Origin of the sequence: uncultured Parabacteroides sp. (assembly GCF_905196875.1) — a bacterium.
GTDB lineage: Bacteria > Bacteroidota > Bacteroidia > Bacteroidales > Tannerellaceae > Parabacteroides.
The window spans coordinates 115,344-173,014 of record NZ_CAJJWO010000002.1; the positions used below are offsets into that span (position 1 = coordinate 115,344).

At 44.8% G+C, this 57,671-nt stretch carries 43 protein-coding genes, 1 pseudogene and 1 riboswitch (2 of these 45 cut by a window edge); of the genes and pseudogenes, 22 read left to right on the forward strand and 22 right to left on the reverse strand.

Annotation, left to right across the window (positions count from 1 at the left end; translation table 11 throughout):
* The 5 genes from QZ076_RS01330 to gpmI form a co-directional block, all read right to left on the reverse strand.
* A protein-coding gene (locus QZ076_RS01330) for a DUF3987 domain-containing protein (protein WP_293709590.1) crosses the window boundary here: on the reverse strand, positions 1–1,329 show its 5' portion. The gene continues 873 nt to the left of window position 1, outside the view; the window shows 1,329 of its 2,202 coding nt (coding positions 1–1,329); it begins with the start codon at positions 1,327–1,329; the stop codon falls past the left edge of the window.
* A gap of 191 nt (positions 1,330–1,520) precedes the next feature.
* Positions 1,521–1,871: a hypothetical protein gene (locus QZ076_RS01335; protein ID WP_293709592.1), complete on the reverse strand. Its 351-nt coding sequence runs from the start codon at positions 1,869–1,871 to the stop codon at positions 1,521–1,523.
* A 270-nt stretch (positions 1,872–2,141) separates the two neighbouring features.
* Positions 2,142–6,674 carry a DUF6383 domain-containing protein gene (locus QZ076_RS01340; protein WP_293709594.1) on the reverse strand — a complete coding sequence of 1,511 codons (4,533 nt, stop codon included), beginning with the start codon at positions 6,672–6,674 and terminating at the stop codon, positions 2,142–2,144.
* 547 nt (positions 6,675–7,221) lie between these two features.
* Positions 7,222–7,815: a DUF3109 family protein gene (locus tag QZ076_RS01345; protein ID WP_293709596.1), complete on the reverse strand. Its 594-nt coding sequence runs from the start codon at positions 7,813–7,815 to the stop codon at positions 7,222–7,224.
* On the reverse strand, positions 7,812–9,335 hold the full coding sequence (gene gpmI / locus QZ076_RS01350; protein WP_293709598.1) for a 2,3-bisphosphoglycerate-independent phosphoglycerate mutase: 1,524 nt from the start codon (positions 9,333–9,335) through the stop codon (positions 7,812–7,814). Before gpmI ends, QZ076_RS01345 begins: the two co-directional genes overlap by 4 nt.
* 111 nt (positions 9,336–9,446) lie before the next feature.
* Here gpmI and QZ076_RS01355 point away from each other — a divergent pair, with 111 nt between their 5' ends.
* Positions 9,447–10,145 (forward strand): SprT family zinc-dependent metalloprotease, encoded by a 699-nt coding sequence (locus QZ076_RS01355; RefSeq protein WP_293709600.1) that lies wholly within the window; start codon positions 9,447–9,449, stop codon positions 10,143–10,145.
* 98 nt (positions 10,146–10,243) lie between these two features.
* On the opposite strand, the gene sprA is transcribed toward QZ076_RS01355, so the two are convergent.
* From sprA to QZ076_RS01390, 7 genes are all read right to left on the reverse strand, one after another.
* Positions 10,244–17,725, reverse strand: coding sequence for a cell surface protein SprA (sprA, locus tag QZ076_RS01360; protein WP_293709602.1), 7,482 nt, complete (start codon positions 17,723–17,725; stop codon positions 10,244–10,246).
* A 37-nt stretch (positions 17,726–17,762) separates the two neighbouring features.
* Positions 17,763–18,353, reverse strand: a complete 591-nt coding sequence (ruvA, locus tag QZ076_RS01365) for a Holliday junction branch migration protein RuvA (RefSeq protein ID WP_293709604.1) — start codon at positions 18,351–18,353, stop codon at positions 17,763–17,765.
* A 94-nt stretch (positions 18,354–18,447) separates the two neighbouring features.
* A complete protein-coding gene (locus QZ076_RS01370) occupies positions 18,448–19,335 on the reverse strand; it encodes an SMP-30/gluconolactonase/LRE family protein (protein ID WP_293709606.1) in 888 nt (295 codons plus the stop codon).
* Positions 19,336–19,346: 11 nt separating this feature from the next.
* Positions 19,347–20,804 (reverse strand): TrkH family potassium uptake protein, encoded by a 1,458-nt coding sequence (locus QZ076_RS01375; RefSeq protein ID WP_293709608.1) that lies wholly within the window; start codon positions 20,802–20,804, stop codon positions 19,347–19,349.
* A gap of 1 nt (position 20,805) precedes the next feature.
* Entirely contained in the window at positions 20,806–22,143 is a 1,338-nt protein-coding gene (gene trkA / locus QZ076_RS01380) for a Trk system potassium transporter TrkA (RefSeq protein ID WP_293709610.1), read from the reverse strand.
* 11 nt (positions 22,144–22,154) lie between these two features.
* On the reverse strand, positions 22,155–24,059 hold the full coding sequence (dxs, locus tag QZ076_RS01385) for a 1-deoxy-D-xylulose-5-phosphate synthase (protein WP_293709612.1): 1,905 nt from the start codon (positions 24,057–24,059) through the stop codon (positions 22,155–22,157).
* Between the two features lie 278 nt (positions 24,060–24,337).
* Entirely contained in the window at positions 24,338–24,661 is a 324-nt protein-coding gene (locus QZ076_RS01390; protein WP_293709614.1) for a hypothetical protein, read from the reverse strand.
* A 355-nt stretch (positions 24,662–25,016) separates the two neighbouring features.
* Here QZ076_RS01390 and QZ076_RS01395 point away from each other — a divergent pair, with 355 nt between their 5' ends.
* The 4 genes from QZ076_RS01395 to QZ076_RS01410 are packed head-to-tail and all read left to right on the forward strand — an operon-like array spanning position 25,017 to position 27,912.
* On the forward strand, positions 25,017–25,940 hold the full coding sequence (locus QZ076_RS01395) for a zinc ABC transporter substrate-binding protein (RefSeq protein WP_293709616.1): 924 nt from the start codon (positions 25,017–25,019) through the stop codon (positions 25,938–25,940).
* Entirely contained in the window at positions 25,924–26,682 is a 759-nt protein-coding gene (locus tag QZ076_RS01400; protein WP_293709618.1) for an ABC transporter ATP-binding protein, read from the forward strand. The genes QZ076_RS01395 and QZ076_RS01400 overlap by 17 nt, the downstream gene beginning before the upstream one ends.
* Positions 26,683–26,694: 12 nt before the next feature.
* Positions 26,695–26,901: a hypothetical protein gene (locus tag QZ076_RS01405; RefSeq protein ID WP_293709620.1), complete on the forward strand. Its 207-nt coding sequence runs from the start codon at positions 26,695–26,697 to the stop codon at positions 26,899–26,901.
* Between the two features lie 3 nt (positions 26,902–26,904).
* Positions 26,905–27,912, forward strand: a complete 1,008-nt coding sequence (locus QZ076_RS01410) for an NAD(P)-dependent oxidoreductase (protein ID WP_293709622.1) — start codon at positions 26,905–26,907, stop codon at positions 27,910–27,912.
* A 1-nt stretch (position 27,913) separates the two neighbouring features.
* On the opposite strand, the gene QZ076_RS01415 is transcribed toward QZ076_RS01410, so the two are convergent.
* Together QZ076_RS01415 and QZ076_RS01420 are read right to left on the reverse strand one after the other, a co-directional pair.
* Positions 27,914–28,717 carry a DUF2807 domain-containing protein gene (locus QZ076_RS01415; protein WP_293709623.1) on the reverse strand — a complete coding sequence of 268 codons (804 nt, stop codon included), beginning with the start codon at positions 28,715–28,717 and terminating at the stop codon, positions 27,914–27,916.
* 9 nt (positions 28,718–28,726) lie between these two features.
* Entirely contained in the window at positions 28,727–29,512 is a 786-nt protein-coding gene (locus tag QZ076_RS01420) for a head GIN domain-containing protein (RefSeq protein WP_293709624.1), read from the reverse strand.
* Between the two features lie 124 nt (positions 29,513–29,636).
* On the opposite strand from QZ076_RS01420, the gene QZ076_RS01425 reads away from it, so the two are divergent.
* The 5 genes from QZ076_RS01425 (at position 29,637) to QZ076_RS01445 (ending at position 38,602) form a co-directional block, all read left to right on the forward strand.
* Positions 29,637–30,203 carry an RNA polymerase sigma-70 factor gene (locus tag QZ076_RS01425; protein WP_293709625.1) on the forward strand — a complete coding sequence of 189 codons (567 nt, stop codon included), beginning with the start codon at positions 29,637–29,639 and terminating at the stop codon, positions 30,201–30,203.
* Positions 30,204–30,346: 143 nt separating this feature from the next.
* Positions 30,347–31,309 (forward strand): FecR family protein, encoded by a 963-nt coding sequence (locus QZ076_RS01430; RefSeq protein WP_293709627.1) that lies wholly within the window; start codon positions 30,347–30,349, stop codon positions 31,307–31,309.
* Between the two features lie 237 nt (positions 31,310–31,546).
* Positions 31,547–34,849: a TonB-dependent receptor gene (locus QZ076_RS01435; RefSeq protein ID WP_293709629.1), complete on the forward strand. Its 3,303-nt coding sequence runs from the start codon at positions 31,547–31,549 to the stop codon at positions 34,847–34,849.
* Positions 34,850–34,861: 12 nt separating this feature from the next.
* Positions 34,862–36,340: a RagB/SusD family nutrient uptake outer membrane protein gene (locus QZ076_RS01440; protein WP_293709631.1), complete on the forward strand. Its 1,479-nt coding sequence runs from the start codon at positions 34,862–34,864 to the stop codon at positions 36,338–36,340.
* Positions 36,341–36,451: 111 nt separating this feature from the next.
* A complete protein-coding gene (locus tag QZ076_RS01445; RefSeq protein ID WP_293709633.1) occupies positions 36,452–38,602 on the forward strand; it encodes a family 20 glycosylhydrolase in 2,151 nt (716 codons plus the stop codon).
* An 87-nt stretch (positions 38,603–38,689) separates the two neighbouring features.
* Here QZ076_RS01445 and QZ076_RS01450 read toward each other — a convergent pair whose 3' ends face one another.
* The 3 genes from QZ076_RS01450 to dusB form a co-directional block, all read right to left on the reverse strand.
* Entirely contained in the window at positions 38,690–39,514 is an 825-nt protein-coding gene (locus QZ076_RS01450) for a head GIN domain-containing protein (RefSeq protein WP_293709635.1), read from the reverse strand.
* Between the two features lie 34 nt (positions 39,515–39,548).
* Entirely contained in the window at positions 39,549–40,361 is an 813-nt protein-coding gene (locus QZ076_RS01455; protein ID WP_293709637.1) for a head GIN domain-containing protein, read from the reverse strand.
* A gap of 315 nt (positions 40,362–40,676) precedes the next feature.
* Positions 40,677–41,666 (reverse strand): tRNA dihydrouridine synthase DusB, encoded by a 990-nt coding sequence (gene dusB, locus QZ076_RS01460; protein ID WP_293709639.1) that lies wholly within the window; start codon positions 41,664–41,666, stop codon positions 40,677–40,679.
* Positions 41,667–41,834: 168 nt separating this feature from the next.
* On the opposite strand from dusB, the gene QZ076_RS01465 reads away from it, so the two are divergent.
* The 5 genes from QZ076_RS01465 (at position 41,835) to dprA (ending at position 47,236) form a co-directional block, all read left to right on the forward strand.
* Entirely contained in the window at positions 41,835–42,191 is a 357-nt protein-coding gene (locus QZ076_RS01465) for a BlaI/MecI/CopY family transcriptional regulator (protein WP_293709641.1), read from the forward strand.
* An 11-nt stretch (positions 42,192–42,202) separates the two neighbouring features.
* Entirely contained in the window at positions 42,203–44,074 is a 1,872-nt protein-coding gene (locus QZ076_RS01470; RefSeq protein WP_293709643.1) for a M56 family metallopeptidase, read from the forward strand.
* Between the two features lie 367 nt (positions 44,075–44,441).
* Entirely contained in the window at positions 44,442–45,704 is a 1,263-nt protein-coding gene (locus QZ076_RS01475) for a peptidase U32 family protein (protein WP_293709645.1), read from the forward strand.
* Positions 45,705–46,115 (forward strand): acyl-CoA thioesterase, encoded by a 411-nt coding sequence (locus QZ076_RS01480; RefSeq protein ID WP_293709647.1) that lies wholly within the window; start codon positions 45,705–45,707, stop codon positions 46,113–46,115.
* An 8-nt stretch (positions 46,116–46,123) separates the two neighbouring features.
* Complete coding sequence (gene dprA / locus QZ076_RS01485) at positions 46,124–47,236, forward strand: DNA-processing protein DprA (RefSeq protein ID WP_293709649.1); 1,113 nt, start codon at positions 46,124–46,126, stop codon at positions 47,234–47,236.
* Here dprA and QZ076_RS01490 read toward each other — a convergent pair.
* Entirely contained in the window at positions 47,233–48,405 is a 1,173-nt protein-coding gene (locus tag QZ076_RS01490) for a low temperature requirement protein A (protein WP_293709651.1), read from the reverse strand. The genes dprA and QZ076_RS01490 overlap by 4 nt on opposite strands.
* A gap of 143 nt (positions 48,406–48,548) precedes the next feature.
* On the opposite strand from QZ076_RS01490, the gene QZ076_RS01495 reads away from it, so the two are divergent.
* The 3 genes from QZ076_RS01495 (at position 48,549) to QZ076_RS01505 (ending at position 50,729) form a co-directional block, all read left to right on the forward strand.
* Positions 48,549–49,331, forward strand: coding sequence for a HipA family kinase (locus QZ076_RS01495; RefSeq protein WP_293709653.1), 783 nt, complete (start codon positions 48,549–48,551; stop codon positions 49,329–49,331).
* Positions 49,309–49,692, forward strand: coding sequence for a DUF3037 domain-containing protein (locus QZ076_RS01500; RefSeq protein WP_293709655.1), 384 nt, complete (start codon positions 49,309–49,311; stop codon positions 49,690–49,692). Before QZ076_RS01495 ends, QZ076_RS01500 begins: the two co-directional genes overlap by 23 nt.
* Positions 49,693–50,225: 533 nt before the next feature.
* Entirely contained in the window at positions 50,226–50,729 is a 504-nt protein-coding gene (locus QZ076_RS01505) for an SRPBCC family protein (protein ID WP_293709657.1), read from the forward strand.
* Between the two features lie 31 nt (positions 50,730–50,760).
* Here QZ076_RS01505 and QZ076_RS01510 read toward each other — a convergent pair whose 3' ends face one another.
* Positions 50,761–51,801, reverse strand: a complete 1,041-nt coding sequence (locus QZ076_RS01510; RefSeq protein ID WP_293709720.1) for a linear amide C-N hydrolase — start codon at positions 51,799–51,801, stop codon at positions 50,761–50,763.
* Between the two features lie 163 nt (positions 51,802–51,964).
* Between QZ076_RS01510 and QZ076_RS01515 the strand changes: the two genes are divergently transcribed.
* The 3 genes from QZ076_RS01515 to QZ076_RS01525 all read left to right on the forward strand — a co-directional run bounded on the left by QZ076_RS01515 (position 51,965) and on the right by QZ076_RS01525 (position 54,644).
* Positions 51,965–52,198, forward strand: a complete 234-nt coding sequence (locus QZ076_RS01515; protein WP_293709659.1) for a YecH family metal-binding protein — start codon at positions 51,965–51,967, stop codon at positions 52,196–52,198.
* A 92-nt stretch (positions 52,199–52,290) separates the two neighbouring features.
* The gene (locus tag QZ076_RS01520) at positions 52,291–53,034 is read left to right on the forward strand and encodes a DUF5131 family protein (RefSeq protein WP_293709661.1); all 744 of its coding nucleotides are present in this window, start codon (positions 52,291–52,293) and stop codon (positions 53,032–53,034) included.
* Between the two features lie 86 nt (positions 53,035–53,120).
* Positions 53,121–54,644 carry a BACON domain-containing carbohydrate-binding protein gene (locus QZ076_RS01525; RefSeq protein ID WP_293709663.1) on the forward strand — a complete coding sequence of 508 codons (1,524 nt, stop codon included), beginning with the start codon at positions 53,121–53,123 and terminating at the stop codon, positions 54,642–54,644.
* 85 nt (positions 54,645–54,729) lie between these two features.
* Here the strand turns inward: QZ076_RS01525 and QZ076_RS01530 are convergent, their stop codons facing one another.
* The 3 genes and pseudogenes from QZ076_RS01530 to ribB form a co-directional block, all read right to left on the reverse strand.
* Complete coding sequence (locus tag QZ076_RS01530; RefSeq protein ID WP_293709665.1) at positions 54,730–56,163, reverse strand: aspartate ammonia-lyase; 1,434 nt, start codon at positions 56,161–56,163, stop codon at positions 54,730–54,732.
* 28 nt (positions 56,164–56,191) lie between these two features.
* Positions 56,192–56,377 (reverse strand): annotated as a pseudogene (locus tag QZ076_RS01535) (L-asparaginase 1); the annotation flags it as partial.
* 222 nt (positions 56,378–56,599) lie between these two features.
* Positions 56,600–57,229, reverse strand: coding sequence for a 3,4-dihydroxy-2-butanone-4-phosphate synthase (ribB, locus tag QZ076_RS01540; protein WP_293709667.1), 630 nt, complete (start codon positions 57,227–57,229; stop codon positions 56,600–56,602).
* A 119-nt stretch (positions 57,230–57,348) separates the two neighbouring features.
* Positions 57,349–57,479, reverse strand: a riboswitch (FMN riboswitch).
* Between the two features lie 96 nt (positions 57,480–57,575).
* On the opposite strand from ribB, the gene QZ076_RS01545 reads away from it, so the two are divergent.
* Positions 57,576–57,671: the 5' portion of a hypothetical protein gene (locus tag QZ076_RS01545; protein ID WP_293709669.1), read on the forward strand. Its footprint extends 90 nt past the window's final position; 96 of the gene's 186 nt are visible here — the first part of the coding sequence; the start codon lies at positions 57,576–57,578; its stop codon lies beyond the right edge, outside the window.

Consider the following 57,671-nt stretch of genomic DNA (forward strand, 5'->3'; position numbering starts at 1 on the left):
TATTTCGCCGTTGTCAGCCAGATGCACCAACAACTTGGCTTTCGTTATCTGGGTAGGGATCAGGAAATAGCAGGTAGACTCCTTTTGCGGGGCTTCTGCCATCTGTACCGCCTTTCCTTTTCGGTGGGCAGTGGCCTTTTTCAGCTCCCACTCCTCCTGTGCCTGCCGGTAAGCCTCTTCCTTTCGTTTCGTCTCGTTTTCGATCAGCGAAGCATAACGATCGGCCAGGCGGCGCATATCGTTGATACACCCTTTGCCGTTGGCTGCCGGAGCCACTTCGACAGTGAAAAGGTGAGGGTAGACGCGTTTCCTGTTATACACTCCCCAGACACCCGGCAGACAGGCACTGAGCACGGTACAGGCGGACAACAAGGCCATGTCGCGCTCGCGCGGGTCGGTGTAGAAACGGATGGCTTCGCTCAGGATTGTGGGTAGGTCGGCTGCCAGGCCGGCCGGTAAAAAGGAAGTCGATTCGCGTAGTTCTTCGCCCGAAATAAGAGGGGGTGCCGTAAGTGCCGCTTCTGTCCCGAGCGTGGCCGGTAGGGTGGAGCGTTCTTCGCTATTTCCCTGGTAGGCTGATGATAAGGCCTGACGAATCTCTTCCTCCGTAAAGTCGGGGGCGGTCAACAGGGGAGTGCAAAAAACGGCTGTCTCGTCGTAGCTGAAGCCCCGGCGGTTGGCCTCGCAGCCGAGACGGTAGACTGTCTGGTTGCGGTTGCCTTCCAGAGCCGGATGGCTGCGTAGCCAGTCGTGTACAAATACCTGTGCCGGGACGACGGACGAAGGAGAAAAGACTTCGGCTTCGGGGTTGTAGTAAGCTTCCGGATCATAGCTTACGTAGCAGCAACGGCTGATGTCCTTACAGGCACGGTCGCAGAACAGACCTGCCAGTCGCTCGTAATGGGCAGCCACTGCTGCAAAGGCGGCAGGGTGCTCGTCTCTACCGGTATCGACGGCGACAAATACTTTCAGTCCCTGGCCTCCGGGACTGACGAAGAGGGCCAGCGTGGAAGGTTGTCCGCGCAGCCGGGCAGCCAACCCTTCGGGGTCGGCCACATGATCGAAATCGAGTCCTGCGATCTGCGAGTAAGTCACCAGCTGGTTAGCCCGGTGACCGCCCTCGAACAATCCCGAGGGAGTGAAGCCCGGCAGCTGTTTCTTTTGTTGCCGGCATTCCTCCTTATCTCCTGCGGCTAAAGCGGTACGGTAAGCAACGATCGGGTATTCCCAGCGGTGGGTGCGGATCAGGATAATGATTTCTTCCAACGTGCAGGGTTTGGATGACGGTAGGTAAAGTCTCTCGAAAAAGGAAATTGAGTGTGCATTCATAATGATTGAATTTAATGGTTATACAACTTGTTAGTCGATATACGAAAGTAGCTTTTCCAATTCAGATAGTCAAGCATGCGAAACGACCGGTAGCTGTTGTCATTCATGCCTCTCATGATAGCGTGGCTGGCTTTTGCAGGTATAAATGAAGAGTATGCCGGTCGTTTCGTATGCGGGGAGCGAGTAAATATTTATTTACCCAGTTCCCTATTCTTGTCCGACATGTAATAATAGCGGGCGATGGTGGCTTCGGTGACTTCGAAACCGAAGATATCGCAGAGTAGCCTGAACAGTCGGCCGTCGTGCATACAGCCAGGAGTGTTTTTCAGGATATGGTCGATGTCTTTCAGTGCGAAGCTGATGGAAATCTGTATCGCTTGCGGGACATGCTGCCTGTCTTCGGGATAGATAACAGCGGCTCCCAGCTTGTTTCGAAGCTCTGACTTGCAGCGTTTCAATTTCCGTTTGTTACTGCGCGACAGCTTGCCGCATTCATCTTTCATCCGGCGAAGCCGTTCGATCTCGCTGTGCAGGGCTTCCAATGAGGAAGGGGCTGCAAAAGGGGTTTCTTTTTTTTCATTCCATTGAATGTTTATGTTGTGAATATTTCTAACGACGAAGCCCCGGAAGACGAATCCCCCGGGGCTTGTTTTTGTCTGTTGTTGCTCTTCACAGAGATCGAACAGAAGAACTTTATTTCATTACTTTAGTATTAATATCGACCGCTTGTTCACCCTCACGGGGTACTTGGTTGATTCTTGTCCGATATCACCGCGCAGTCAAATTTAAATTTATTGATTATAAATAGTTTCTTATTTTACAATTGCTTTAACAGCAGCTTCACCTTCTACGGCTACGACAACTACACCAGCAGGAGCTGCGATAGAAGCGTTGTCGGAAGAAAGAACCGTGTTGGCAATTGTCTGACCAAGAACGTTGCTGATGGTAACTTTCTTACCGGCTGCACCGTTGATAGTCACTGCACCTTCAGAAGCAATTACGCTGATAGAAGAAACTGTTACATCTTCGTTAGCAACCGGGGCACGTTTAACGTTTTCTTCGATACCGAATACATCACCGTTTTCGTAACCTTTTTCTACAACCAATGTTCCGTTGATCCATTTCAGATAACCTTCGTTACTTACTTCACCTACACCATTTGCATAAGCCTTAGCGAATTCTTCTGCTGTTTCATAACGATTATCATCACCCAGATATTCCTTGTACTGAGTCTGAATCTTGAATGTCTTAGCATCGCTATCTACATAACGGAAGGCGAACTTAGCAACATTGAATGCAGGATCAGTCATACCGATCTTAACTGTTTCGCCACCCTGACGAGTAACATACAGTGTATCGTTTGTATGGAAACCTTCTACGAATGACAATTTAGCACGTTTTTCGCCAGCTTCATTGCTGTTGATATACCAGTTGTTATGAATATGATTTACACCATATACGTTAGCTGTGTCGATCAGGTTCACCAGGAAGCGACCGTAAACTGTATCGATACCACCGATGATAGGATCATGACCCGGGATTTCGCAGTCTTCAGTATGCAGGCCGAATGAAGGATTCAATGTCAACAGATACTGGTAAGTCGTATTCAATACACCATCAGCATCCCAACGGTTGATGTAAGCTGTATCAGCAAAGATTGCCGGGTTTACACTGAACTGGTTGATGTTGTCAATGTTCAGGAAGCTCAATGTGTCTTTTTCTACTACAGACTTAGCGTCACGTTTTTCATACAATACCTGTGAGTTGTTTTCGTCGCGGAACAAGCTGATAGTATCACCCCATTCGATAGCGATTTTGTGGTATTCAGATGCATCAGCAGCTTCTACTACCATTACAGAGTTGTTGTCGGGAGCATATGTCTGCATACGTTCCAAAGAACCGTTCTCTGCACTGTTTGCCAGATACATTTTGTCTGAACTTAAAACAGCATTATCTTCAGTTCCGGTGATTTCAACGAAGTTATAACCATTCGGTTTTACCTTCAATGCGAAACGAATTGCGTCATTAGCATCATCCTTATTATCTTCATCGCAAGCATAGAAATTGAACTTTGGAGTTTCATCGAATGTTACGAACTCACGGTTAGAAACTTTCTGGAAAGCATATGGAAGGATAGCCAATGTATCTTTCTTAACGTCTTTATGACCAGCAGCCAGGAAGCCGTTCTTGTCCTTATTCAATGTAGCGTATTCAGTGATAACATATACAGTGTCTACTTTTGTATACTTATTATCATCGTCTTTTTTCATTGCGAAGTGTAATTTCCACTTGTCTGCTTCTTCCTGATCTGCAACGGCACCGATCTGGTGGCTGTTGTTGTGATTTTCAATGAAATAAGCATTGTGGTTACCACCGATAGCATGATACTGACCTAAGAAGTAATTGTTGCTTCTCAGCGTATTTTCAGTTGTATGCATATAACCTTGGAAGTTGTCCTTCTTAACTGATTCTGTCAGGTAAACGATGTCGTTATAATCACCTTTCAGGTTAGATTCAGAAGTAGAATATTTAGCCACACCACTGATTTTTGCTTCCGGAGTAATATATACTTCAAACTTATCATTGTCACGTACACGCAACTGAACACCTGTAATCTTAACATTCGGATTTTCACGGTTTGTCAATGTGAATGTATTTGTACTCAGATTGGCTTTTGTCACCATCCATTGTGCTTCAGGTGCAGACTCTGCGACTGTGCTTGATGACACATAATCAGCTACAGAAGTAGGATCTTTAGCATCTACTTCCCAAGCACCTTTTGATCCATCTGAATTCTGAGCTTCTTTATTCCATACATATTGTACACCATCCTTATCGTAAGAAACAGCCAGAATACCGTTCAGCTTATAAGCTTCATCATCTTTGTTCGCATTAGCTTTCGTATCAGCATAAGTGATGTTCCACAGTTTACCCAGTAATTCTTTAACCGGATAGATATTGTTTGCACCCAGTTCGATATACGGTAATTTAGTCTTGTCTGTTACTGTTTTCACAGATGTCAGATAGAATTTCTTATCAACTTCCAATACTGAAACAGTATAGCTACCAACCATCATCTTGGCGATAACATTCGTTGTAGGATTGCTAAGATCATACATGAATTTGAATGTATTTACATAATTCTTATCACCTGCCTGATCTTTATCGTATTCTTTTTGAGAAACCCATGCAAATGTACCGACAGCATTGTCACCGGAGATTTTAGCTTTATTCAATACCAACATCTTAGCTTCAGCATCCTTAGCATTTTTGTTATCCCAAAGAACATAAGTGCTGCTTCCTGTAGAAGTTTCTTTCTGATAGATCTTACCGCTGAAGATATCGCTGTTTTCGAGAACGTCTTTGCTATCTTTTTCGATTGCGATAGTCATTTCAAAGCCTGGGTTCAGGATAGCGTCCAGCTTGCTGTTGATAACAAGCCCCATAGGAGCTTCGTAGAAACCGATAACTGCGTTTGTACCTCCGTCTACAGCTTCGCCATCTTCAGTGATATTGCCTGTTTTATGAGACAACATAACACCATTATCATACTTAGCCATACCGGTAAGTTGAGCCGTTCCGTCAGCCATTGTCCATTGGATAGCTTTGCCATCTTTGATTTGTAAGCTGGTGAATGTATAATAATAAGCAATATCATTATCATTCGTTTCGCTTACTTTCCACAGATAGCCTTTGTAATCAGAACCATCGAATGTTTCTGTTGAAACTGTTCCGTTAGTAGCAGCATACAGATATTCCATATTTCCGTCAGCCTGTAGTACGCCAACCAAAGCATAGCCGGAAGGTACACCTGCATACAGCTTCTGATCGTTAGACTTTTGAGTTCCACCAACTACGATACCGCCTGATGTATATACGCTACCATCAATTTTCTGTGGGGTTGCAGATACATACAGTGCGCCTGCTGTTGCTGTGGCACTACCTTGAGTAAACTTAATGGCACCACCAGTTGAGATTTCAACAGTCGGAGCATCAGCTACCGGTACAGTAACATAGGTTGCAGCAGCAGCTTTTGTTGTCGTTGTCGTTGCTAATGCTACCGTTTTGCCGGCACGTTCAGAAGCAACAGAGATCAGTTTGCTACCTTCCAATCTCCAGGAAGCTCTTGCAGACTGAGCAGCGGTTGGTTCTTCTGAAATCAGATCTTTTTCTTCAGTAGCAATTACATAATTGCCGTCCTCATCTGTTACAACAGAGACATAATTCTCATCTTTGAAATAGAAAGGAGCAGCAACAGTAAGTTTTCCGCCTGCGTCTGGTGTAACAGCAGTTACTTTACCGTCTGTATCAACTGTAGCATTATCAAGGCCAGGAAGATTATCGGCAGGAGTTGCATATGTAGCTGCAATGATAGCGACTGTTCCTGTCACGTTTTCAGATTCACCGTCTGCTGTTGTTAAAGTAGAAATGACCATGCCAGAAGCATCTGTCGTTGTTTTTACCACTGTACCAACAGCGCTATACAGATATGCTTTTTCAGCATCAGCCGGTTCATCAGTAGAACAAACGATACCATCGCTTGTTATCTTCAACCATACACTACCCAACTTGATAGCACCATCAGCTTCCAATGTAATTTCAGTACCACTGCTTCCTAAAGTAGGTGCAGCTGCATCAACGCCTGCAGTTAAGAGTACATCATTAGTAGCCTTAATCTTTTTAGATGCGATATCCCATTTTTCTTGAGCGTCGAAACTACTTGTGCTTGTCAAGTTCTTTAATCCATCCAAAGCAGCTGGATCAGAATCAACAGCAGCCTTCCAATTCAGAACCTTACTGTCTGTTGTCAAATCAACAACTTCTTGGGTTGAAACGATAGTACCTAAAGCGAATCCATCCTGTGTGTTTGCTGTAGTTACAGCAGCAGCATCACTTCCAAACAAACCTGCAGCAGCGACACTACTTCCTGCAGCCTCTAAAGAAAGAACGCCATCAGCAATAGACAATACTTTGCCATCAGCTGTTGTCAACTTACCCGTAGTTGTATTCAGTGTAAAGATCAAAGCACCATCAGCTTTAGCTTGCATAACCAAAGCACCATTAGCATCGGCTGCTAAATAATAAGCAGCCTCACCACTAGCAGAAGCAGTCAGGTTGTGACCATCTGTAGTCGCAACCATCTTCCAAATACAAGAGGTTCCAGCAGCAAATGTTTCGCTATCGAATGTATAGCCTGTAAATTCGCCAGCTTCATTAGTCAGAGCCACCGCTGTTACATACTGAGCCACCCCGTCACCAGCCGGCAGGATCATTGCATCTACTGCGTAGAACAATCCACCAGAAGCTAACAGCGCAGCTACTAACGTAGAAAACTTTTTGTTCATAATTCTTTAATTTAATATTAATAATAGTGTTACTAAAAAGCCTGTTTGTAGAGGATGCCTTAGCCTTGTCAATTGTTAAATGACTAGCTAAAACGTTCCTTTTTTCTAGTCATGTTTTTGGGGGAGATTTGACTTTGTGTAGAAAAGGGCTAATTTTATACTAACTTTGCTATCCGGTTGATAAGAAAGCACATAGATTAGGTAAAATAATTTGAAAAAGGATTGTAGATTTAAAATTAAGCTATACCTTTGCATGACTAGAAAAAAGGAACGATTTTTCTAGTCAGTCATTTTTACTCTTTATCCTTTATTATTCAAAAGATATATGCTTGATTATGCCATTTCCATGATGGTTTCTAAATTAGCTTCGTTATGTATAATGTACGCATGCGTACATTAGTATTATTAGTTACCTTGGGGATAAAAATCAATAGATTTCACAGAAAGACGTTTTTTGGCATAAAAAAGGGGTGATTTCCTTTAGAAAGGAACCACCCCGGATTGGGTATTTACATTAAAAGAATGCGGCTATGTAGGAATATTCGAACTAATCCGATATTTCCTGCTCCTTCTGTCGGAGCCACTCTTCGGCGACTTCTACCAGCGACTCATACCATTTCTGCCCGAATTTGCGGGTGAGAGGTTCTTTGAGGAATTTGTATAGCGGCAGTTTTTCCTTTTGGCCCAGTATCTCGGCGGCTTTGCAGATCTTCCAGCGGTCGTAGTTGACGGCGCGGAAGTCCCTGTATTGGGTAACGCGTACGGGATAAAGGTGACAGGATACCGGTTTGTAGAAAGATACTTTGCCTTCGCGATAAGCCTTTTCGATGGCACATTTGCAGGTACCGTCGTTGTCGTAGCAAGTGAAGACACAGTCTTTGCCGTTGACGATGGAAGTGACGATATCACCTTCACAGTCGATGAAGGCAACGCCTTGCTTCTTTATCACTGCCTGTGCTTCGGGTGCCAGATCGTCCCAGATAATCGGGAGCACTTTCTCAAGCTCCGCTATTTCTTTTTTGTCTAATGGGGCACCTGAGTCGCCTTCTACACAACAGATACCTTTGCATTGGCTGAGGTCGCAAATAAAATTAGCCTCGATGAGATCGAGGCTAACCAGGGTGTCTTCTATTTGGATCATTTAATCAATGATTTGCCTGTCATTTCTTTCGGCTGTTTCAATCCCATGATGTGAAGGATAGAAGGAGCAACGTCTGCCAGGATACCGTCTTCTACTTTGGCATCTTTGTTGGCTGTTACGTATACGAAAGGAACAGGGTTCAAAGAGTGAGCCGTGTTAGGTGTGCCGTCTTCGTTCAGAGCGTGGTCGGCATTACCGTGGTCGGCGATGATGATCACTTCGTAGTCGTTGGCCTTTGCAGCTTCAACGGTGTCGTTCAGACAAGCGTCGATGGTTACGACAGCTTTCTCGATAGCCGGGTAGATACCGGTGTGGCCTACCATGTCGCCGTTGGCATAGTTACAAACGATGTAGTCGTATTTCTTTGTATTGATAGCTTCTACCAGTTTGTCTTTCACTTCGAATGCACTCATTTCCGGTTTCAGGTCGTAAGTAGCAACTTTCGGAGACGGAACCAGGATACGATCTTCACCATCGAACGGAGTTTCGCGTCCGCCGTTGAAGAAGAAAGTAACGTGAGCGTATTTTTCTGTTTCGGCAATGTGCAACTGAGTCTTACCGACTGCTGCCAGATATTCGCCCAGTGTGTTTTCTACATTGTCCTTGTCGAACAGGATGTGCAAGCCTTTGAAACTGGAGTCGTACGGAGTCATCGTGAAGTACTGCAGGTTAGGAATGGTTTTCATTCCTGCTTCCGGCATATCCTGCTGAGTCAGAACGACTGTCAGTTCTTTAGCACGGTCGTTTCGGTAGTTGAAGAAGATAACTACGTCGCCTTCTTCGATAGTAGCTACCGGCTTGCCGTTTTCTACGTGTACGATCGGTTTGATGAATTCGTCGGTTACGCCTTCTGCGTATGATTCTTCCATGGCTGTAACCATGCATTCTGCCGGTTTGCCTGTACCGTTCACGATCAGGTCGTAAGCTTCTTTCACACGTTCCCAACGTTTGTCACGGTCCATTGCGTAGTAACGGCCGATGATGGAAGCGATTTTGCCGCCTGTTGTTTTCAGGTGGTTTTCCAGTTGTTCGATGAAGCCTTTACCACTCTTCGGGTCGGTGTCGCGACCGTCCATGAAGCAATGAACATATGCTTTGTCCACTCCGTATTCTTTCGCGATATCAGCCAGTTTGAACAGGTGTTCCAGTGAGCTGTGTACACCACCGTCGGAAACCAGTCCCATGAAATGGATCTGTTTGCCGTTTTCTTTGGCGTAGCTGTAAGCACGTTTGATTTCCGGATTGTCGAGGATTGTATTTTGACGACAGGCGATATTGATCTTCACCAGGTCCTGGTAAACGATACGGCCTGCACCGATGTTCAGGTGGCCTACTTCCGAGTTACCCATCTGTCCGTCGGGTAAACCTACGTTTTCGCCGGAAGCCTGCAACTGAGAGTTAGGGTATGTTTTCAACAGATAATCCCAGTATGGAGTGGGAGTGTTGTAGATTACATCATCTTTACCACGGTCGCCGATTCCCCAGCCATCGCAGATCAATAAAAGTGCTTTCTTGCTCATGATTGCCTTATTTATATAGTTTATACTTATTAAATATCTAATACCGGGCGCAAAGATAAGCATTTCTACCGTAATATTATTTCCCTTTAAAGTATTACTTTTGTGGTAAATATGGAAAAGAAGATATACTACAACGATCTGGGAACCATCCTTCTCCGTACTACCCCGCGAGCAACTCGTTATACGCTGAAGATATCAAAGGGAATGATTACCGCTACCATGCCGGAAGGCGGGGACGAAGGACGGATGTTGTCTTTTATCGAAGAGAACAGGCAGAAGCTTCTCACGGCTTTGAAAAAGCATCCGGCACGTCCGTTGCTGGATGAGACGACGACGTTGCAGGCAACTACTTTCCGTGTAGAAATATTCCGTACGGACCGTTCCAATTATTATATGACCTTGAAGGATGGGCAGCTTTGCATTGCCTGTCCGTCCGACACCCGTTTCGAGTCCGACAAAGTGCAGGAGATCTTAAAGGATTTGTTGGAAAAAGCCCTCCGCCACGAGGCCAAGCGATTCTTGCCCGGTCGGTTGATGGATTTGGCGGACCGGCATCGCTTCACTTGTACGGGCGTGCGGATTATGAACAGTAAGACCCGGTGGGGAAGTTGTAGTACGCGTAAAACCATCAACCTCTCTTTATCCCTGATGCTTCTTCCCTGGCATCTGATCGACTATGTCCTGCTTCACGAACTCTGCCATACGGTGGAGATGAACCACAGCGACCGCTTTTGGAAACTCCTGAACGGCGTGACAGATAACAAGGCGCTTGCTTTGCGGAAGGAGTTGAAAGGTTATCACATGCTGTGATCTGTCGTATTAGTCTACTATATTGCCGTACTTGTGACAATCCATTGCCATGCCCTTAGCAAAGTTGTGCCATAACGATGGCAAAGCTTTGTTGATGCTTACTGTGCCAGCGAGAACCTGAGGGCAACACCGTAATTCGAATTACTTGTCGGATAGGCTGCGTTGGAGATCAGCGGTTCGTTGATCTGCAGGTCGTAGAAGGCACGCAAGGTCAAGGCTCGGCTCAATCCGTAATCGGCAGAGAACTGGATCGTCTTGGCAATATTACCGCTGGTTGCTTGTGTAAAGCTGTCTTCTATCTTACGGATCAGAGACTGCATTTTATTGTAGGAAAAGTCCAGACGCACGGTCAGGTCATTGCTGAAGTCCCGTGTTTTCTTCATCTTTAATATTTTGTTGAACTCGGCGAACTTATATCCTAATCCGATCGTATACTTGTTTGAAAGTGCTTCAACGATCTGGTAAGAAGAGATATTCAGGTTCAGGTTGCGGCTCGTTGCATAGTCCATGCGGATCGTAATATTGTTCAGCATCGTTGCATCGACACCCAATAGCGGGTTGAAGCTTTCGTTGAGGCTGACGCTGGATATTTCGTATGGAGAAGACGGTATAGCCAGGTTATCTGAACCTTGTGTAAAGCCCATGTTGCCACCCAATCCTGCGTCTACCCAGGTAGAATAGGAATTGTAAGCACCGACATTATAGGTACAAACATACTGGTGACTTAACATTACGGTCTTGAAATATTTCTTCACGGCCGGAATGCGAACCAATCCGTCGTATGTAATACGCCAGTTCGGTAATAGGCTGCGCAGGGCAGGGAAAGGCGACGACGAGATATTGTTCGGGTCTTTTCCGGTATAGGCTGACAGGAAGGCCGGGATCAACACGTCAGCTGAATTTTTGTTGACTCCGCCTGGCGTATAAGGTTGTCCTGCCTGTCCGTTTTCTGTCAGGAAGCCTCCCGAAGGATAGTTTATTCCGCTATATTGGCCTTCAAGACGGTTGGCTATGATCTCTCGGTTTTCGATAAACTTGTTGAATGTTTCTGAAGCATATCCGTTGTCGATATTACCACTACCTTTAAAGAAACCTTTAAGACCGATGGTTGTCATAAGGAAGTTACCGCCGGTTTGTTGCGGCATGCCCGGATACATATATTGTATATCGGTACTGCGGGTATCTACCCGGTTGGCATTCAGGTCGATCTTCAAACCGGTGATAGGTTCGAGGTTTGCCCGTATGTTCAGGTTCTTTGCACTGCTCATTACGGCAGGCGTTATGTTGGTCGGGTTATAGACCAGCCATTCTCGTTCGTTGGCATCTTCCAGGAACTGACGGTTTACGGCACCAAAGGCAAAACCCAGACCTGGCGTCAGACCGAACGGAGAACGTCCCTGACCGAAAATGTCACCGATCATCGGACGGAATCCGGGAACCATCATACCATCGGTTGTCTGGTATTGGATGTTGATACGACGTACCATCATCAGGAAGCGTGAAGCATGTTCGGCTGCCTTATACAAGAAGTCTTCGGTTGCTTTAGGACTGGGTTTGATAGTTAGCTTCAGGTGAGCAGTATCCTGATTGAGAATCATTACCTGTGCGTAGTTGATAGGTTTGTACTTGATTGAGTACACCTTCCCATCGGCTCCGCGTGCAGTGATACGTACCTTTTTAGTGAACATGCCGTGTTGAACGACGGTTCCGCTATCCATATTCAGCTGTATGTCTTTTTCCAGTTTGATCTCTTTCTGTTCTTTCTTTTTGGTTGCCGTACGGGTGGCTGAGAACTTCTGGTTCACCTTTTTCAAGTATTTGTTCTTGTTATAGAGTGAAAGCATGTTCAAGCTGTTCTGTAAATCGAACTGCCGGTTGTTTTTAATCGTGTTACCGATTTCATACTCGGATTCTACAACGGCTCCACGGTCCCAGTTGTACTGCGCGTTGTAGGTCAACGAGCTGTTTACCCAGTCGAGTACAGGGATATATTGTAAAGGCAGGTTCCAGGTTACATTGAATGTCTGGTCGTATTTCAGCGGTGTACCTAAGTCGGCGATACTTTGCTTTACAGAGTCTTTCCATACTTGGTATACATCAGGATTCAGTTCTTTGTTTACCTGTACATACGGTTCTTCGATACGGGCATTCGTACCGGAAGTGAATGTCATATTCAGATTGTTTGTGAAGTCCCAGCGCAAGCTGAAAGCACGGTCCCAGTAGAAGTTTGAACTGAAGGACGCTTCCGGCTTACTGCCTGTGTCTTCCAGATCGCGCAACTGCAATTCGTAATAGTTACGCATCATGGCTGTCTGGAAACTGATGTTCGACGGGACATAGTTCAGGCTGAACTGTTTTGCGTAACGGGTGTATCCGTTGTTCTTCTTTATCTTCTGGAACGGACGGAATGGTTTTACGTATGGTGTGTAACTATACGATAAGTTTCCACGGTAATCCTTTGTCGTTTCGTATTCGGTTTCCGGATTCTGCGTTTTAGTCTGGCTGAAAGAGTAGCCGATCGAGAAGTTGGCCGGGTCGTAAGGCATCGGATTCTTACTGCGGATATCCGCTTTCACATTGTTGAACGAGATGCTTTTGATCACGGTTTTATCTACCGAAAAGTTCTTGATAGAGTCTTTTTCGGCTTTTGTCTCTACAGCATCGAGGGCATCGTTTAATTTGATATCCTGGTCGAGTGGGTTATATTGAGGCTTGGTCATTTCTTTCGAGTAAGCATAGTACATCGGAATGCTGACTTTTGCCTTTTCCGGGAAGAATTTACCCCATTCGATATTGGTTGCTATGTTATATTGTGAGAAGTCGTCGATACGACGTTCGGATAATGACTGGTCTAGTGCCCCGAAGCCGGCCGTTTCGATGCGTCCACCCACGTTGACTGTCCCCAGGTCGGATACGGCCACATTGAGGTTAGCATTGGCAGCCCATCCGCCTGACTCGTTGAAGTCGCTCAGGCGTAATTCGTTCACCCAAACTTCAGCACTCTTCACCGTATTCGATTTGTTACGAACACCGATCATGATGGTCTTTACTTCCGCTAGACTCGGGTTACCGACGATACTGATCGTATTGAGCATGTTGTTCGGGTCAGGCATCGAATAAACGGTCTGGAAATTAACTCCGTTGACTCCGGCACGTTTATCCTTGTTGCGTTGTAACTTAAGGTTTGTCAGTGCTTCGAAAGTGATGTTCATCGTGTTTGTCGTGGGATTCCAGACTTCTTCAGCTGTGAATCGCCTTCCTTTGCCTGTATAATCGGTCAATGTCAGAGGTACTTCGTATTCGTAGTAATTGTTCTTATAGTCGGACCCCAGACGAATGAATACGGACAGGTCGCCATTACTTGGGATATAAGAATCTTCGTCGCTTATCTTTTCTCCGTGGATGAACATTTGCATCTGTTTGTATTGGCGCAGGTCGTAAGAGGTATTTTTATATACCGCACGTGCATCAAACGGTGACAGTTCAGTCACTTTCATAGATAAAGCCTGTTCGTTCTGACGTGCCAGTTGAGGCTGTCCGGTCATAAGTTCACGGCTCACTCCCGGAGGTGTTACGTAGTTGACGGGTTCACGCGAACTGTTCTCTTCGATGTTCACCGAAGATACTTCCAGTGTGGCATTAGACTTAACAGGCACTTTTGGATCGGACAAATCTTGTTCGTAAGAACGCCAGTCGCCACGAACCAGTTCGAACGTAGCGAAACGAAGGATGGTCGGCTGTTTGAAATTCGTCATGTATAGACGCATGAAACGGATGGTCTTGAAGTCGTTGATACTTCCGACACGACGATTGTATTTTTTGATAGGTATTTTGAACTGATACCAGGTAACCTCTTCTTCCTTACTATTATTGGCATTGGTTCCATCCGGTAAGACAGGGTAGGTTTTTTTTGTACCTACAATATAGTTCGAACCTACTGCCAATTCACCACGACGAATGGGTACTTTGTATTCGAAGTACTTCTCATTCTCGTTCATGGTATTATCCTGGTTCAGATCTTCCACATCCGGGTTCTTTGAAGCGGAGGTGTCATATCTTTCTCCACTAGTGCCGGTTTCAGCGGAGTTTCCTTCAGTTCCGTTGTAGCGTTTATAACGGTCGAGAATACCGACCTGATTGGCGTCGAGGTCTGAACCACGAAAATAACGGTATCTATCGGTACCTGGGTTTCTGAGGGGAGAGAATTCGTCATTCTCCATGTCTGAGATGATATCAGGGTTCAGTTTTGTCTTCAGTTTCTCTATGAATTCCGCATAAGTAGGAAACTCCCGTTCCTCATCTGCGGACAGACCGTTCAGCCCGACATCTTGCTTGGTACGTGCTCCGGCAGTATTGTCGAAAGCGTATACAGTACTTTGTTGTTTAGGAATAAGTCCCCATACCGTGGAATCAACTTTGCTTCTGTCTCCATCGACGGGTAAGCCGTTCTCGAAGAACTTCCTTTCGTCTTTCAGTACGTCTTCGGATATTTCACCAAGGTTGAAGTATAAGTCTCCACCGTTATTGGTACCATTCTCATCTTCAAGAAACGGGTCGAGCATCCAAAATTCGATGTATTCGATATTGGCAGTCTCGAAGTCACTCTGATCGATTTTGCGCATTATACCACCCCAGCGTTTTTCCGGATTTTGTAATGTACCGTCGGAATTCACCAAATCGGCATCCAGGTTATACGGACCACGTTCATTCGGGTAGAAGGCAAGGTTCAATGCATTGATCGTACTGGTTTCATTATATCCCTGATCTTTGTCCGGAAATAATTCGGAAACCTGAATTTCACGGACATAATGATTGGATAACTGTTCTTTATCATTCTTGATATAGGATGGAGCTTGGCTGGAGTTTCTACGGGTGAACAAACCGTCCACATAATACCAGGCCAGCAAGGCACGGTTTTTACCATATTCTATATCGTTTACCAGTGAGGCTTCGGGGAACAAAGCGCTTGCTTTGTTATCGTCATACGGGGTACTGGCCAGTTTCCAGGGGTAAGGACTCAACAGGTCGAAGCCGCTTTGTGTCGACTCGAAATCATCTATATAGGAATAGCCTCCGTTTTCTTTACTTTCGTAATGTCCGGCAATCAAGTGGGCAAACTCGGCGTTGAATGAGATCTGGCTGGGTTGGGTCAGCGTAAGCAGCGGCAGTTTGTCGAACATATTGGTCAGCCACTGGCTTTCCGCTTTATAGGCTGTATTTAATCCCCATAGTGTATTCTTGATAGATTCTTCACCGATGGCCGTTTTTGTAGTCAGAGGCATTTCCGACATGTGCATGATGGTTGCTCCCAACGAGAAATTAGGTGTGAACTGGTAATTCAGGTCCAGCCCCATCATCGTTTTACGTTGCATGCTGTAAGCTGTCTGGTTTTCCAGTGATACGCTGACAGGTGTTCCCGCAGAGATGATACTTTCATTCAGGATTGTAACTGTTCCAGATGTATAATCGACTGTATAGTCTACATTTTCGGTAAGGGTGGCTCCGGCGGCAGTTACGCGTACTGATCCGCGCGCTACGTTGCTGGCTCCCAGTTGTATTTCGGCGGCGGAAGAGGCTTTGTATTCTCCCGTCATCTTGAATTTGTTCTTTTCGGCTATCTGCCGGGCAACTGTTTGTGTAGAGTCGTACAATTCCTGGAATACATATTTGTCGGCGACAGCTGCAGATATATTCTGCTCTATCATCTTTTTCTTCAGGCTGGAACCGAACGGTTCGACGCTCGGGAAGATCACTCTACCCATATCAGCCTGGATCGTGTACCCTTCTACGAAGTCGAAGAAACCATCGGCATGGGGTTCGTTCTGCGAGTTCAAACGGTCGGCACCCATGATCCGGATCCAGATCTGTTTTTTGTCTGTCGATTCCGGCAGATAGTTTAGGTAAGTACCTGTCGTATCACTCTGATACATCACATCCAGACGGAACTTTTCTTTCTGTACGGAATAAGCTCCCAGTGAATAGATGTTTTTCATCATCAGATCCCAATACTTCATGGCAGGTGACATCTCTGTACCTTTTAACAGCTTGGTGTAGATACATCCACTTGGATTTTCAGGATTATTGTCTGAGAACTCACCGACTTTTACTGTCTTAGGCGTGCCGTTATTGTCATATTGATATTCGTAGGCTACGGCTAAAACTTCACCGGGCTGCATACTTGTTTTAAGTGAAATATATCCCAATTGGCTATCGTATGTATATTCGGAAGCATCCAGTAAGCGCGCATTATCGACCTTTTCGTACTCCGATCCACCAACGAAAGCGGAAAGAGTCTGATTGACGGCCGTGTAGTTGCGTGCTCCGGCATAGGTGGTGATCATTTCGTTATATAAACTGTTCGCGTCGTTAGCCGGGAACTCAGGGTTTCCGTTTATCGGGAAAGCAATGGGATTCACCATGTAATTTCTGTCGTTCTCACCTATATCTGTAAAAGCAACAATGTTACGTGCCTGGTCGTAGTTTCCTCTTTTGTTGGTAACCCATACCTGGATGCGTTTGATCGTTATCTTTGAATTGATGGTAGGCAATGCCTTGACAGCTTCATCGTATCTGTTGCGGAAATAGTGTGATAGAAAGAAGTGTCTGTTCTCATCATACTTGTCGATGGTCAGTTCGAACGGCTTGGTTTGTACGCCGCCTTTCGAGTTTACGGTTTTTGACTCTGATTCCTGCTGTGCAAATAATGCGTTTACCCTCAGCTTTCCGAACTGAAGGTCAGCTTTCATACCGAACAGGGCGGCTCCCCCGTTTATCAGGGAGTTGTTGGTTGTCATCGATACGTTACCGGCTTCCAGTGACTTGATGATCTCGTCCTCTTCTCCGGTGTAAGCCAGTTTGAGCTTTTTAGAGTCGAAGTCGAATGAAGTCTCCGTATTGTAGTTCATATCGAAGTTTACTTTCGAACCGACGTTGGCTTGTACATTGAGCTGTACACTCTCGTCGAAGTTGAAGAATGTACGGCTACGGGCACGCTCGGGAAGTGAAGGGTCCTTGGTACTGTTACTTTTCAGGCCCATTGTAATTTCGGCGGACCCTTGTGTTCGTACGCGTACACCGCCCGGGCCGAATATTCTTTCCGCTGCGCCGATACCGAACTGCATATCGGCCAGGTTGAATTTTTTATCAGCTTCTTTCTGAAACTCCTCCTCGTTCTTCTGACGGTAATAGGAGCGAAGCGATTGTTGCATACTATAATCCTGGTATTCTTCGGGAGTCAGGCTGATAGGGGTGGTCAGGTCCTTGTCTCCCAATCGGGTACGAACCACATAAGTTCCGGTCTTGATGTCATATTCGACGGCTGTCTTTACGTTCTCAGGATCCCGTAAGTCCATCGGGGATTTCTTTGTCAGGTCTTCATAATCCTGCGGTATGGTTTTGGATACCGGATAACGGGTTGCCGGAACGGTGTCTTTACCGTCGGGCATGTCCTGTCCTTCCAGTAATTGGATATCTGGTAGTGTAGCCGTATATGTAAGGTAATCGGCATTCAGCGAGATCATGCCGGCCCCGAATAGTAGTACTGTTACCCAGATAAGATATTTTAGAGTTTTCTTTTTCATTTTAAACTGTCAACTGCCACTTCTCAACTGTCAACTATCAAAGCATTCTGAGTGCGCTTTTAATCACTTGTTCCACTGCCAGCATAGGCGAACTTTTCAGTATCGAGCTTACAGCCTTTTGTGAAGCTGCCTTTTGGAATCCCAACATAACCAGAGCGGCAACAGCCTCTTCTGCGACTGCACTATGGCCAGGCACCGGAGCAGCTGTTTCACCAACGACCATATCTCCGACTTTTACCTTGTTTTTCAGGTCGACCAGGATGCGTTGGGCTGTTTTTTGTCCGATACCTTTCACCGAGGTAAGTGCCGTTTCATTTTTAGTGGCGATCACCTGTATCAGTTCGGAAGGGGGAAGTGATGATAAGATCATGCGGGCTGTATTTGGGCCGACTCCGGATACGGAAGTCAACAGCAGAAACAACTCACGTTCTGCTTTCAGGGCAAATCCGAATAATAGGTGGGCATCTTCACGTATAACTTCATATACGTAAATTTTCCCGGAAGGTTTCCCGTTGAATGCGCTGTATGTAGTCAGAGATATGTTAAGTTGATAGCCAATCCCGGAACACTCGATTATCATTTGTGTAGGAGTCAGCTCTACAATATCCCCCTTAATATATTCTATCATTTTGCGTTACATCTTAGTAATTCGTACCTATTATAACGCAAAATTAAGCAAAAGCGTATATCAGACCTAAAGAAATCTTCAATAACGTGAATAATTATTCTCTTCCGGGGTATTCGGCAATGAAGGTTTCGAAGCAACCACGGTCCTGGAGAGTGATGTAGCAGCGTCGATTATCCGGGCCTCCAAAGGTTATGTTCGAAGGTTTTTTGCCTTTTAGTTGTATCTCACGGATCAATTTACCTTTCGGGTTGATGATCGCAACGCTTCCTTTATCATAACGGCAAAGGTATAAGTTCCCTTTCACATCACAGCGGATACCGTCCATCCCGAAGCCTTCAAAGGTGTGGAAAAGCTTTTTATTTTTGAGCGTCCCGTCCGGTTTGATATCATAGACCCATACCTTTAGCTGGGCAGACTCGTTAACATATAGCTTCTTCCCGTCGGGACTTACATCGATGCCGTTGGTCGTTCCCATATTTCCTTCCAAAAGACTCGCTTTCCCATCGGTTGTGATCAACCAGAGCTGTCCTTTTTTGTTGGGCCAGTCCGGATCGCTGGCATACAGGTTACCGTTGGGGGCCAGGGCGATGTCGTTGGGTTGGTTCATCTTCGGTTCATGGGCATATACACTGATTTCTTTGGTTTTCATATTTACCTTCAGGATATTGTGTCCGGTATAATCGGCAACCAGCATATTCCCTTCTTTATTGAACCGGATACCGTTACCTGTGGAACCTTCCGGCAGTGTCACGAAGCATTCGTGCGATCCGTCCGGATACACAATGCCGATCGTTCCTTCTTTGGCGTAATTCACGGCATACAGGTTTCCGGCCTTGTCGGTGGCTGGGCCTTCTATCCCGTTTGTAAAAGTACCTTCGGGCAACAGGTCGGTTGTCTCCCGTTGGGAGATTACTTGTGAGGTGGCTACCAGTGTGCTGCACAAGCAACCGATAATAAAGAGGAATATAGCAGGTGTTTTCATAATCTGTTATTTTATTGTTTCCAGAATCCGGGAACGAGTAAAGTCAATACTGTAAATATTTCTAGGCGGCCTGTCATCATCAGGAATGAAAGGAACCACTTGGATATGACAGGAACTTCGGAGAAGTTATCGACCGGACCCAGCTTTCCGAGTCCCGGTCCCACGTTACTTATGGCCGAAACGGCAGCTCCGATCGATTCCTCAAAGCCCAGTCCGTCAAGCATCAGAACGATGCAGCTCACTACAATAAGAAGCATGTAGGCAACGGCAAAAGCCAGTACACGATGTACCACTTCGCCGGATACGATATGTGTATCCATCCGCACCGGAATAATGGCATGGGGATGGGTTTGTTTCTTGAACTCATTGAAGAGGTTTTTGGAAAGGATGGCGAACCGTCCTATTTTTAATCCTCCGCAGGTAGAACCGGCACAACCGCAAATAAACATAAGGATCAGGGCTATCATCCAGAAAAACGGCCCCCATGGAATATAGTTCTCTGTGGCAAATCCGCAGGTGGAGACTAGAGTGACTACCTGGAATGAGGCTTTTCTGAACGCCGATAAGAAGTCAGTAGCAAACCCCTGGTACATTACCCAGGCTGTAGAAACGGCGATCATGATTGCCACAAACCAGAAAAACCAGCGAAACTCTTCGTCATGGAACAGTTTCTTCACATTTCCGTTGAAGCAGAAGTAGATCAACGTCATGTTGGTTGCTCCGATAAACATAAATATGGAGATGACGTACTCTGTGTAAGCCGAATCCCAGTAAGCGATACTGGCATTTTTAGTGGAATACCCCCCCGTAGAGATCGCTGTCATTGCATGGTTGACGGCATCGTATAAATCCATAGGACCTATCCATAACAGGCCGATCAGAAAGAGGGTGAGAAACAGATAGACACCCCAGAGCCTTTTGGCTACCTGGGTAACACGCGGACGGAACCGTTCGTGTGTAATTCCCGGCGTTTCCGCATTGAACATTTGGGTAGCTCCCCCGCCTAAGATAGGCATCAGGGCTACTGTAAATACGATCATACCGATACCTCCCTGCCACTGCGTAAGGCTTCGCCAGAACAGGACACCTTTCGGTAACGCTTCTATATCAGTCAGTATGGTAGAACCGGTGGTGGTAAATCCCGACATCGTTTCAAAAAATGCATCTGTTACATTGTCGATATAACCTCCCAGATAAAAAGGCAGCATGCCAAATAAAGAGAAAAGTATCCAGGTAAATGTTACGGTAAGCATCCCTTCACGTCGTCCTGCAGAATATTCGTTGGCACGGAAGCCGATTGCATAGAGTGTTACCCCTGTTCCGAACAGGATTCCACAGGAAAGCAATAAAGGATACAGATCGTTTCCTTTGTAGAGGAATGCAACGACTGCCGCCATCAGCATGAACAGCGTCTCGAGGATACACATCATCCCCAGCATTTTTATTATGAAACGTACATTCAGTAACATACTAATTAAAATAATCTTCCAGTTTACGCATGGCTGTTTCCAGACAGAAAACAACTACGTGGTCGTAGGCTTGTATTTGGGTATCACCTTTGATCATCATTGGCTCCCCGTCTCGTATCAGTCCTCCCAGCGTCAGGTCTTTCGGCAGACGCAGGTCTTTTACCTGTTTACGTGTGATTTTCGAGTCGGGACGTGCCACTAACTCTGCCACATCGGCATTGGCGAATGTCAGGAACTTCACGTTCGACACATCGGCATCCAATAAAAACTGGTAGATATGGCTGGCCGCTATTAGTTTTTTGTTGATAACTGAACCGATATCCATATTTTCCGCCAGTGGAATATAGTCGATATTTTCGATCTTGGCGACCGTTTTGAATACACCGAAACGTTTTGCTGCCAGACAGGCGAGTATGTTCGTACTCGAGTTATCTGTCAGGGCGACAAAGGCTTGTGCGTCTTTGATGCCTTCTTGTATAAGCAATTCGGTGTCGCGTCCGTCACCATTAATGATTAAAACATTGCTGGGAACCACTTCCGCTATGCGGTGACTTTTCTCTTTGTTGGTTTCCAGTATTTTTACACGTATATTATTCGGCAGATACTGACTGGTACGGATAGCGATGCGGCTTCCTCCCATGATAAATATCTTCTTCACTTCCGGATCTTTTTTGCCGGCATGTATCTGCACGTCTTTTATATGCTCTTTCGTGGTAGTAAAAAATACGATATCTCCTGGTAGGACATAGTCGGTACCACGTGGGATGATCGTTTCGTACTGCCGTTTGATGGCAACGATATGGTAGAGTTTCTGCTCGTTCAGCAATTCGGCCAATTGTTTATTTACCAGCCGTGAGTTTTCGCGAACCTTTACTCCGATCAGGATCAGGGCCCCCCCGAACAGCTCCCAATACTGGCGTGTCCAGGGACGGCGTACAGCATTCACTATTTCCTTGGCGGCAAGCATTTCCGGGTAGATCATTGAATGGATACCCAGTTTTTCGAACAGTTCTTTGTTTTTGGGTAAAAGATATTCGTAATTATTGATGCGGGCCAGTGTCTTGCGTGCCCCGAGTTTAGAGGCCAGGATACTGGCTGCTATATTTGTTGTCTCTTCAGGTGTAACGCTGACGAACAAGTCTGTCTTTTTTATTCCGGCTTCTTCCAGGTCACGGATTGAAGTCGGGTTTCCTACCATCGGGAGGATCTCCATGTTGGAATTAGTGAAATTCAATCGCTCCTCACTCGGGTCCATCAGGATAATATCCTGTTGTTCCTGCGATAACATCTTCGCGAGATGCGTACCCACTTCGCCTGCCCCGGCAATAATAATTTTCATGTTGTTATTAATTAATCGTTCACCATCTTTCTGATCTCTTCCGCGATACTATCGGCATTCAGGCCGCATAGCTTGTATAATTCGGGAATTGATCCGTGTTCAATGAATGAGTCGGGTATACCGATGCGTTTCACCCGCGGAGTATATCCGTTATCTGCCATGAATTCAAGTACGGCACTGCCTAAACCGCCTTGCACCACTCCATTTTCTACGGTGATGATGCGTTTGAACTTTTTGCCTACTTCATGTAATAACTCTTCGTCGATCGGTTTCAGATAAATCATGTCGTAGTGGGCAACCGATATGCCTTCACCCTTCATTTCACTGATGGCTTTTATTACTTCGTTTCCGATCGGACCCAAGGTCAGAACAGCTATGTCGTCTCCTTCGTTCAGTTTTTTTCCTTTGCCTATGGGCAGTACCTGCATCTTATTACGCCAATCCCTCATTTCTCCCTTACCCCGTGGATAACGGATCACGAACGTACCCGGAGCTTCCTTATATCCGGTGTACATCAGGTTTCTCAGATCCAGTTCATTAAGGGGGGAGGCGATGGCCAGGTTCGGGATCGGGCGGAGATAAGCAAGATCGAACATTCCGTGATGTGTAGCTCCGTCTTCACCTACCAATCCGGCGCGGTCGAGGCAGATCACCATATGCAGTTTTTGCAGTGCCACATCATGGATCAGATTATCGTATGCACGTTGCATAAACGACGAATATACATTACAGAAAGGAATCATTCCTTCTTTGGCCAGTCCGGCGGAGAAGGTCACTGAATGTCCTTCCGCAATCCCGACGTCGAATGCCCGCTTGGGGAATGCTTTCATCATATGGATCATCGAACTGCCTGTCGGCATGGCGGGGGTAATTCCCACGATCCGTTCGTCCTGTTCGGCCAGTTCTACCAGCGTATGCCCGAAGACATCTTGATACAGTTGCGGTTCATCCAGATTATGTATGATGATGCGTTCGCCGGTTTCCTTGTTGAACTTGCCGGGGGCATGCCATTCGGTGGCAGACTCTTCAGCCGGTTTGAAACCTTTGCCTTTCTTCGTTTTGATATGTAGTAACTTAGGCCCTTGCAGGTCTTTTATATCGTTCAGCAACTTGATCATGTAGTTTACATCATGTCCGTCTACCGGGCCGAAGTAACGAATGCTGAAACCTTCGAACAGGTTGTGTTGCTGTGTAAGTAATGCCTTCAGGCTGTTGTTGAAGCGGATGATATTCCCCCGGCGATCGTTGTTTATCAGCTTCATCTTTTTCAGGCCGCGATACACGTCGTAACGCATCTTGTTGTATGCCTGGCTGGTTGTGATATCTACCAGATACTGGCTCAATCCTCCCACACAGTTGTCGATAGCCATGTCGTTGTCGTTGAGGATGATCAGCAGGTTGTTGGGGTTGGCCGAGGCGTTGTTGAGTCCTTCGAAAGCAAGTCCTCCCGTCATAGCTCCGTCGCCTATTACGGCGATTACATGACGGTCTTTTTCTTCTTTCAATGCCGAAGCGACCGACATTCCCATAGCTGCCGAGATCGAGTTGGAGGCATGGCCCGCAATAAATGCGTCATAGGGGCTTTCTTCCGGGTTGGGGAAGCCGCTGATGCCTTTAAATTTACGAAGTGTATGGAATGCGTCCCTGCGTCCGGTCAGAATTTTATGTCCGTATGCCTGGTGGCCTACGTCCCAGACAATCCGGTCGTATGGGGTGTTGAATACGTAGTGAAGGGCGACGGTTAGTTCCACCGTTCCCAGGCTTGCTCCCAGGTGTCCGGGATTTTCTGAAAGTATATCTATAATGTATTGACGCAACTCTGCACATACTTCCCCCAACTTTTCCTGGGGCAACTTGCGTAAATCCTCCGGATAGTTAATGACGTTCAATATATGTTCATCCTTGCTCTCTGCCATATCTGCTAATTTTGTGGCAAATGTAAAGAATTAACGGCACATAAAATAGTTTTAGCCGCGCATTTCTTTGGCGGAGTAATTCTTTGTCTTAAGAAATAAGCTACTGTTTGTATCTGTTGCCCGGTTTTAAGTGCAGATGCAAACCTCATCTATTATTCGTCCGACAGCTGTTGTATATTCGTCTGACATTTGTTGTGTATTCGTCCGGCTGTTGTAGGTCACATATATAACAGCTGTCGGACGAATAGTGGATGGGGTAAGAAGAACTCGTAGTGGGGTTATTCGAAATATCCGTGTTCTTTCACCACATTCCCCTTGTCGTCGAAATAGACTTTCAGCCCTTTCTGTTCGCGGGTCATCAATACCACTTTGTATTTTACAAATGTACTGTTGTTTGAAACATAAACAGACTTTATCAGGCAGTCCTGATATGCTTTGTTCACTCCCTCCTGTAAGATTTGGGGGATTTCTGCGATGTCGATTTCATAAAACTTATCTGTATTCTCTGTTTGTGCATCGTTACCTGGTGTGTTTTGAGCCTGGATCTCTGATGTACATGCGGCGCTTATGGCAATCATTGCCATTAAAATAATCTTTTTCATACTTTCTTTTTTACCTTAAAAACCTAAAACCTAAATTTACCTATTGCCCTGTATTTATCAATATTCGTGCCAAAAAACGATCGGTGAAGCCCAACATTGGGTAACTTGCTGTAAACAGGCTGTTTGTTTCTTTATTTATGCCTTGGGGGTTAAATACGAAAAATGACTCCGGGGATCGGGAATGGGGAATTTTTCCATGCTCCGTTGTGTAATTCTACAAAAGGTATTCATAAACTATCCTTCTTCTCTGATTGTTTATCTTTTTACACTCCGGTAGCCGTGTTAAAAAAAATGCTACCTTTGTGAACTTGAAATTAATGAACGATCCCGATATATAATTACAGTGATAATCAGCATGAAACAAACGAGTATAATAATCACTTTTCTCTCTATACTTCTATTGACAGCCTGTGTAAACAAGCAGACGGAAGGAAACATAGTAACTGTAACGATCGAACCCCAACGTTATTTTGCGGAGAAGATTGCGGGGGATAAATTCAAGATAAACTGTGTGGTTCCCGCCGGGCAAAGTCCTGAAACATACGATCCTACCCCTCAACAAATGATACAGGTAGGGAAAAGTATCGCTTACCTGCGTATCGGGCCTATCGGTTTCGAACAGGCATGGATGGATAAGATACGTGAGAATAATCCTAAACTGGAAATATTCGATACTTCCGAAGGAATGAAGTTGCTGACCGATACGGAAGAAGACAGCCATGTGCACGATCATGCCGGTCACGATCACGATGCCCATGCCGGAGGGGCCGCTCATCACCATCATCATGGAGGAGTGGATCCGCATATCTGGAGTTCCGTCACCGGTGCTAAAGTCGTAGCCTGGAACACGCTGAATGCTTTTATCGCATTAGATCCCGATAACACGGAATACTTCTGGAAGAATTATAATGAATTAGTGGATCAAATAGACAAAACGGAAACGGAGATCAATCAACTGCTCGATCCGCTGACCGACCGTACTTTTATCATCTATCACCCGGCTTTGACCTATTTTGCCAACGAATTCAACCTGACACAGCTGTGTATAGAAATGGATGGCAAAGAACCTTCGCCGGCCCAACTGAAGATGTTGGTAGAAAATGCCCGGGAGAATAACGCCCGTGTTGTCTTTATCCAACAGGAATTCGATCAAAAAAATGCAGAACTGATAGCCAAGGAGACCGGATGTAAACTGACCGTGATTAATCCGTTGGCTTATGACTGGTCGAAAGAAATGATTCATATTGCAAAAGCATTGGCAGATGGACAAACTCATTGAAATAGATAAAATAACAGCAGCCTACGGGAATAAGGTTGTACTGAAAGATGTCTCCCTGACGGTATGGAAAGACGATTTCCTCGGAATTATCGGGCCTAACGGCGGCGGAAAGACTACTTTATTGAAGGTGATACTCGGATTGCTTCAGCCGGTATCGGGCTCTATCCGTTTTTATCAGGATGGTGTGCCTGTATCTTCTCTCCGCATCGGTTATCTTCCCCAGTTGAATAATATTGACCGGAAGTTTCCAATCTCGGTATGGGAGGTGATTGCATCGGGACTGGCAGCCGAAAAGCCTCGTTTCCGTTCGTATACGGAAGTGCAGAAGCAACGCATCCATGAAGTGATCCGGCAGATGGGACTCGAAGAACTTCATACACGTTCGATCGGTGAGTTGTCGGGCGGACAGCTGCAACGTGTCCTGTTGGGACGTTCGATCGTGTCGCGTCCGCAGTTGTTGATCCTGGACGAGCCGAACTCGTATGTCGACAAGCGGTTCGAGTCGCGCTTCTACAAGCTGCTGGAGGAGATCAATAAGGAGAGTGCGATCATTCTTGTTTCGCACGATATCGGTACCGTTCTGGCAATGGTAAAGAATATAGCCTGCGTAAACGAAACATCGCATTATCATTCCGGCGTGGATGTCACTGAAGAGTGGCTGGGCGAGAAATATGCCTGTCCGATCGAATTGATCGGACACGGTAACCTGCCGCACCGGGTATTGAAAACACACGAACATTAATTCTCTTTTTCCATGTCACACCCACTTTGTTTAATCTCATTGCCGGAAATCGGCGTTATCGTTGGCATTGCAGTAATTCTGTTCGGTTGTAAGGCTGTTTCACAGAACCCTTTTATCAGCCGGGGACAGAAGATTGTCTGGATATTGATTATTGTCGTACTCAACTGGATCGGCTTGTTGTGGTACTATTATACTTATTATATGAAGAATAAAGACTGATATATGAAGATATTGATTACAGGAGCAAGCGGTTTCATCGGCGGTTTTCTGGTGAAGGAAGCGTTGCGCAGAGGATATGAAACCTGGGCTGGTGTGCGTGCTACAAGCAGCCGCGAAAACCTGCAGGATGAACGGATCCGTTTTATCGACCTGAAATATAATGATCAGGAGGCGTTGACAGCCCAACTGACGGACTTTGTCCGTGAATATGGAGCCTGGGATTATGTGATCCATAATGCCGGCCTGACAAAGACGTTGGATAAAAAGAACTTTTTCCGGATCAACGCTGAAAATACGCATCACTTTATAGAGGCATTGGCGGCAGCCGGGTGTAAGCCGAAAAAGTTTCTCTTGATGAGTAGCCTGAGTAGCTACGGGCAGGGAGATGAAAAGACTTTCCGGCCGATCCGTCTGGATGATCCGCAACAACCGGATACGGCATACGGGAAAAGTAAGCTGGCGGCGGAGAACTTTGTGCGCAGCCAGTCTCATTTTCCATACGTGATCCTGCGTCCGACCGGTGTGTATGGCCCAGGGGAGAAAGATTATTTCATGGAGATCAAAAGCGTAAAGTCGGGACTGGATTTTGCTGTAGGTTTCATTCCCCAACGTATCACCTTTATTTATGTAAAAGACCTGGCTACCGTTGCTTTCCTTGCTCTGGAAAATGAAGCGATCCGCAACCGTCATTATTTCGTGGCTGACGGGGATGTGCATACCGACGAGTCGTTTGCCCGGATGATACAGGATATATTAGGAAAGAAACGGGTGCTGCATGCCCGTATTCCGTTAGGATTAGTCAATATTGCCTGCCATTGTTCCGAATGGATCGGCAAGTTACTGAACAAAAGCATGACACTGAACACCGATAAATACATCATCCTGAAACAACGTAACTGGATTTGTGATGTTACGCCGCTTCAGGATGAACTGAACTTTACTCCCGAATATCCCTTACGTAAGGGGCTGGAAGAAAGTATTGAATGGTACCGGAAGGAAGGGTGGCTGTAAATCAGTCTACCTTCTTGACAGAACCTAATCCTGCCTTATCCATTTTGATGGAAGGATTTCCTTTATATTTCACCGTTCCCATCCCGGCTATCTGGGCATTGATCTGGTCTTTTGCATACGTTTCAATCGTTCCTTTTCCTGCTATCTCGCACGATAAGGTCGAGAGTTCATAATCCAGCGCACGCACATTACCGTTTCCTGCTATTTTAAAGTCTGCTTTTTCGCCTGAGCCTTTCAGGTTGAATCTGCCTTGTCCGGCTATCTCCCCTTTAAGTTCCCTGGCATACAGGGCATCGGCATTTACGGTGCTTTTACCGGCTGTGCTTATTTCCATTCGATCGACAGTCACTGTATCTCTTAACTCCAGTATCGTGTTGCCTGCCATGCTGAATTTCACATTCTCGTTTGACGCGAATTTGCCGTTCAGATTAAATACTTCGATTCCGGCCATATCCGCTTTTTTCAATGAAGAAGAGTTAGTGGTAATGGTAAACTCTGTCGAACGGAATCTGATCGACTTTTGGCTACGGTCTTTGGGACGGATAACCAGTTTATTGTCTTTTGTTCCGAACTCAAACAAGTCGTAAATATTTTGATCAACCGTTACTGTCAGAGCGGGAGCAGACTCCTGCTGTGAATAATTAAATATGATTGAAGTGCCTTGTACTTCAATCGCATCGTAATCGGTGATATCGATTGTCTGGGTAATTACGTTTCCGTTGCCTCTGACAGACGGCATAAAGATACATCCCGAAGTGAATAACAGGATGACAGACAGTACAGATAAATAGAGTGTTGTTTTCATATCGTTATATTATTTGACTTCTTCTACGCTGCCTTTTCCAATCACTTTCTGTTGGACGGCAGTCGGGCCTTTGTAACGGATATTTCCTTTACCGACAATATTTGCTTTCAGATTGTTGGTAGGGTGAACTTCCATGGTTCCGTTACCGGTCATTTTACAGCTCAGTTCGGGAACATCTACGCCGAAGGCCATGATCTCGCCGCTGCTAGTGATGCTGTATTCGCCTTCTTTGGCTGTTCCTTTTTTCAGATTGATAGTACCGGAGCCGTTGATGCTGCATTCCAGCTTGTCGGCTTGCAGGTTGTTGACTATCATATTGGCGCTTCCGGATACATTCAGTTCGAGTTTCCCCATTTTAACCAGTTCCTTCAACTGAACCAGGCAGTTCGAGTTTGCCTTGATTTTCAGTTCATCACCTGTAAGTGCGCTGTTGATCATAAAGTTTGCATTTCCAGCCGCTTTTACTTCTTTCAGCCATTTCGAGTTGGTTTTAATAATAAATTTGGTATAATGGTCTACTTTAGCCCCTTTGAAACCAACGGAGAGTTCCCGGTCTTTTATATCTATGTTTACAAATTCATGCAGGTTCTCGTCGACTGTTACCTCGATGTAAGGCTCTGCATTCGATTGTTCGTAGTTGAAGTCGATAACGCCATCAATTTTGATCGCATTGTAATCGTCGATCTTTATTTTCTTAGTGGTAAGAGTACCATTCCCTTTTACATGATCGGCTGCCTGGACTGTAAATAACAGCCCCAATAACATGATGATAGATAATAACCCTTTTGTTCTCATAATTTAATTGTTTAGTATTGCCTTTCCTTAATATAGACGCGACCTGAATGAGGTCGGTTACAAAAATAGGGGTAATTTAATTTATAATTCCTACATTTGCTATATTTTTATTGAGAATAAAGTTATGGAACAGCGTTTATTTGGCTCTGGTAAAGATGATTATTCGAAGGTATATGCCATATACTTCCCGAAATTGGTACGCTTTTCCGAAACTTATCTGCTTTCGAAAGAGGATGCGGAGAATCTTGTGCAGGATATATTTCTTTATTTGTGGGAAAACAAGGAGCAGATTCCTTTCCTGGGAAACATGAATGCTTACCTTTTTACTATGGTGAAAAATCGTTGTATTGACTTCCTGCGTAAACAAACCCGGACAGGAAATAAAAAGCAGCCCTTGTCGGAGTTGGAAGAAAAGGAACTGCAATTTAAGTTATATTCTTTACAGAAGTTTGACGAGAATAACCTTTCTGTAGCGGATATAGATACATTGATCGTACAGGCGGTCGATTCATTGCCCGCCCGCTGTAAAGAAATATTTTTACTCAGCCGGATGGAAGGTTTACGGCATAAAGAAATAGCCGAACGTCTGAATATCTCCGTCAATACAATAGAAAGCCAGATAGCTATTGCTTTGAAAAAACTGAAGGTTGCCTTGAAAGATTATGTACCTCTGTTTATTTTTATTATTTAATATTCTCCTAAGATAATCAACCCTCTTAAGTCTTTCGCAGAAATAAGTGAAAGCTGCCCGAATGTTAAAATCGTATTTTTAACGATTTCTTTTTGGCGGCATTCTTATCTTTTGCGTCATATGAGTAAAGAACATATAATTTTATGAAAGAACAATTCGATAAATATTTTGCTGGTACGCTTACTGATACTGAAAAGCTAAATCTTTTCCGTGAGATAGAACAGGATGCAGTATTGAAAGACGATATGGCGGATATGCAGAATGTTATGGCCTTGTCCGGGCTGATGGATAAAGAAGGCGACCATATACTGGTGACCGAAAAGATCAAAGAATTGGAGCGTCGGACTAATAAAAGAAAGGTATTGCGTATTTCCCGTTCGGTGGTGAAGTATGCGGCTGTGATTCTCTTGCTTTTCTCAACCTGGCTCCTCTCGGAGAAAAACACATTGGATAAACATCGGGATGAAGCGATCTGGATAGAAGCACCCCAGGGACAACGGGTGTATCTGACGTTGGCCGACGGAACAGAGGCTTGGCTCAGTTCACGTACGAAAATGAAAGTGCCGAACCAGTTCAATAATAAAGAAAGAGTGATCGAACTGGATGGAGAAGGCTTCTTTGCCGTAAAGAAAGACGTGAAGCGTCCCTTTATCGTGAAAACCAAACAATATAATGTGCAAGTATTAGGAACTCAGTTCAATGTTTTTGCTTATTCAGAAAGTCCCGACTTTGAAACCGATTTGCTTGAAGGTTCTGTTTATGTATATAATAAGGACAGTAAAGAAAATGGTCTTTACCTGAAACCAGATGAAAAGGTTTCTCTTAAGAACGGAAAACTGCTGAAGCTAGCGTCCAACTTCAAACAGTCCAAGTATCTAAAAAACGGAATCTTTACTTTCGAAGACAAACCATTCGGTGAATTACTGACAAGGCTGGAGCTTTGGTATGATGTGAAATTTAATGTAATGACTCCCGGAGTCAGGAACTATGTTTTTTCGGGGAAGTTCCGTCAGAGCGACGATATTGCCAATATACTGCAAGCGATACAGGAGGTAGGAAAATTTAATTTCCGGATCATTTCGGAAAGTGAGATAGAGATTTATTAACCTTATTTGTAAACACTATAAAAAGAATATTGCCTATGTAAATATCTGTAATGAATAGATAGGACAAAACAGGGGAGTGTTGGTACCACTCCCCCGAAGTAGTCAATACTATCATCTTAGCGTTGTAACCTAAAAAAAGTATTAACATTATTATTCAGCAAAGTTATGAAAAAAAACTTGTTGCAGACATGCTATTATGCTATAAGAGAACTTAAATCAAGAAAAATAGTTCGCATTATGAAATTATCAACCTTTTTCTTCTTCCTGCTTATTATGCAGTTGCATGCCGAAAGCGTTCAATCGCAGACGGCGAATGTAGCTCTTAACAAAGAAGCACTTACGTTGAATGAATTGATATCGGAGATAGAATCGCAAACCGATTATCTGTTTATCTATAGTAAAAGCGATATCAATGTGAGCCGTCGTGTAAAGATCAACACACGCAGTCGCCAGGTATCTGATATCCTGAACGATATTTTTACGGACAGTGATATTACCTATAAGTTTGCCAACAACTATATTTCGTTGCGCAAAACGAATGAGGGAGCAGTTTTCGGTAATCCAGAACCGGCACAAGCAAAGAAAATAACCGTAACCGGTAAAGTGCTCGATTCCTTTGGTGATCCTATTATCGGAGCCAATATTGTGGAAGACAAAACCACAAACGGAACGGTGTCTGATATCGATGGAAACTTCTCGCTGAGCATTCCCGAGAATAGTGTTTTGGCCGTTTCTTATATCGGATATATCGAACAAAAGATTCCCGTAAAGAATAGCACATCCTTTACCATCAAACTGAATGAAGACTTGCAGAAGCTGGATGAAGTGGTCGTTGTCGGTTACGGTAGCATGAAAAAGAGCGACTTGACAGGATCGGTCGTTTCATTGAAGGCGGAAGAGATCAATTCGCCTAATAACTCCAGTCTGGTACAGATGATGCAGGGACGTGCTGCCGGTGTTGTTATTACACAGAATAGTACACAGCCGGGTGGTGCTGCCGATGTCCGTATTCGTGGTTTATCCTCTGTAAATGCAAGTAAGACTCCGTTGTATGTGGTAGACGGTTTCCCTGTGGATAATACAAACTTCTATCCGGGTTCGGGCGACGTATTCGACGGACCGAAGAAAGATCCGCTGAATAGTATCAACCCTTCGGACATCGAGAGCATGGAAGTGTTGAAAGATGCTTCGGCTACTGCAATCTACGGATCGCGTGCAGCCAATGGAGTTATCCTTATTACCACTAAACAAGGTAAGGAAGGCAAAGCGAAAGTGACTTTGAATTCTTCTTTCGGTATCCAGACAATTGCCAAGCGTTTCGATTTCCTGAATGGTTCCGAGTTTGGCAAAGTAACGAACGAAATGTTCGGGCTCTATAACAAGAACCCGTATTATACTGATGCGGAGGTCGCTTCTTTCGGTAAAGGAACAGACTGGTTTGATGAAGTGACTCATGCAGGTATGGTAACCAACCATGATCTTTCCTTGCAAGGCGGTACGGCTTCAACCAAATATATGGTGTCGGCAAGTTATCATCTGAATAATGGTATTGTAAAGGAAAGTTCGTTCGAACGTTACAGCTTTCGTGTAAACCTGGAACAGAAGATATCGTCTGTATTCAGTGTGAATGTTTCCAGTTTTATGAGTAATACATCGGATAAGAACGTAGCGGTAGGAACCCGTGCCGAAGATACAGGTGTATTGTCTGGAGCTTATACATTCCCTTCCAATGTTCCGGTTCGCGACGAGAATGGCAAGTTCTCCAAGAATCCGCGTTATGCCTTGTTGCCTAATCCGGTATCTTTGTTGGATATCGACGATAAGACCCGTTCGAAAAGATCAATGTTGAATGGATCTTTGAATATCACTCCTACCGATTATCTGTTTATTAAATTACAAGCCGGTACCGATATGCAGGACTCCAAACGTGAATACTATAATCCCAAGACAACCCGTAACGGTGCGGATGCCAATGGTATTGCATCGGTAACGACCACTCAGGGACGCAGTAATCTGTTTGAAGGAACGGTAACATTCAAAAAAGAGTTCAATAAAGTACATAAGCTGGATGTCATGGCAGGCTATACTTATCAGGATTTCACTTATGAAGAACTGACAGCTAAGGTGTCGAACTTCTTTACCGATTATTTCGGTTATAACAATATCGGTATCGGTGAGACATATAGTGCGCCGGGAACGACAAAAAGAATGAATAAACTCTTATCCGGTATCGCGCGTGTGAATTATAATTACGCGGACCGTTATTTAGTGACTGCAACATTCAGAGCGGACGGTTCTTCTAAATTCGATAAAGAACACCGTTTCGGATACTTCCCTTCTTTCTCTGCCGCATGGCGTATCTCGAATGAAGAGTTTATGAAAGAGCTGACTTCTTTGTCGAACATGAAACTGCGCCTCGGTTATGGTGAAACCGGTAACCAGGATATCGGTAATAATAGTTATCAGAATCTGTTGAAAAAAGGATATGAATATGTATTCGGCAATTCACCCGTTACGACTATTATTCCGGGGAATGCCGGCAATCCGCTGTTGATGTGGGAAACTGCCAAGCAGTTCAATGTCGGTCTGGATATGGGCTTCTTCAATAATCGTGTATCGGGGACTCTTGAATATTATCAGATTAATACGGATAATCTGTTACTGCAATTTTCGACTCCGGCTTATTCCGGTTATACATCACAATGGAGAAATGCAGGTGAGATCGTAAATCGAGGGGTTGAGTTTACTTTGAATACCACCAATATTCTGACACGTGACTTCCAGTGGGAAACTTTATTGACTGTTTCTCATAACAAGAATAAATGGAAAGACCGTGCAGGACTTCCTAAACCCTATATCGGAGCATCCGAAGATGATCCTGTAAATGCAATCTATGGTTATACTTACGATGGGATCTGGCAGGAGGGCGACGATATCAAGAATAGTGCGCAGCCGAACTCCGTACCTGGGAATATACGTTTCAAGGATATCGGCGGACGTGATGCCGACGGTAATTTTGTAGCAGGACCGGATGGAAAGATCAATGATGCGGATATAAGTTATCTGGGAACACCGGACCCGAAAGTGGAACTGGGCTTTGGTAACGACCTTACTTATAAAAACTGGAACCTGAATATCTTCTTTAACGCTCGTCTGGGTGGAAAGAAATATAACCAGTTCCGTGCTTATTACGAAAATCCGGTGAGAGTATATGAAGGTTTCAATGCATTCAGCAGCGTGATGGATCGTTGGAGTCCGACAAATACCGGTAGTCAGATCCATTCGGGAGCAGCCAACCCTTACGGAGGAGATATCAACACGTTCTATGTAGAAGATGCATCGTTCTTAAGACTGAAGTCTGTCAGGCTGACTTACAATACAAAGATACAGTCTTTCCCTCTTAGCGTATACGTGGATGCTCAGAACCTGTTTACCATAACAGGGTATTCAGGTTATGACCCCGAGATTGGTGGCACGAACGATTATAATACATATCCTGCTTGCCGTACATTCCTTGCAGGTTTAAGAATCAGTTTTTAAAAAGTTACAATTATGAAGACACTCAAAATATATTTGCTGGCAGGTTTATCTTGCTTACTTTCATCCTGTCTGGACACACAGTTGTATAATGAGATTGCCGTTGGCGATTTTTTCAACACAGAGTCGGATGCACGGGCCTATCTGAATGGTGTGTATGGCGGTTTTCGCGACAGAAGCGCCCGTAACTATATTCCGGCAGGCGAATATGCCTTCCAGATGCTGAACGAGATCGCAGCCGATGGCTTGATCTTTGGGCCGGGAGCGCAAAGTGGAAAAGGCAGTCAGTATGAGATGGCCGAATGGGGAGTAGACTTTTATGTAACATCTTCTCTCTGGAATGATTTGTATCTGGCTATTGTCCGTGCTAATATCGGTATCGATAATCTGGGAAAAGTACAGACCAACGATACTAAACTGGTGGAACAGTTTGTGGCTGAGGCACGTGTGGCAAGAGCTTGGTTCTATGCAGATTTAACTTATCTGTATGGGGATGTCCCTTTTATTACGGATTCCAAGTTTGATATCTCTTCCAAGCCGAAACGTGAGTCGAAAGATAAAATCATCGAGTTCTGTATATCAGAGATTCTGGCTTCTATCGACAAATTACCGGAAAGCTATCCGGCTGAAGACTACGGTCGTTTTACGAAAGCTGCAGCACAGGCCAAGCTCTGTAAAATATATCTGGAAGCGAAAATGTGGAAAGAATGTGCCGATATGGCAAACGAGATCATTAATAATTCGCCTCATAAGCTGGTATCGGACTGGGGAAAATTGTGGGGAGTAGCCAATGAAAAGAATATAGAAACTATTTTCTCAATTCCTTGTCTGCCTCCTCGTTATCAGCATTCGGCTTATGCCGCGCATTTCCACCCGGCTGACTTCCTGATCGAAGGTGGCGGCTCTATCGGTTGGGATTATTATCGTTGTACCTGGGATTTTTATAATACATTCGACCCGGCCGACAAACGTAGGGCAGATATGCTGACTTCTTATGTTAGTGTGGAAAAGGATGCAGACGGAAAGAATATCACAAAAGTGGTTGGTCACGGTGGTGGTGAAGGTCCGATTCCTAATAAGTTCCCGCTCGACCCGGCTCATATCGGCTGGACAGAAGGTACCGATGTCGTTTTGATCCGTTTGGCGGATATTATCCTGGCCCGTGCAGAGGCATTGAATGAACTGAACGGTCCGACGCAGGCCTCTATCGACCTGATTAACCAGATCCGCATACGGGCATTCGGTGATGATTCTCACAACCTTAAACTGGGCGATTACAGTACGAAGGAGGCTTTGCGTGCTGCCATTCTGCAAGAAAGAGGTTGGGAGTTGTTCCTGGAAGGATACCGTCGTCTCGACTTGATCAGACAGGGTGTCTATGTCGATGCAATGAAAAAGAAAGGTTCTACGTATGTTTCCAACAGTCAGTTATTGTTGCCGATACCGACAAGTGAAATCAACCTGAACCCGAACTTAACGCAGAACGATTATTGATAAATAGGATTTAAGGTAAAAAGGGAAGGGAGCAACCGGATAAAAGATAGGATTAGTATATCTTCCGGTTGCTTTTTTCGTTTACTTTGAATTCCATAATATAGAATAGTTATGATAATAAGATTAAAAATAATACTTCTCAGTAGCCTCTTTTTCTCCATGGGTGTTTACGGGCAATCGAACGGATGGACGCTACCAACTCCGGATAGTGGGAAGTTGCCGACCGCCCTGATTCCTTATCCGGATGAAGTGATCCGGCAGGAGGGGAGTTTTCGTTTTGTGACTCTCAAAGCAGATGAAGCTTCATTGAATAAGATAAAGGATGATAAGCAGATCGGTAAAGAAGTCGACGATGTCTGTATGTTCTGGAATATGCCGGAACAGTCGGCCGATGTATGCCACATTTATTTTGAGCAGTTGCCTGTACAACAGGATGTAAAACAGAAAGAGGCCTATCGTCTGGTTGTATCGGACAACAGTGTCCGGATCTCGGCTAATAGCTTTGCCGGTTTTTTCAATGCCCTGCAAACCCTACGGCAGTTGATCCGAGAGACTTCCGATAGCTACGAACTACCTCATTGTCTCATTAACGATGCCCCGGCATTCTCTGTACGGGGAATTATGTTGGATGTGGGACGCAATTATGCGGCGACTCCGTTTATAAAAGAGATAATGAGGAAGTTATCGTATTATAAGATAAATCTCTTACACCTGCATCTGACGGATAATCCGGGATGGCGGATAGAAGTAAAGTGTATGCCGGAACTAACGGCGCCGTCCTCTTTCTGGAAAACCCGTCAGCCTGGTAAATATTATACACAGGAAGAACTTATATCATTGGAAGATTATTGTTCTACACTGAATATGCGGGTTGTTCCGGAAGTGGATATGCCAGGGCACAGCGATTATTTCGAGAAAGCAACCGGCCTGAAACTCCAGACACCCGAGGGAATGGCAGTTATGCAAAAGGCGCTGGATGAAGTGATCCCTCTGTTTAAAGACTCTTTCTTTCATATCGGTTCGGATGAGGTCCGTTTTGAGATGGATAGTTTTATGCCGGAAATGATAAAATACTTCCGCAGCAAGGGAAAAGAAGTCATTACCTGGTATCCGGGTTATTCACCTGATACGAATGCCATCCGAATGTGCTGGGGAGAAAATGAAGCCGGACATCCTATCGATAAGTCGGCACGGTATATCGACAGTAACGGTTTCTATATGGATTATATGGATTCGCAGGGTGGTATGTTGCAGACTTTCTTCCAGCAACCTTGTGAAGTGCCTGTTGGTAATGAGAATGCGCTTGGCAGCATCATGTGTGTTTGGACAGACGGTGCACTGAGTTCTGAGCAACGTTTACTGGAACAGTATCCTTTCTATCCTTGTGCGATTACCTATGCAGAACGTGTCTGGCGGGGAAGCAGAGAGAAAAGACGTGACCTGATGGCACAGGTCCCGACCAAAGGAACGCCGGAATGGATGGCTTTTGCCGAATTTGAGGACCGCCTGGTTTATCACCGGGATCACTATTTCGAGCATATCCCGTTTGCTTATGTGAAACAAGCGGATATAAAGTGGCGGATGATCGGTCCTTTCGATCATAAAGGAAAAAATGATACTTCTTTTGAGCCGGAAAAGATAATAAAGAAAGAATATATGGTGAATGATACTTTGTTCAGGTGGAAATCTTCGCCTGTCTATGGTGGTGAGGTGCAGATCCGTAACCTTTATGCCATGTTCAATGCGCATCAGGGTAAATACCGGCTGGACCATTGGCCCACAGCCATGTCGTCTGCTGTCGGCAAAGATGGCGGAACCTGTTATGCACTGACCTACATCAAAAGCCCGAAAGACCAGGATGTTTATCTGATGTTTGGCTTGAACGGGATGTGGGGACACTCCGGTGGATACCGTACGGCCAGAGCTCCGGAGCAAGGAAGCTGGGACTTTAGCGGGGGAGATATCTGGTTGAACGATGAGCGGGTGAGTCCGCCTCACTGGCCGTTCGAAAGTCTCCCCTGGACCGGCTGGGGGCAGGGACGCATAGAAACCCCGTTAACGGAAGAAGGATATTTCTATCGCCCTCCTGTAAAGATAAAACTAATGAAAGGATTGAATAAGGTGCTTATCCGGAGTGTGTTCGGTTTCTGGAAAGGTGATGACGGCCAACGGAAATGGCAGTTTTGTTGTATTCCCGTCCAGTGGGACGGCATGCATTATAAGGAAGTGGATGGCTTGGAATATGTCGATTGGATAGAATAAAAGCATAAAAGAACCCGGAATTGTCTTTTCATCAAATGCCTTTACGAAAAGCAATTCCGGGTTTACAATAACTCTCCCTATATTGTATTAGTTCACATGATCGATATCGCTTGAGCCGCTCGAGCTCTTTTTCACTTCAGGATTGCCTTTGTATTTGATGTCGCTGCTACCGGATGCGGAAGCATTCAGTTTTTCGGTCACGTTCGTCAGTATATCAGAACTGCCGCTGGCGGAGCAATTCAGGCGTTTCACAACGAAATCGTACGATTTGATATCGCTGCTGCCACTGCAATGATATTCGCCGTCATTGGCTTTTCCGGACATTTTGATATCGCTTGAGCCGGAAGAACGGCATTCTATCTTGTCGCATTCAAGGTTACTGGCTTTGACGTCGCTTGCTCCACTCAGGCTTATTTTACACAGGTTGGATATGCGGACAGAGTTTTCCAGGTATACGTCGCTTGCTCCGGATGCATTTATTTCCAGGTTATCTCCGGTTAGTTTGCTTTGCAGGAAGAAATCCATGCCTCCGGAAATACCCAATTTTCTTAGTTCTTTGGAGTGGCTGTTGATTTCCAACTGTGTCGGATTGATTTGAGTCCCCATTCCTGTGCCAATAGTCAGAACGTTTCCGTCGGACTTGATATTCAGTAGTGGAAGCAGGTTTTCATCTATTGTGATATTTAAACTTGCACTTCCTGATTGCTGGGTGTAGTTGAAACGGGGCGATTTGTTTTTCTTTGTGAAAGACATGTTGCCACTTTCGATGCCCTGGCCTACTTTGATCTCGTTATAATCGGATACCTGGATTTCCTTGGTGATGATATTTCCGTTTCCTTTAACCTTCTTTGCATGACAAGATATGGTGCTGAAAGTCATTAATCCGATGAATGCTAATGCTATTGCTTTCATAATATTTATACTTTTATGTTTGTTTGTTTATCTTTTAGTTCGCTTTTTTCAGTTTGCCCGATCCGATGATACTTTTACTGGTAGTCGGATCTCCTTTGTAATAGACACTCCCGCTTCCTACGATATTTGCTTCCAGACGGTCTTTGGCATAAGCCTGGATATTACCACTGCCGGCAATATTACATTCTACTTTACCTGACAGGCAATCGTAGGCTTTAATGTTTCCGCTTGCGGCAAGATTATACTCTGCTTGTTCGGCTTTTCCTCCTATCTGTATGAAACCACTGCCTGCCAGGCTACATTCAATTCCATTCAAGCTGATGTCGGATGCGACGATGCTGCCTGAGCTGGCCAGATTGATTTCCATTTTATTTCCTGTCACTTTCTTTTTCAGGAGAATGTTTCCACTGCCTGCCATATTGATTTCCAGTTTGCTTATATTGAGTGGACTGGAAATAATGAAATCACCAGAGGATACAACGTTTAGTTCCCTTATTTCACGCGAATTGGTTACCACCTTGAATGTCGTTGGATTCAGGTTGTAAGTATTACCGTTGCGGCTGTTTTCATTTATTCTTTTGGGGCTGACTTTTAGTTCTTTGCCGTCAACTTTTATCTCCAGTAGTTCATAGAGATTTTCATCGATCATGACTTTCAGATAGGGAGCGGCATCCGACTGTTCATAGACAAACTCCATGACACCTACTGTCGATATTTCGTTATAATCGTCGATCGAAACCGTTTTTGTAATCACATTCCCGTTTCCATCTACTGTTTTTTCAGTAATGGCAGATCCCGTCAGTGCGGTCAGTAAGCAGGCGATAAGAAGAAGTACTTTTGTTTTCATCTGTCTTTATTTTTAGTTTTTTCTTTATAAGACGAACGTAATCCGGTTTCGGTTGCATATCTGAAGAACTTTTTTTGAAAATAATAAAAAAAGAAAACCGCAACCCGTATTTACAACGGATGCGGTCTCTTTGCTTCCCAACGAAGCAATCTCACGATTCCTCCTTTGCAAAGACTTGTTAACCTTAGATCTAAAATACTATGAAAAAAACTCGATGCAAATATAAGAGGAAATATATTATATGCAATATACTATTGTATCAATTTATTGTAAATTTGTCACTTTATGATTCAAATGTTGCATTTTTTGACCGATTTATTCTATGATCCCAAACTTCTCCGGGATGGAATCCATAATGTCGAATAGTTCGGTTACAGTCTCTGCGCGGAGCATGGCAACGCGTGTCGGCTTAAAGTCGGCAATCCCTTTGAAAAGAGGAGTGGCTGCCAGATGACGCCGGATGTGTAAAATACCACGACGTTCGTCAAGACGTTCCACACTTTGCACGACCTGCTGTTTCAGGATATCCAGGTACCAGGTGAATTTCTCGTCGGGTAATGCTGTCCCGTTTGTCAGGTAATGTTTTACTTCGCGGAATATCCAGGGGCGGCCGATACTTCCGCGACCGATCATGACGCCATCCACTCCGTATTGGTCGAAACGCTGCCGGCAGGCTTCGGCAGAGGTGACGTCGCCATTCCCGATGATAGGAATATGCATGCGCGGATTGTTTTTTACCTCGCCGATCAGCGTCCAGTCGGCCTCGCCGGTGTACATCTGTGCACGGGTACGTCCGTGGATAGAGAGGGCGGCAATCCCGCAATCCTGTAATTGTTCGGCCAGGTCGACAATGATTTTATTATCGGCGTCCCATCCCAGGCGGGTTTTTACTGTTACGGGGATGTTGACGGCCTTTACCACTTCGCGCGTTATTTCCAACATAAGCGGAATATTCCGTAACATACCTGCTCCGGCACCTTTGCCTGCCACTTTCTTTACCGGACAGCCGAAATTGATATCGAGAATGTCGGGGCGGGCGGCTTCGCATATCTTTGCTGCTTCCACCATCGCTTCCACTTCTTTACCATATATCTGTATAGCTACCGGTCGTTCATCCTCGGCAACGGTCAGTTTCTCCTGTGTCTTGTTCACGCTGCGGATCAGTGCATCGCTCGATACAAATTCTGTATATACCATGTCTGCACCGAAACGTTTACACATCAAACGGAAAGAGATGTCCGTCACATCTTCCATCGGTGCCAGAAATACCGGATGTTCACCTAAATCTATTGAGCCTATCTTCATACCTTCTTATTATTGGTCACAAAAGTACTGCTTTTCTATTAAGTTTCATGAAAGAATGGTGTTCAATCTCCTGTCTACTACGAATTATAGTAGATTAACTATATGTTGTAGTTGTATTACTGGAAAATATAGTTATATTTGGGCATTCCTTTATTAAAACGACAGATTATGATACGGTTAACTGCAAAAGAAGAAGAAATATTAGGTTACTTTTGGGCGAAAGGACCTTTGTTTGTCCGTGAATTGCTCGACTTACAGGAAGAGCCCAAACCGCATTACAATACCCTTTCGACTATTGTCCGTACTTTGGAGGAGAAAGGATATATCGGTTTCAAGGCCTTTGGAAATACCCATCAGTATTATGCTTTGGTCTCGGAAGACGAATACAGGAAAAAGACACTGAAGCAGGTGGTCGATAAATATTTCGACAACTCTTACACTCGCGTGGTCTCTACATTGATAGAGGAAGAGGCTTTGACGCTCGATGAACTGCAGGAATTGATACAACAGATCAAGAATAAGTAAAAACGTTTACTATGGGAGCTTTACTTCTGTACATATTGAAATCTACCATCTGCCTGACCTTGTTTTACCTCGGGTTCAAGGCCTTGCTCAGTAATGACACCTTTTTTCGTTTCAACCGGTGGGTGTTGTTGGGCGGAATAGTGGTCTGTATGTTGCTGCCTTTTGTAAAGCTCGAAACATCAAAGCCTCTGTTTATCCAGCAACCGATTATCGGATTGGAAAAGCTCATCGCCGGAAATGTTCCGCTAGTTGAAACATCTTTCCCTGAAGGCTATGGTGAAGAATGGGTTATTCCCGCTGAGAAACCGGCTTATACAATAGACTGGGGACAGTTGATCGGTCTTTCTTATCTTCTGGGCTGTGCCGTCTGCCTGTTGATAACCCTGGTCTCTTTCCGTAATATGCTGGAAATTACCCGCCAGGGACATAAAACGAAATGTGGAAACTACACGCTGATCTTGCTTCCTTCTCCTGTTTCCCCGTTCAGTTGGGGGAGATATATTATTCTTTCTGAAGAAGATTATATGAAGTATCCGGACGAAATACTGACACATGAGAAGATGCACCTTCAATATCGTCATTCCATCGATCTGATCTTTATGGAGATCATTCTTTTGCTTCACTGGTTTAATCCGGCTGTCTGGTTACTGAAAAGGGAATTGAAGGAAATACACGAATACCAGGCCGATAAAGGCGTGCTCAATCAAGGCATCGATGCAACTAAATATCAACTATTGCTCGTGAAAAAAGCTGTCGGCTCCAGCCTCTACACTCTTGCCAACAGCTTCAATCACAGTAAAATTAAAAAACGTATTACTATGATGTTAAAAGGTAAATCAAAGAATTGGGCCCGGTTGAAGCTATTGCTCCTGGTTCCTGTGGGACTTATCGTCCTCAATGCTTTTGCCCGCCCGGAAGTGAACCGGCAGTTGGAAACGCTTATCCAAAGCAAAGATAAGGAAACTCCTCCGAACGAACAGCAGGATGTGAGGGAATTCTTTCGGGCAGAACTGGATAAGTACATAAGTGAAAAAGAGAATGTGCAGAACCCTTCACAAGAGTACATGTCTCGTTTCCTGAATGAAAAGACAGACAGGCAGGATTTGTTTGTTAACTCATTGGGACAGATACTTCTGAATAATAAGTATGCTACTGTCGATAATCTGTCTGAGAAATTGACGAATATATTTGCTTCTGCGAAAGATAAGCCGATAGCATTTTATTCTTACATTGATGCAGGAGCTCCTCCGATAGCAGCGGCTAATATCCTGAAAGTGGTGAAAGACGGTTTTATGCAGCAACAAGCAAAGGCGGGAGTAGAAAACGTTCCTATCCTTTTCTACATTGGAGATCCTAAAAACTTTAAAAGAGACCTGAGAGAACAGACAATGATTGTTGCTTATTATACTGTAAACGGAAAGAAGATATTCTTTGACGAATACGTAAAGTTGAGAAACCGTGCCGTCCGTAGTGCCGTGCGTAAAGCGGATCTGGCAGATGCAAAAGGCGAAGTAGTGGAATTATTCACCTATTATAAAAATACGGATGGCGAAATCATCCCTTCACCTCCTTTCTATTATGAGTTATCTTCTGAAGAAGGCAATACGGCTTATGCTTTTTCGATTTCCTACTTCAATGAAAGGAAACCTTTGTTATCCTATGATACTTCTGAAAAGAATAAGAGGAATTATATGGTGGTCATAGGTTTGGGAATGATTGATGAGGCTCTGGGAAAAATAGGAAAACATGTGAGGAATATTATAATTCAGCCGGCTCAAAAAAATGTCCCGGTGAGTTATCTCGCTGTCGTAAAGTCTCATCTGGCAACAAAAGGTTATGATAGTATGATTGTGCCGGAGGTATTGGATCGGGCAGGAAAGTAATTCTAGTAAAGATAGTATAAGAGGATATCTTTTTAATGGATATCCTCTTTTTGTTTTAAGCTATTTATTGTCAATCGATTACAGTTTCCTCGTAGTTCCTTGCTTTGGAAACTGCAGTTCCCTCCGCAGGGAACTGGAATTTCCTGCGGAAGAAACGCGCGTTCCCTGCCTGGGAAACTGGAGTTTCCTGCCGAGGAAATTCATTTATCTTCTTGTTGCCTGCTCTTCCGGCGGACGGAAAGAAGTAATATCTGCGTTGATCCGGTGGAAATGTATCCGGCAACGAGTTAAAAGTTAACCTGTTTTATCTTAGAAGTATGCGAAGAAACCTGTATCTTTGTGGTTTCTAATTTAAAACCAAACAGCTTTGAACGAAAAAGAATTTGAAATAATGGCTCCGGTCGGCTCGTATGAGTCGTTGATGGCAGCTATCCAGGGAGGTGCCGACTCCATCTATTTCGGTATTGAAGGACTGAATATGCGTTCGCGCTCTTCCAACAATTTCACCACCGACGACCTGCGTAAGATCGTTTCCATTTGTAAAGAACATGGTATTAAAAGTTATCTGACCGTCAATACCGTTATTTACGGGGAAGACCTGGCATTGATGCGTGAGATTATCGATGCAGCAAAGGCGGCTGAAGTGTCTGCCATTATCGCTGCGGATGTGGCTGCTATGAGCTATGCGAACCGGATCGGACAGGAAGTGCATCTTTCCACCCAGTTGAATATATCGAATGTGGAGGCACTGAAGTTTTACGCCCAGTTTGCCGATGTCGTTGTATTGGCCCGCGAACTGAATCTTACACAGGTTTCCGAAATCTACCGGCAGATTGTCGAACAGCAGATCGTTGGGCCACGGGGTGAACTGATCCGTATCGAAATGTTTGCACATGGTGCTCTGTGCATGGCCGTATCCGGCAAATGCTACCTGAGTTTGCATGAAATGAATGCTTCCGCCAACCGGGGGGCTTGCATGCAAATCTGCCGTCGTGGCTATACTGTGAAAGATAAGGACAGCAATATCGAGCTGGATATCGAGAACCAGTACATCATGTCGCCCAAAGACCTGAAGACGATCCACTTCATGAACAAGATGATGGATGCCGGCGTTCGTGTATTCAAGATAGAAGGCCGTGCCCGCGGTCCCGAATACGTGCGCATCGTCACCGAATGTTATAAGGAAGCAGTCAAGGCTTATTGCAGCGGGACGTACGATGAAGAGAAGATCGCCGCTTGGGACGAACGTTTGAAGAGTGTCTTCAACCGCGGTTTCTGGGATGGTTATTACCTCGGGCAACGCTTGGGCGAGTGGAGCAGTAAATACGGTTCCGGCTCGACAAAGAAAAAGGTATATGTGGCAAAAGGTATTAAATATTTCACAGGTATCGGCGTGGCAGAATTCGAAATGGAATCGGGCACGCTGAAAGTGGGCGACGAAATCCTGATTACCGGCCCTACAACAGGCGCCGTAATGCAGACGATCGACGAGATACGCGTAGACCTAAAGGCTGTGGAAGAAACAGTCAAAGGCGAACGTTTCTCCTTTAAAGTATCGGAAAAGGTACGCCCTTCCGACCGACTCTATAAAATGGTACCCGAAAATAATAACAACAAAGAACTGAAATAAATGAAAGAGTATATCTTTAAACTGACAGATAAGGTACGCGACTACGAATGCGACCTGCAGGGAGTCGTGAACAACGCCAACTATCAGCATTATATGGAACATACCCGTCATGAGTTCCTTGAGTCGCTGGGGGAAAACTTCGGTGCGATGCATGATAAAGGCGTCGATGGGTTTGTCTCCCATGTGGATATCGACTTCAAGACTTCCCTGAAGAGTGGCGACAGTTATATCTCCTGCCTGAATGTCTACAAGAAAGGGGTGAAGCTGGTTTTTGAACAGGATATTTACCGTGCCTCTGACGGTGCACTGGCAACGAAAGGGAAAGTGGAGTCAGTCGTTGTGCAGGACGGAAAACTGACACGGGGTGAATACTTCGATGAAATGCTTAAAAGGATACAAGATAAACTATGATATAGATCATGACCGACAAACAGATTTACCAAATTGGCTTAACTATGATAAACGGGGTGGGAGATATCCTGGCCCGTCAGCTTCTGCAGGCCTTGGGCGATGCAGAGGCAGTCTTTACGGAAAAGAAGCAGAATCTGGAGAAGATACCGGGCATCGGGAGCCTTACGGCTGCCGAGATCAAACGCCCGGAAGTTCTTCTGCAGGCTGAAAGAGAGTTGGCTTTTATTGAAAAGAACCAGATCACCTGTTACTATCTGACAGATGAAGCCTATCCCAAGCGTTTAAAGGAATGCTCCGATGCCCCTATACTTTTTTATTATAAAGGAACGGCCGACCTCGATGCTGCACGTATTATCAGCATTGTCGGGACACGCCACGCAACAGAATATGGCAGGGCTGTAACGGAAGAACTGGTACAAACCCTGTCGTTATCCTTTCCAGATCTTCTGATTGTAAGCGGGCTTGCCTATGGCATCGATGTTTGTGCTCATCGCAGTGCACTCAGAATGGGGTTGCCGACTGTCGGTGTATTGGCTCACGGACTCGACCGTATTTATCCTCCGGCACACCGTTCTACAGCTGTAGAGATGTTACAACGGGGTGGCGGATTGTTGTCCGACTTTCCCAGTGGTACGGAACCCGATAAGCCAAACTTTGTCAAACGCAACAGGATTGTAGCTGGGTTGGCAGATGCTACGATCGTGATCGAATCGGCAGAGAAAGGCGGTTCACTGATTACGGCCGATATTGCTTTTTCTTATGGCCGTGATGTCTATGCCTTTCCCGGCCGGATAAGCGATCTTCATTCCAAAGGTTGTAATGCTCTGATCCGTCAGAATAAAGCAGGATTGATAACCTCTGCTTCCGATCTGGTAAGCGCCCTTTGCTGGGATGTGGAGAAGAAAGCTTCGCCTGTCCCTGTACAGGCTGAATTGTTTTTTGAAGCAAGCGACCGGACAGAAGTGATCCTCGCCCTTCTCCGCGAGAAAGGCGAAATGCATATCGACCGTCTGGCTTTGCTTCTGAACCAACCTGTTCGAGAACTGTTTTCCCTTCTGTTTGAGCTGGAGATGAACGGCCGGATTAGGATTTTGCCGGGGAATGTTTATAAGTTGGTTTAGGATTTTGAATGGGGATTGTTTTTAACTGTCTCATAGATGACGACAGCAATGAATATCAGTGCTGTTATCCCATTTAACAAGAGCGGGTTGAAAAGATGTGCGAATGGGATAAGGATTGCAAGTACGACAACTGCAATCACATGCGACCAGGCAATCCTCTGGCAGGTGATCCATTTATAAACACTGTTGCTTATCAGGTAAATGATCGGGCCGCCCACCATCGCAAAGATTCCTCCCGCTGTCATTTCCCCCAATGGGTGATTGACCACCAGTTCGTCGCCCACTGCGCAGATGATTAGTGCCCCGACCAACACCACATGGATCGAATGGTATTTCAGCCCGAGTAAACCAGGGTTGGATACTTTTTTGATCTTCCGGCTTCCGGCTTCGCTGCTGACATCAAAATAAATCCACCACATTGCCAGGCTGTTGGTGAAGGAGATTATGGCCGCATAAATGATCGGGGTATCCCATACTTCAAAATCACTGAGTGAAGCCCCTGTCATCATGATCGTTTCGCCGAAAGCAATAATAACGAACAACTGGCACCTTTCCGCCAGGTGCTGTCCTTCGATCGTCCATTCCCTACTTGAAACTGACCGTCCGAGTCCAGGCAGATAAAAGCCGAACATCGGCGATGTATAGTCGCATAAGACAGCCACAAGCCATAGCAGGATGCGCGTATAACCTTCGTTGAATGCCCCGGCAATCCAGAAGATGGCTGAGATACAGAACCAGCCTAGTATACGTTTGAAGTTGGGGGAAAGATGGTGCTTTTTATCCAGTAAGAATACGACAACGATCGTTCTGCCCAGCTGAATGCCTACATAGCAAGCCGCAAAGACCAAGCCTCGGCTTGTGTAGGCTTCGGGAATGGAAGAAGCCATCACCAGGCCGATCAGCATCAGGACAAACAGGAGTAGCCGGATAATACGTGTCTCCGGATTGAACCAGTTTGTCACCCAAGTGGTGTGTTGCCAGGCCAGCCAGACGGCAAACCAGAGAATGATCTCCTGCAGATAACCTTGCCAGTCCAGATGATGAAGCAGGTAATGCGAGAGTTGTGTGACTGCAAAAACATAAATCAGGTCGAACAACAATTCCGAGTAAGAAACGGAAGCCCGCTCTTCCTCCCGGCTTCTTAATAAATGATGTGAAGAATGCGACATACGCCAATGATTTTATAGCCTGTATAATCCGATAACGCTTATGGAATTAGAACAACTGCCTGTTTATTTTGTTTAAGAGATGTTGCCTGTTTCTTTTTGTGTGAACGGGAACTATCTTTATCTTTGTCAAAAGCATTTTGAATATGGAATTGCGAACAGCAAATGTAGTCAGATATATCATGCCTTTACGTGAGGGTGGTTCGTTGCCTGCGCTGGCGGAGGCCGACGACGGATATAAATATGTCGTTAAGTTCAGGGGAGCCGGTCATGGAACGAAAGCCCTGATCGCCGAATTGGTCGGTGGCGAAATAGCACGTACGTTGGGTTTCCGTGTGCCTGAACTGGTCTTTTTGAACCTCGACGAGGCTTTTGGCCGTACCGAGGGGGATGAGGAGATACAAGACCTTTTGCAGGCTAGCCGCGGACTGAACCTCGGGCTCCATTTCCTGTCGGGTGCACTGACCTACGATCCTGTCGTGAATAAAGCCGGAGCAAAAACCGCCTCACAAATCGTTTGGCTCGATGCCTTATTGACCAACGTAGACCGTACGACACGCAATACCAATATGCTGATGTGGCATAAAGAATTATGGTTGATCGATCACGGCGCTTCACTCTATTTCCATTATTCATGGTTGAACTGGAGCAAGCATGCCTTAAGCCCGTTTGTCCAGGTTAAAGATCATGCGTTATTGCCTGAAGCTTCCCTACTCGAAGAGGTCGATACCGAATTTAAACGTCTGTTGACACCGCAAAAAATACAGGAGATCGTCGAACTGATTCCCGATGACTGGTTGCAATGGAACGACAGTCCTGGCACGCCGCAGGAGATAAAGGAAATATACATGGAGTTTTTAAACGGAAGGATCGCCCATTCAGACACATTTATAAAAGAAGCGCAACATGCAAGGAAAGCACTTATATGAATACGCCGTAATCCGTTTTGTTCCCCGGGTGGAACGTGAGGAGTTTATCAACGTGGGCATTATCCTGTTCTCTAAACGGGTTAAGTATATAAAAGCGCGTTATCAGGTGGACGAAAAGAAGATCCGCCTGTTCTCTTCCGAGCTGGATATAGAGTCGTTATACGCCAACCTGAAAGTATTCGACCATATCTGTTCCGGGGCAAAAGAGGGCGGTCCGATCGCCGCGATGGATATTCCCGAACGGTTCCGTTGGCTGACAGCCGTACGCAGTTCTTCGATACAGACTTCACGTCCGCATCCGGGACTATCGGAAGATCTGGAAGCTACGTTCGAAAAGTTGTTCTCGGAGTTGGTACTTTAGTCAGGAGGGTGTTCTTTTCTGCTGAAAAAAGCGTTCTTTAATTGTTAAAATTAGCAGTTTTTGCCTGTATTGCATAAAGTTTTATCTTCACTAACACTTTTTGGCGATACAGCCCTTCAAACTTAACAAATATTGGCCTGAAAAAGCTTGACAAAACCTCTTTGCAAGAGTATCTTTGTACTGTGGTTTTTTCATAATAGTATTAGATTTAAGGTTAACAAAGTTGGTTAGGGCTTGTCGTGAGACAGGCTTTAATTTTTTATATACATTCCCTCTCACATCTTTCTCATTTTACCGTTCTTGCTTCTTTTTAAATTTATATGACCGGCGACGTGTTCTTTGTTTGCTGTCGGGCGGGAAGACTGTTTTAAGGATATAATTTTTCTTTATTGATTTAAATTGTTTACTTTTGTAAATAATCAGATATTCAGGCGATTATGGTTTGTTTGAGACTGCTTGAAATCGAATCGGTAAACCTGAAAAAAGGAACAATTTGTGTACTTTACTTTATGCGAAGAATAAAATATAAAAAGATGGCTATGTTGATTTACTTTCTTATTGTTGTTGTGGGGATTTTTGTATTAGTACTAATAACCGGTCTTCTGCTGCCGGGCGAAAGAGTTGGCTCCCGGCAATGCTTTTACAATGCATCACCCGAAAAAGTCTATAACGTGCTTATCAACAATGTCGATTATGGCTACCGTAGCGACCTGAAAGAAATAATTATCCTTGAAAGCCAGGATGGAATAGAAGTCTGGGACGAGATTGCCAAAAACGGCTCCGTCATTCGTTTTAAAACGACCCGCAAAGAACCTTTCTCGCTTTATGAATTCGATATTATCAAGGCGAATGGATTTACCGGACATTGGAAAGGAGAACTGGAGGAAACAAGTACAGGGGGGACTCATTTCACATCGACCGAAACCATCCGGATGAAAAACCCCTTCCTGAAAGTACTCTCTTACCTTTTTTTCGATCTGGAGAAGTTTATGGATACCTATCAAAATGATTTGCGGACAAAGCTTTGCTCGGCATAACCCCAGAGTCTGTATATAAAAAAAGGAGTTCTTAATGAACTCCTAAGAATTTGAACGGCTGAGTGGCCACAAACTGATCGGCCGTGTTACCGGCGTATGTTTTACCATGCAGCAGGTCGAGTTTTTTGACCGGTGCGTCTGCAGAGAAATCCACATCTTTGAAATCTACCCAGAAGATATTCGGATAGGTAGTCGACTCAAAGTAATATACCTTATTTTTCTGATCGGAAACAGTTCTCCATCGCGTGGATGATATATTCGGTTGGTCGGGTGTCGTGATACCCAATGGAACAGATGTGTTGCGGATTACGCTGAATACACTGGCTATGGCCATGCGTGTGTCGTCTACCTTCGGTATCGCATTGATATAGAACGATGCCCTTACGAAACGATCGGCTGCCCGGTTTGTTCCCGGCAGGAAAGTCGTTCCCCCGATATTTTTCCAATAATCATCGAGGGCTAGTTGTTGGTCGAACACCGGTGAGTTAGTCATCACCTGGTACGATTTGCTGTGATGAATATTCAATTTTCCGTTTATGTATTCAAAGATTGCATTATCTCCCTCTGTGTCGGATATCGACAGGTGTAACGTTGCCATTCGTGTGCCGTCGGGCATCATGTCCGAGACTACTTCGAATGTTCCTTTTTCAACAAAAGCGACAGCTTCGTCTACCGTTGCAAAGTTATCCAGCATGTATTGCACCCAGGCGGCAATGGAAAGCCCCGGTTTTTTACCGTCCCACTGTGGGTATTCCGACTCAGCCAGCCAGAGCAGGTTGGCTACCAATCCTTTTTCGTTCATTCCGTCTGTGCTGCAAATATCATAGGCGGAAGTGACTACGCTTCCGTATTTTGAAGTCCATTCAAGTGGATTTTTACCTATTTCTCCATTGCGTTTCATACCTCGTGGAAATATCCAGAGGTTGCTATGAGTATCTTCCTTCCAGTCCATCGTGCGACCTGTCAGTACTGTATTGTTTTTTCCCTGGTAAACTACTCTTGTACAGGCATCCGATGGATTGAACCCTGCACTCGCGGTAATTGCCAGCAATGCTATTCCCCATTTCTTCATCTCTCTCATAATCTTAATTATAAATATGTTTCTATGATTATATAAGCGATTTGTGTATCGGATTGTTTAAAAAATAAAGGCTGAACCTGCGACTGTCACATATGTTACATTTTAAGATATATATATCCTGTATCTTTGCTTTAAATAATTAAATAATCAGACTATGGAACAGTTACATGCTCATGAAGTCCTTCATATGATGGAAGGCAATAGTTACTCGGAAGCCTCTTTAAGAGCGGCTATCATTGACCGGTTCGGTGAAACTCAGCGTTTTTATACCTGCTCGGCAGAATATATGAGTGTCGATGACCTGATAGAGTTCCTGAAGGAAAAAGGGAAATTCATGCCGTTGAATGATGGTTTTACGGTTGATATAACGAAAGTTTGCAATCATTGAAAACAGATAATTAGCCGTATGCGTAATCGTCCGGCTTCTTTTTGCCGGTATCTGTCCTTTTGTGTTACCTTTGCGTACAAATACTTTTTCGGATGCCGACGAATGCTATAATAAAAAAATCGAAAATGTGGAACTTGTGGCATGGCTGCCATAAGTTAAGCCAAGGATGTAAGCATTGCTATGTTTACCGGGGGGATGCCAAAAGAAACATAGACAGTTCGGTGGTGACGCAAACGAAAAGTTTCGATTTGCCCATACAAAAAAAGCGTAACGGCGAATACAAGATTCCTTCGGGAACGTATGTATACACCTGTTTCACCTCCGATTTTTTTGTCGAGGATGCCGATGGTTGGCGCGCTGAAGCATGGAGGATGATACGGGAACGAAGTGATCTCGAATTTATGATGATTACCAAGCGTATCGACCGTTTTTCTGCCTGTATGCCAGACGATTGGGGAGAAGGATATGCCAACGTCACAATCTGTTGCACGATCGAGAACCAGGAATGTGCCGATTACCGCCTGCCTATTTATAAAGCGGCTCCGATCAAACATAAAATCATTATTTGTGAGCCTTTACTGGGAGCGATAGATCTACATCCTTATCATATCGGCGGATGGGTTGAGCAGGTGGTTGTGGGTGGCGAGTCCGGCATTGAAGCCCGTCCATGTGATTTTGATTGGGTAATGGCCTTGCACGACGTCTGTGTGGAAAATGGTGTCTCTTTCTGGTTCAAACAGACCGGTGCGAAATTTATCAAAGATGGTGTATTATATGCGATTAAGCGGCAGTTCCAGCATTCGCAGGCCCGTAAGGCTGATATAAATTTCAAATAGTTCCAAATTTGAACCAGATGTATTATTCATAATATTTATATAACTTGCCGTCGGTTTATCTATCTGATATATTAATTCTTTAAACAATGAGAAACAAATTTCTGCTATTTTCAATACTTCCCCTTTTTCTGACGACATTGCTGATTTCCTGCAGCGGTCTTGAAAGGGAGAAAGATACTCTTGAACTGGATAAAAGTTCTATCAGTATAAATCAGGAGGGAGGAACTGATTATGTAAATCTAATGGCCAACGGCCCCTGGAAGGTTCAGGATGTTCCCGAATGGATTTCTTTGAGTAGTACATCCGGTGACTATTCGGAGACCATGACTGTGGAGGTAAAAGAAAACAAAGAACCTGCCCGTAGAACTGCATCTTTGTTGTTTATCCGGGGAAAGGCGAGCGAAACATTGGATATCGAACAATTGGGACTGGATGAGATGGCTCCTTTTATTAAACTGGATAAAAACGGGCTGGATGTAGGATGCTTTACCGGAACTCAAAAGGTAAAACTAACGACTAACAGGCCGTGGAAATTGTTTTTTGCTCCTAATTGGGTTACTGTAACACCTTCCTCGGGTGATGAATCGGCCGAGATAACGATTTCCATTGCGGAAAACCGTAATCCGGAGGGAAGGCAGTCGATAATTGTATTTCGCGGTGAGTCCGAAGATAAGGCATTGGATATCCGCCAATCCGGCCTTTTTGATATAGCCATAATGCCGGGCTTGCCTATATTTCATTTTAAGCGGATGGAATACAGCTCCGAACTGAGCAGGTGCCTTGTATGGGCCAATAGTCTGTTCATAAATCCGTCTGTCCGGAATGAAATCTATCTGGGTAACCTCGTTTGTCCAACTACCCAGTCTAATACGAATATTCCCGGTTTTACCGGATATACATACAATCCAATTACAATTTCAACCTCGGCAGCTGTTTCTGAAGTTGTAAAAACCTATCTTCCTTCACGATCGGATCAGGATGATTTTGCCCGACAGATCGCTGAACAAATGCCAGATCGAAAAGGATCTTTTATTGAAGATAAAGGAGCGTTCGAGTTTTATACCCATAAACAATTACAAGTGATCGGAATGATTAATCTGGGTGTGAAGCTGGATGAACTTGTGTCGGGTTTTCCTTATACGGAAAAAGAGATGGCCAGAAAATACGGCTTGATTTATTCTTTCAAACGGACATTCTTTAGTTTAGATATAAATATTCCTGAAAAGCTGATACAGGAAGAACTGAAAGAGGCGGACCTGGAAAAAGGTGTGTCGTATGTTTCGTCTATCACTTATGGTAGGGTCGGTTTGTTGATTGTTGAGTCGGATACGGATTCACGAGAGGTTAAAGCTGCTGTGAATCGCTTGATTGAAAATAAATCGTTATCGCAGGAAGAGTCTGAGCTTCTTTCGGCAGTAGACGTTTACTATGTTTATTTCGACAAAGATAAGAATGTACAAGTAGAGAAAGGTGGTATGGAAGTCGTGAATGCATATAAAGAAGCTACTTTACTGGGAGTAGACGGTATTTATCCTGTTGAATTCTGGTTGGCCGATTATATGGATAATTCGCCGGAAACTCTCTCGTTCACTTATAGGACGGGAGAATAAGAAAGATCGTAATTAATAAAAAGAGATGTACCTGGATATATCCTGATACACCTCTTTTTAGATTATAGTAAATCGATACGATTGTTTATTTGGCAGGATGAATGTCCAGTTTCACAGGATGGATCATGTTCTCCGGACTTAAGATCGTATCCAGTTGTTCCTTTGTCAGTATGCTATGATCCAATACCAGTTGATATACGCTTTTACCTGTCTCCAGCGCCTCTTTGGCTATTTTCGTGGAATTTTTATAACCGATAACCGGGTTTAAGGCAGTCACCACTCCAATACTGTGATGTACTTCTTCGATGCAATGTTCGGCATTGGCAACTATTCCTTCTACACAAAGGGTACGCAGTGTTTCAAAGCCGTTCATAAGCAATTCGGCAGACTCGAAGCAGCATTGTGCCATAACCGGCTCCATTGCATTCAGTTCCATTTGGGCAGCTTCACCGGCTATTGTCACACAAAGCTCGTTGCCGATCACCTTATAGGCGATCTGGTTCATCACTTCCGGGATGACCGGATTTACTTTTCCCGGCATAATGGAAGAACCAGGTTGCATAGCTGGCAGATTGAACTCGCCTAATCCACAGCGCGGGCCGCTTGCCAACAGACGAAGGTCGTTGCATATCTTATTTATTTTGACGGCTACCCGCTTCATGGCTGCGGCATAACCAACCAGGCAGGATGTGTCGGAGGTTGCACCAACCAGATCGGCAGATAGTTTGATATCCCATCCGGTAATTTCACGCAGGGCTTCGATGCATTTTTCTGCATATCCCGGTTCTGCGCAAATGCCTGTACCGATAGCTGTTGCTCCCATATTGACAGTCAAGAAATCATTCGCTGCATGATTCAGGTGTGCAATTTCATCCTGCAGGATACTGGCAAAGCCGTTGAATGTTTGTCCTAGGGTCATTGGAACAGCATCTTCCAGTTGAGTACGTCCCATTTTGATGATATGGGCAAATTCTTCTCCTTTTTTGCGGAAAGAAGCAATCAATGCTTCCAGATAAGGGAGCAACCGGAGATGTGTGGCATACATACCCAGGTGGATGGCTGTCGGATAGGCATCGTTGGTCGATTGCGAACGGTTCACATGATCGTTGGGTGAGCAGTAGGTGTATTCTCCCCGCTGATGTCCCATGATTTCAAGGGCACGGTTGGCTATGACTTCGTTGGCGTTCATGTTGGTGGTCGTACCGGCACCTCCCTGGATCATGTCGACCGGGAATTGTTCGTGGTGCTGTCCGTCCAATATTTCGCGGCAAGCCTGTGTGATGGCGCGGTATTGTTCGTTTGTCAGCAGTTCCAGAGCGTAGTTGGCTTCGGCTGCTGCCAATTTAGTGATCGCTAGTCCGTTGATAAATAACGGATATTCGTTGAGGTGAAATTTGCTGATGGAGAAATTCTCGATCCCTCTGAGTGTCTGTACGCCGTATAATGCTTCGGCCGGTATTTCCCGGGCACCGATCAGATCACTCTCAGTGCGGGTTTTTCCTGTAAATTCAGTATTCATATTAATACGTTGTTTTATAATGTTTATATTAATTGCCTGTATAGAAATTTTCCGGGACGGTTACTTCGCCGATCAGCGAACAATGTATATGATCCTTTACTTCTTCGGGTGTCAGTCCTTGTCCGAAGAGAAACATAAGTTTGGTTACGGCGCATTCTGTCGTACCGTCGAACCCGCTTACTACACCGGCTTCCAAAAGTTTATATCCTGTTTCGGGATTTTTGATCATCCCAATGGTTCCTCCTGTATATATTAGCAGAATGGACGGTTTATCTTCTTTGCGTATATTCATGTTCGATGCTGTCGTCTTTTGTTTACGCAGCAAAGATATCAAATGTCATTTTGAAATCAAAAAATGTTTTGATGTATTTAAAATATGTCAATCTTTTTATTGTATGCGGGGAGTATTCTTTTTGTTTGTGTTAAAATGATATTTCTATTTTCTGTATTTGCAAATATCGTCAACAGAGACAACGGTCATATCATGTTGTGTGGCGAAACGGATAATTTCAGGAAGGCGAGCCATTGTTCCGTCTTCGTTTGTCAGTTCACAAAGAACGGCTGTATCTCCCAGTCCGGCAAGTTTTACGAGATCTACACTTCCTTCTGTATGCCCTCTTCTTTCCAGGACTCCTTTTTCTCTTGCTTGTAAGGGAAATACATGGCCCGGATGGGATAAGTCTTCTGGTTTTGCTTCCCGGGCGATTGCTGTTTTTATTGTCTGTATTCTGTCGACTGCCGAAACACCGGTGGTGACACCTTCTTTGGCTTCTATTGAGATCGTGAAGGCTGTCTGGTTTTTACTGGAGTTTTCTTCTACCATCTGAGGCAGACCGAGTGACCGGCATTTCTCGGGGGTAAGGCAAAGGCAGACGATCCCACTGCATTCACGAATCATCAGGGTCATATCTTTAACCGTCATCTTTTCTGCGGAGTAAATAATATCACCTTCATTTTCCCTGTTCTCATCATCGACAAGTAAAATGCCTTTTCCTGCCTGTAAATAACTGATTGCTTTTTCTACGCGTTCCTTGTAGTCAACTCCGAAATCTTTAATTGTTTTCATTTTCAAACCCTGTTATTAGTTTTATATAAAGTAAAGTATACAACAGGGCAAAGGGGAGTATATGCAACACTTCTACTACATATATAGATATGTTGGTAGAAATGTCATATAAGTCATATTGTCTTCTTCTCTCATCCAGACTTTAACTGTCGGTTCCGGAATTTCACCAGATCAGTCCCCTGTAATATATCCAGAGGAGTCGCGGACTGTCACCGCCGGTAGGGAATCTCACCCTGCCCCGAAGAATACTGGTCACAAAAATAGGAAGAATTAGTAAAACAAATGGAAAAGAACTGACTAAATAAGGTTTTTTACTACATTTGTACATATCCGTAAAATCAAATTTATGAAACACCAATGTGTAAAATGCCCTTTGCGGGCGAAATATGACCGGGCTCCCCAATCACTGGTAGGGAAATTCTGGCGTTGGCATATTAATTTT

Excerpts from the sequence above, each read along its gene's own strand:
- QZ076_RS01345 (WP_293709596.1), bottom strand. The coding sequence starts at position 7,815 with ATGATCCAAATAGAAGACACCCTGGTTAGCCTCGATCTCATCGAGGCT.
- QZ076_RS01490 (WP_293709651.1), bottom strand. The coding sequence starts at position 48,405 with ATGTCGCATTCTTCACATCATTTATTAAGAAGCCGGGAGGAAGAGCGG.
- QZ076_RS01405 (WP_293709620.1), top strand. The coding sequence starts at position 26,695 with ATGTCACACCCACTTTGTTTAATCTCATTGCCGGAAATCGGCGTTATC.
- QZ076_RS01340 (WP_293709594.1), bottom strand. The coding sequence starts at position 6,674 with ATGAACAAAAAGTTTTCTACGTTAGTAGCTGCGCTGTTAGCTTCTGGT.
- QZ076_RS01480 (WP_293709647.1), top strand. The coding sequence starts at position 45,705 with ATGAAAGAGTATATCTTTAAACTGACAGATAAGGTACGCGACTACGAA.
- QZ076_RS01515 (WP_293709659.1), top strand. The coding sequence starts at position 51,965 with ATGGAACAGTTACATGCTCATGAAGTCCTTCATATGATGGAAGGCAAT.
- QZ076_RS01375 (WP_293709608.1), bottom strand. The coding sequence starts at position 20,804 with ATGTTACTGAATGTACGTTTCATAATAAAAATGCTGGGGATGATGTGT.
- sprA (WP_293709602.1), bottom strand. The coding sequence starts at position 17,725 with ATGAAAAAGAAAACTCTAAAATATCTTATCTGGGTAACAGTACTACTA.
- QZ076_RS01410 (WP_293709622.1), top strand. The coding sequence starts at position 26,905 with ATGAAGATATTGATTACAGGAGCAAGCGGTTTCATCGGCGGTTTTCTG.
- QZ076_RS01440 (WP_293709631.1), top strand. The coding sequence starts at position 34,862 with ATGAAGACACTCAAAATATATTTGCTGGCAGGTTTATCTTGCTTACTT.
- QZ076_RS01505 (WP_293709657.1), top strand. The coding sequence starts at position 50,226 with ATGGCTATGTTGATTTACTTTCTTATTGTTGTTGTGGGGATTTTTGTA.
- QZ076_RS01495 (WP_293709653.1), top strand. The coding sequence starts at position 48,549 with ATGGAATTGCGAACAGCAAATGTAGTCAGATATATCATGCCTTTACGT.
- QZ076_RS01395 (WP_293709616.1), top strand. The coding sequence starts at position 25,017 with ATGAAACAAACGAGTATAATAATCACTTTTCTCTCTATACTTCTATTG.
- QZ076_RS01430 (WP_293709627.1), top strand. The coding sequence starts at position 30,347 with ATGAAAGAACAATTCGATAAATATTTTGCTGGTACGCTTACTGATACT.
- QZ076_RS01530 (WP_293709665.1), bottom strand. The coding sequence starts at position 56,163 with ATGAATACTGAATTTACAGGAAAAACCCGCACTGAGAGTGATCTGATC.
- QZ076_RS01450 (WP_293709635.1), bottom strand. The coding sequence starts at position 39,514 with ATGAAAGCAATAGCATTAGCATTCATCGGATTAATGACTTTCAGCACC.
- QZ076_RS01470 (WP_293709643.1), top strand. The coding sequence starts at position 42,203 with ATGGGAGCTTTACTTCTGTACATATTGAAATCTACCATCTGCCTGACC.
- dusB (WP_293709639.1), bottom strand. The coding sequence starts at position 41,666 with ATGAAGATAGGCTCAATAGATTTAGGTGAACATCCGGTATTTCTGGCA.
- gpmI (WP_293709598.1), bottom strand. The coding sequence starts at position 9,335 with ATGAGCAAGAAAGCACTTTTATTGATCTGCGATGGCTGGGGAATCGGC.
- QZ076_RS01435 (WP_293709629.1), top strand. The coding sequence starts at position 31,547 with ATGAAATTATCAACCTTTTTCTTCTTCCTGCTTATTATGCAGTTGCAT.
- QZ076_RS01420 (WP_293709624.1), bottom strand. The coding sequence starts at position 29,512 with ATGAGAACAAAAGGGTTATTATCTATCATCATGTTATTGGGGCTGTTA.
- QZ076_RS01445 (WP_293709633.1), top strand. The coding sequence starts at position 36,452 with ATGATAATAAGATTAAAAATAATACTTCTCAGTAGCCTCTTTTTCTCC.
- QZ076_RS01390 (WP_293709614.1), bottom strand. The coding sequence starts at position 24,661 with ATGAAAAAGATTATTTTAATGGCAATGATTGCCATAAGCGCCGCATGT.
- QZ076_RS01370 (WP_293709606.1), bottom strand. The coding sequence starts at position 19,335 with ATGAAAACACCTGCTATATTCCTCTTTATTATCGGTTGCTTGTGCAGC.
- QZ076_RS01355 (WP_293709600.1), top strand. The coding sequence starts at position 9,447 with ATGGAAAAGAAGATATACTACAACGATCTGGGAACCATCCTTCTCCGT.
- ribB (WP_293709667.1), bottom strand. The coding sequence starts at position 57,229 with ATGAAAACAATTAAAGATTTCGGAGTTGACTACAAGGAACGCGTAGAA.
- ruvA (WP_293709604.1), bottom strand. The coding sequence starts at position 18,353 with ATGATAGAATATATTAAGGGGGATATTGTAGAGCTGACTCCTACACAA.
- QZ076_RS01425 (WP_293709625.1), top strand. The coding sequence starts at position 29,637 with ATGGAACAGCGTTTATTTGGCTCTGGTAAAGATGATTATTCGAAGGTA.
- QZ076_RS01465 (WP_293709641.1), top strand. The coding sequence starts at position 41,835 with ATGATACGGTTAACTGCAAAAGAAGAAGAAATATTAGGTTACTTTTGG.
- dprA (WP_293709649.1), top strand. The coding sequence starts at position 46,124 with ATGACCGACAAACAGATTTACCAAATTGGCTTAACTATGATAAACGGG.
- trkA (WP_293709610.1), bottom strand. The coding sequence starts at position 22,143 with ATGAAAATTATTATTGCCGGGGCAGGCGAAGTGGGTACGCATCTCGCG.
- QZ076_RS01400 (WP_293709618.1), top strand. The coding sequence starts at position 25,924 with ATGGACAAACTCATTGAAATAGATAAAATAACAGCAGCCTACGGGAAT.
- QZ076_RS01510 (WP_293709720.1), bottom strand. The coding sequence starts at position 51,801 with ATGAAGAAATGGGGAATAGCATTGCTGGCAATTACCGCGAGTGCAGGG.
- QZ076_RS01415 (WP_293709623.1), bottom strand. The coding sequence starts at position 28,717 with ATGAAAACAACACTCTATTTATCTGTACTGTCTGTCATCCTGTTATTC.
- QZ076_RS01455 (WP_293709637.1), bottom strand. The coding sequence starts at position 40,361 with ATGAAAACAAAAGTACTTCTTCTTATCGCCTGCTTACTGACCGCACTG.
- dxs (WP_293709612.1), bottom strand. The coding sequence starts at position 24,059 with ATGGCAGAGAGCAAGGATGAACATATATTGAACGTCATTAACTATCCG.
- QZ076_RS01520 (WP_293709661.1), top strand. The coding sequence starts at position 52,291 with ATGCCGACGAATGCTATAATAAAAAAATCGAAAATGTGGAACTTGTGG.
- QZ076_RS01525 (WP_293709663.1), top strand. The coding sequence starts at position 53,121 with ATGAGAAACAAATTTCTGCTATTTTCAATACTTCCCCTTTTTCTGACG.
- QZ076_RS01500 (WP_293709655.1), top strand. The coding sequence starts at position 49,309 with ATGCAAGGAAAGCACTTATATGAATACGCCGTAATCCGTTTTGTTCCC.